Annotated in this window: 29 protein-coding genes, 1 tRNA gene and 3 pseudogenes; 21 read left to right on the top strand and 12 right to left on the bottom strand. The window is 64.9% G+C overall.

Translation table 11 applies throughout. The features are described from left to right. The 4 genes from A5625_RS20510 to A5625_RS20495 all read left to right on the top strand — a co-directional run. Positions 1-445: cell division protein SepF (locus A5625_RS20510; protein WP_066998157.1), on the top strand; the 445-nt coding region annotated here is incomplete at its 5' end. 156 nt (positions 446-601) lie between these two features. Then, complete coding sequence (locus A5625_RS20505; protein WP_066998156.1) at positions 602-892, top strand: YggT family protein; 291 nt, start codon at positions 602-604, stop codon at positions 890-892. A 259-nt stretch (positions 893-1,151) separates the two neighbouring features. After that, on the top strand, positions 1,152-1,952 hold the full coding sequence (locus tag A5625_RS20500) for a DivIVA domain-containing protein (protein ID WP_066998154.1): 801 nt from the start codon (positions 1,152-1,154) through the stop codon (positions 1,950-1,952). Between the two features lie 90 nt (positions 1,953-2,042). Next, positions 2,043-2,378: a phage holin family protein gene (locus A5625_RS20495; RefSeq protein ID WP_066998152.1), complete on the top strand. Its 336-nt coding sequence runs from the start codon at positions 2,043-2,045 to the stop codon at positions 2,376-2,378. 27 nt (positions 2,379-2,405) lie between these two features. Here the strand turns inward: A5625_RS20495 and A5625_RS20490 are convergent. Next, positions 2,406-3,083 (bottom strand): annotated as a pseudogene (locus tag A5625_RS20490) (phosphoribosyltransferase); the annotation flags it as partial. A 109-nt stretch (positions 3,084-3,192) separates the two neighbouring features. Between A5625_RS20490 and A5625_RS20485 the strand changes: the two are divergent. Continuing rightward, the gene (locus tag A5625_RS20485) at positions 3,193-3,399 is read left to right on the top strand and encodes a hypothetical protein (RefSeq protein WP_064877541.1); all 207 of its coding nucleotides are present in this window, start codon (positions 3,193-3,195) and stop codon (positions 3,397-3,399) included. A gap of 86 nt (positions 3,400-3,485) precedes the next feature. Here the strand turns inward: A5625_RS20485 and A5625_RS20480 are convergent. After that, positions 3,486-3,571: transfer RNA gene (locus A5625_RS20480), tRNA-Leu, on the bottom strand. Between the two features lie 112 nt (positions 3,572-3,683). Here A5625_RS20480 and A5625_RS20475 point away from each other — a divergent pair. Together A5625_RS20475 and A5625_RS20470 are read left to right on the top strand one after the other, a co-directional pair. Next, the gene (locus tag A5625_RS20475; protein WP_369830028.1) at positions 3,684-5,057 is read left to right on the top strand and encodes a M20/M25/M40 family metallo-hydrolase; all 1,374 of its coding nucleotides are present in this window, start codon (positions 3,684-3,686) and stop codon (positions 5,055-5,057) included. Between the two features lie 33 nt (positions 5,058-5,090). Next, on the top strand, positions 5,091-5,621 hold the full coding sequence (locus A5625_RS20470) for a YbhB/YbcL family Raf kinase inhibitor-like protein (protein ID WP_066998148.1): 531 nt from the start codon (positions 5,091-5,093) through the stop codon (positions 5,619-5,621). A 13-nt stretch (positions 5,622-5,634) separates the two neighbouring features. Here A5625_RS20470 and A5625_RS20465 read toward each other — a convergent pair whose 3' ends face one another. From A5625_RS20465 to A5625_RS20450, 4 genes are all read right to left on the bottom strand, one after another. Next, positions 5,635-7,176 (bottom strand): adenylate/guanylate cyclase domain-containing protein, encoded by a 1,542-nt coding sequence (locus A5625_RS20465; RefSeq protein ID WP_066998146.1) that lies wholly within the window; start codon positions 7,174-7,176, stop codon positions 5,635-5,637. 143 nt (positions 7,177-7,319) lie between these two features. Continuing rightward, complete coding sequence (locus A5625_RS20460; RefSeq protein WP_066998144.1) at positions 7,320-8,399, bottom strand: quinone-dependent dihydroorotate dehydrogenase; 1,080 nt, start codon at positions 8,397-8,399, stop codon at positions 7,320-7,322. Between the two features lie 32 nt (positions 8,400-8,431). Then, positions 8,432-8,701, bottom strand: a complete 270-nt coding sequence (locus tag A5625_RS20455; RefSeq protein ID WP_066998141.1) for a DUF5703 family protein — start codon at positions 8,699-8,701, stop codon at positions 8,432-8,434. Next, positions 8,698-9,765, bottom strand: a complete 1,068-nt coding sequence (locus A5625_RS20450) for a YncE family protein (protein WP_369830027.1) — start codon at positions 9,763-9,765, stop codon at positions 8,698-8,700. The genes A5625_RS20455 and A5625_RS20450 overlap by 4 nt, the downstream gene beginning before the upstream one ends. A 109-nt stretch (positions 9,766-9,874) precedes the next feature. Here A5625_RS20450 and A5625_RS20445 point away from each other — a divergent pair, with 109 nt between their 5' ends. The 5 genes from A5625_RS20445 (at position 9,875) to A5625_RS20425 (ending at position 13,379) form a co-directional block, all read left to right on the top strand. Then, complete coding sequence (locus tag A5625_RS20445) at positions 9,875-10,177, top strand: hypothetical protein (protein WP_066998135.1); 303 nt, start codon at positions 9,875-9,877, stop codon at positions 10,175-10,177. A gap of 100 nt (positions 10,178-10,277) precedes the next feature. Beyond that, a complete protein-coding gene (locus A5625_RS20440; RefSeq protein WP_066998130.1) occupies positions 10,278-11,039 on the top strand; it encodes a histidine phosphatase family protein in 762 nt (253 codons plus the stop codon). A gap of 62 nt (positions 11,040-11,101) precedes the next feature. After that, positions 11,102-11,689, top strand: a complete 588-nt coding sequence (locus A5625_RS20435) for a DUF3090 domain-containing protein (protein WP_066998171.1) — start codon at positions 11,102-11,104, stop codon at positions 11,687-11,689. Next, a complete protein-coding gene (locus tag A5625_RS20430) occupies positions 11,673-12,488 on the top strand; it encodes an SCO1664 family protein (RefSeq protein ID WP_369830026.1) in 816 nt (271 codons plus the stop codon). Before A5625_RS20435 ends, A5625_RS20430 begins: the two co-directional genes overlap by 17 nt. A 99-nt stretch (positions 12,489-12,587) precedes the next feature. After that, on the top strand, positions 12,588-13,379 hold the full coding sequence (locus tag A5625_RS20425; protein ID WP_066998127.1) for a 3'(2'),5'-bisphosphate nucleotidase CysQ: 792 nt from the start codon (positions 12,588-12,590) through the stop codon (positions 13,377-13,379). 3 nt (positions 13,380-13,382) lie between these two features. Here A5625_RS20425 and A5625_RS29710 read toward each other — a convergent pair whose 3' ends face one another. Together A5625_RS29710 and A5625_RS28565 are read right to left on the bottom strand one after the other, a co-directional pair. Further along, positions 13,383-13,520 carry a hypothetical protein gene (locus A5625_RS29710; RefSeq protein ID WP_197516168.1) on the bottom strand — a complete coding sequence of 46 codons (138 nt, stop codon included), beginning with the start codon at positions 13,518-13,520 and terminating at the stop codon, positions 13,383-13,385. Positions 13,521-13,575: 55 nt separating this feature from the next. Next, positions 13,576-13,938, bottom strand: a pseudogene (locus A5625_RS28565) (aldehyde dehydrogenase family protein); the annotation flags it as partial. Between the two features lie 147 nt (positions 13,939-14,085). On the opposite strand from A5625_RS28565, the gene mshC reads away from it, so the two are divergent. After that, positions 14,086-15,321 (top strand): cysteine--1-D-myo-inosityl 2-amino-2-deoxy-alpha-D-glucopyranoside ligase, encoded by a 1,236-nt coding sequence (mshC, locus tag A5625_RS20415; protein ID WP_066998121.1) that lies wholly within the window; start codon positions 14,086-14,088, stop codon positions 15,319-15,321. A gap of 23 nt (positions 15,322-15,344) precedes the next feature. On the opposite strand, the gene A5625_RS20410 is transcribed toward mshC, so the two are convergent. The 3 genes from A5625_RS20410 to A5625_RS20400 are packed head-to-tail and all read right to left on the bottom strand — an operon-like array spanning position 15,345 to position 17,513. Then, positions 15,345-16,556 (bottom strand): DUF6545 domain-containing protein, encoded by a 1,212-nt coding sequence (locus A5625_RS20410; RefSeq protein WP_066998118.1) that lies wholly within the window; start codon positions 16,554-16,556, stop codon positions 15,345-15,347. After that, positions 16,553-17,065 carry a hypothetical protein gene (locus A5625_RS20405; protein WP_232003768.1) on the bottom strand — a complete coding sequence of 171 codons (513 nt, stop codon included), beginning with the start codon at positions 17,063-17,065 and terminating at the stop codon, positions 16,553-16,555. Before A5625_RS20405 ends, A5625_RS20410 begins: the two co-directional genes overlap by 4 nt. Then, complete coding sequence (locus A5625_RS20400) at positions 17,034-17,513, bottom strand: helix-turn-helix domain-containing protein (RefSeq protein WP_066998113.1); 480 nt, start codon at positions 17,511-17,513, stop codon at positions 17,034-17,036. The genes A5625_RS20405 and A5625_RS20400 overlap by 32 nt, the downstream gene beginning before the upstream one ends. A 1,038-nt stretch (positions 17,514-18,551) precedes the next feature. On the opposite strand from A5625_RS20400, the gene A5625_RS20395 reads away from it, so the two are divergent. The 8 genes and pseudogenes from A5625_RS20395 (at position 18,552) to pabB (ending at position 50,594) form a co-directional block, all read left to right on the top strand. After that, positions 18,552-21,260, top strand: coding sequence for a LuxR family transcriptional regulator (locus A5625_RS20395; RefSeq protein ID WP_156748403.1), 2,709 nt, complete (start codon positions 18,552-18,554; stop codon positions 21,258-21,260). Positions 21,261-21,705: 445 nt separating this feature from the next. Then, on the top strand, positions 21,706-24,327 hold the full coding sequence (locus A5625_RS20390; RefSeq protein ID WP_066998110.1) for a helix-turn-helix transcriptional regulator: 2,622 nt from the start codon (positions 21,706-21,708) through the stop codon (positions 24,325-24,327). A 628-nt stretch (positions 24,328-24,955) separates the two neighbouring features. Next, positions 24,956-25,183 (top strand): MbtH family protein, encoded by a 228-nt coding sequence (locus A5625_RS20385; protein WP_066998163.1) that lies wholly within the window; start codon positions 24,956-24,958, stop codon positions 25,181-25,183. Positions 25,184-25,369: 186 nt separating this feature from the next. After that, positions 25,370-26,191 carry an aspartyl/asparaginyl beta-hydroxylase domain-containing protein gene (locus A5625_RS20380; RefSeq protein WP_082984486.1) on the top strand — a complete coding sequence of 274 codons (822 nt, stop codon included), beginning with the start codon at positions 25,370-25,372 and terminating at the stop codon, positions 26,189-26,191. A 61-nt stretch (positions 26,192-26,252) separates the two neighbouring features. Next, positions 26,253-26,514 (top strand): annotated as a pseudogene (locus A5625_RS30790) (alcohol dehydrogenase); the annotation flags it as partial. 356 nt (positions 26,515-26,870) lie between these two features. Next, on the top strand, positions 26,871-27,098 hold the full coding sequence (locus tag A5625_RS20375) for an MbtH family protein (RefSeq protein ID WP_066998159.1): 228 nt from the start codon (positions 26,871-26,873) through the stop codon (positions 27,096-27,098). Beyond that, positions 27,082-48,012 (top strand): non-ribosomal peptide synthetase, encoded by a 20,931-nt coding sequence (locus A5625_RS20370; protein ID WP_232003767.1) that lies wholly within the window; start codon positions 27,082-27,084, stop codon positions 48,010-48,012. Before A5625_RS20375 ends, A5625_RS20370 begins: the two co-directional genes overlap by 17 nt. Before the next feature lie 38 nt (positions 48,013-48,050). Further along, on the top strand, positions 48,051-50,594 hold the full coding sequence (gene pabB, locus A5625_RS20365) for an aminodeoxychorismate synthase component I (protein ID WP_156748401.1): 2,544 nt from the start codon (positions 48,051-48,053) through the stop codon (positions 50,592-50,594). Here pabB and A5625_RS20360 read toward each other — a convergent pair. Beyond that, positions 50,577-51,455, bottom strand: a complete 879-nt coding sequence (locus A5625_RS20360; RefSeq protein WP_066998107.1) for a prephenate dehydrogenase dimerization domain-containing protein — start codon at positions 51,453-51,455, stop codon at positions 50,577-50,579. The two genes, pabB and A5625_RS20360, sit on opposite strands and share 18 nt — an antisense overlap. Between the last annotated feature and the right edge of the window lie 114 nt (positions 51,456-51,569).

The following is a 51,569-nucleotide window of genomic DNA, read 5'->3' as shown; positions in this document are numbered from 1 at the left end:
CGGCGGCTACGGGGACGAGCCTCGCTATGGTGCCGTCCATCCCCGCGAGTTCGACCGGGCCGAGCGGGGCGGGCCGCGCTTTGGATCGTGGTTGCGCAACTCCACCCGCGGAGCGCTGGCGATGGACCCGCGCCGGATGGCGATGATGTTCGAAGAGGGCCACCCGCTGTCCAAGATCACCACGCTGCGGCCCAAGGATTACAGCGAGGCCCGCACCATCGGCGAGCGATTCCGCGACGGCACCCCCGTCATCATGGACCTGGTGTCGATGGACAACGCCGACGCCAAGCGCCTCGTCGACTTCGCCGCCGGCCTGGCCTTCGCGCTGCGCGGCTCCTTCGACAAAGTCGCCACCAAGGTGTTCCTGCTGTCGCCCGCCGACGTGGACGTATCCCCGGAGGAGCGCCGCCGGATCGCCGAAACCGGCTTCTACGCCTACCAATAGCCGCATCCGCCGTCCCGGTTCGCGGCCGGCGGCTCCGATCCCGGACGGACTCCGCGGCCACGTGCGACAGGCCTGTTACTCGGAGTCGGTACTCTGGCAAGCGCCGCGCTGGTACGCGGCGCTTGGCATCTCATCGGTAAGGTCGGGGCACTTCAGTTGGTGTTGTTCTTTCAGATCCTTGGGTTTGCGCTGTTCGTCTTCTGGCTGCTGCTCATTGCTCGGGTCGTCGTCGAATTCATCCGCTCGTTCAGCCGGGACTGGCATCCCACCGGGATCACCGTGGTGGTGCTCGAGATCATCCTGTCCATCACCGATCCGCCGGTGAAGCTGCTCCGCCGGCTGATCCCGCAACTCACCATCGGGGCGGTCCGCTTCGACCTGTCCATCATGGTGCTGTTGCTCGTCGCGTTCATCGGCATGCAGTTGGCGTTCGGCGCCGCCGCGTAGCCCGGGCGCTGCCCGCGGCGTGACCGATTCCGGCGCGGAGACGGTTCGGCCACGTTTTAGCGTCGGTTTGGTTCGCGCGATTTAAAAATTCTAAGGTTTCGGATTTTATTGGCCTCAATGTTTGAAATTGGCTCTTATTTATTGGGCTAATCAGCAACCGTCGCGCCTGGTGTGACAGGATGGACGGCAGTTGCACTACGGCTACCACTGCGTTCTACACTTTCCAGAACGTTCGACAGGAACTTGAGGGGACGAAACAATGCCGCTTACACCAGCCGACGTCCACAATGTGGCGTTCAGTAAGCCACCGATCGGCAAGCGGGGCTACAACGAAGATGAGGTGGATGCCTTCCTCGATCTGGTGGAAGCCGAGCTGACGCGACTCATCGAAGAGAACAGCGATCTGCGCCAACGGATTGAAGAACTGGACCACGAGTTGGCCTCCGGTGGCGGTTCCGCCACCCCGGCTGCTGCCGCCGCGCCTACCCAGGCGATTCCGGTCGCCGAACCCGAACCCGTCAAGCCGGCACCGGCCGCAGCTCCCGCCGCAGCGGCGGCCACCAACGAGGAACAGGCCATGAAGGCCGCTCGGGTGCTGACGCTGGCGCAGGACACCGCCGACCGCCTGACCACCACGGCCAAGAACGAGTCGGAGAAGATGCTGGCCGACGCCCGCGCCAACGCCGACCAGATTCTCAGCGAGGCCCGCAGCACCGCAGAGACAACCGTCACCGAGGCCCGGCAGCGCGCCGACGCGATGCTCGCGGATGCGCAGACCCGTTCGGAGACCCAGCTGCGTCAGGCCCAGGAGAAGGCCGACGCCCTGCAGGCCGACGCCGAACGCAAGCATTCCGAGATCATGGGCACCATCAACCAGCAGCGCACCGTTCTGGAAGGCCGTCTCGAACAGCTCCGCACCTTCGAGCGCGAATACCGCACCCGACTCAAGACCTACCTGGAGTCTCAGCTGGAGGAACTCGGTCAGCGCGGATCCGCGGCACCGGTGGATTCCAGTGCGGATGCGGCCGGCTTCGACCAGTTCAACCGGGGCAGCAACTAGCCTTTCAGGCGTGCCGGTGACTCGCCGAGCTTCGGGTTGGCACACTAGGTCTTGACACCGCAATCCCGCTCGTCGCTTGGAGGATCACTGATGCTCATCATTGCGCTGGTATTGGCCCTTATCGGGCTCGTCGCGTTGGTGTTCGCGGTCGTGACGAGCAACGAGCTGGTGGCCTGGGTGTGCATCGCCGCCAGCGTGGTGGGTGTGGTGCTGTTGATCCTCGACGCGTTGCGCGAACGGCAGCGGCGCGAGCCCGCGGGCGATGAGGTCCACGACGCCGACGAGGCCCCAGCCGACGAGGGCGAATACGTCGACTATCCCGAGGAAGTCCCCGGTGAGGGCGAACCGGCAGCGACCAAAGAGACCACCCAGACCGAAGAATCCACGGTTCCGGCCGACCGCCGCGGCGACGAGCCCATTAAGTAACCCGCTTCACCAGTCGGTTCGCCGCGCTCAGCCGGTCGGCGTGTTGAGTAGCCGGCGCACCTCGTCGTCACTGATCTGATGGAAGTCGTCGTAGACCTGTCCGACCGCTTCGAAGCCGGGCGGTGTGGTCGCGCACACCACATCGTCGGCCTCCCGCGCCAGCTCGCGGCAGGTCGACTCCGGTCCGACGGGGACAGCAACCACGATTGATTTCGGGCCCGCGGCTCGCACCGCACGCACGGCGGCGAGCATGCTTGCGCCCGTTGCGATCCCGTCGTCAACCAGGATGACGATCTTGTCGCGCAGATCGGCGATCGGGCGACCTTCCCGGTAAGCCTGCTCGCGCCGGAGCAGCTCGACCGTCTCGCTGTCGATCACCTTCCGCACCTGCTCGTCGGTGACGTGCAAGCTGGACACCACATCCTCGTTCATCACCACGCCGCCACCGCTGGCCAATGCGCCCATCGCCAGCTCCGACCAGTGCGGTACGCCGAGCTTGCGAACCAGGAATACGTCCAGCGGGGCTCCCAGGGCCGCGGCGATCTCCCAGGCCACCGGCACGCCGCCGCGGGCCAGCCCGAATACCAGTACGTCGTCGCGGCCGCGATAGGCCGTCAGCTCTTGGGCCAGCGCGCTTCCGGCCTCGCGTCGGTCACGAAAACTGCGCGTCGCCGTTCGCCGGAGAAAGCCGTTCGGTCGGTTCATTTAACGCTCCCGGCTGATGGACTTCTCTCCAGGCTACGTGCGTCAGGCTGAGTGCGGTGGCAAAGTTCCGGTTGGCTGCAGTGTCCGCACGACCGAAAGGATCCGTGAGATGAGACGGCGTTACGGCACCTACACGGCCTATAGCATCGCCTGCGCGATCGTCTGGGCGGTCATTCTGGCGGTGGTTTCCACGACGGGCGACGCCGCCTCCCGGCATACGTTCCTGCTGGTCTGCGGCGGGTGGGCGATCGGGTGGCTGTCGGCGACGATCGCCAGGGGCGTCTACCCGCCACCGAAGCGGCATATCCGGCAATAGATACGGTGTGATTGCGGCTTCGCCGCTCAACACGCTCCATCGGCTCGGAAATGGAGGCAAGCGTCCATTTCGCTCGCTCAGCGGTGTGTCCGAGGGGGGACTTGAACCCCCACGCCCATTAGTAGGGCACTAGCACCTCAAGCTAGCGCGTCTGCCATTCCGCCACTCGGACAAGGCCAAACCAGCATGGGTTGGCAGCTAAGGCTATCGGATCGGCCGCCGCGAACCCAATCCAGCTCCTCGAGAGGGCTCGATGCCGGGCGTCGAGCCGTCCAGCCCCGGCAATGGTAGGAAAGGTGGTTGTGACCATTCAGAGCGGGGCGCCCGAGGTGCCGACCAACCCGAGCGACGACGTGGTCGAGGTTGTCAGCAAGTTGATCCGGTTCGACACCACCAACACCGGTGACCCCGCAACGACGAAGGGCGAGGCCGACTGCGCGCAGTGGGTCGCCGAGCAGCTCGCCGAGGTCGGCTACGCCCCGCACTATGTCGAATCCGGCGCCCCGGGTCGCGGCAACGTGTTCGTCCGCCTGCCGGGGGCCGACAGATCGCGGGGTGCGCTGCTGATCCACGGGCATCTCGATGTGGTGCCGGCCGAGCCGACCGAATGGAGCGTGCACCCGTTCTCCGGGGCGGTCAAAGACGGCTTTGTCTGGGGCCGCGGCGCGATCGATATGAAGGACATGGTCGGCATGATGATCGTGGTGGCCCGCCAGCTGAAGCGGGCCGGCATGGTGCCGCCGCGCGACTTGGTCTTCGCGTTCATCGCCGACGAGGAACACGGCGGCACCTTCGGAGCGCAGTGGCTGGTCGACAATCGCCCCGAGCTGTTCACCGGTGTCACCGAGGCGGTCGGCGAGGTCGGCGGGTTCTCGCTGACGGTGCCGCGCCGTGACGGCGGCGAGCGTCGGCTCTACCTGATCGAGACGGCCGAAAAGGGGCTGTCCTGGATGAGACTCACCGCCCGCGGCCCGGCCGGACACGGGTCGATGGTGCACGACCAGAACGCCGTCACCGCCATCGCCGAGGCCGTGGCCCGCCTGGGCCGTCATCAGTTCCCGCTGGTGTTGACAGACACCGTGGCGCAGTTCCTCGCCGCCGTCAGCGAGGAGACCGGGCTGACCTTCGACACCGAATCGGGGGACCTGCGCGGCGCGATCGAAAAGCTCGGGCCGATGGCCCGGATGCTCAAGGCCGTGCTGCACGACACCGCAAACCCCACCATGCTCAAGGCCGGATACAAGGCCAACGTCGTGCCGGCCTCCGCCGAGGCGGTGGTGGACTGCCGGATCCTGCCGGGTCGCAAGGCGGCGTTCGAGGCCGAGATCGACGAGCTGCTCGGACCCGACGTAACCCGCGAGTGGATCAAGGACTTGTCGTCCTATGAGACCAGCTTCGACGGCGATCTGGTCGACGCGATGAACGAGGCTGTGCTGGCGTTCGATCCGGACGCCCGTACCGTCCCCTACATGCTTTCCGGCGGTACCGACGCAAAGTCCTTCGCGCGCTTAGGTATTCGCTGCTTCGGGTTCAGCCCGCTGCGATTGCCGCCGGATCTGGACTTCACCGCGTTGTTCCATGGTGTCGATGAGCGGGTACCCATCGATGCGCTGCGGTTCGGCACCGACGTGCTGGCCCACTTCCTGACCCACTGCTAATTGACCAACTCACGATCACCCGAGAGGACCGCCATGAGCACTGCTCCTGATCCCTACGCCTCGTTGCCGAAGCTGCCCACCTTCACGTTGACCTCGCAGTCGTTGACCGATGGTCAGCCGCTGGCCAAGCCGCAAGTCAGCGGAATCATGGGTGCCGGCGGTGAGGACGTCAGCCCCCAGCTGAGCTGGTCGGGATTCCCGGACGAGACCCGCAGCTTCGCCGTCACGGTCTATGACCCCGACGCTCCGACGGCCTCCGGGTTCTGGCACTGGGCGGTGGCCAACCTGCCGGCCGACGTCACCGAGCTGCCCGCGGGCGCCGGCGACGGCAGCAACCTTCCCGGAGATGCGCTGACGCTGGTGAACGACGCTGGGCAGCGCCGTTATATCGGCGCCGCGCCGCCGGCGGGCCACGGCCCACATCGTTACTACATCGCCGTGCACGCCGTGGACACCGAAAAGCTGGACCTCCCCGAGGACGCCAGCCCGGCTTTCCTGGGGTTCAACCTTTTTCAGCACGCCATAGCGCGGGCGGTCATCCACGCCACCTACGAACAGAAGTAGGGCTGCGGCCGTTTCAGCGGCGCCCGGTGGCCGGCGCGAGGTGGGCCATCCCGCGCAGTACCCACGGAGCGCGCGTCGCGATCAGCTCCACGGCGCGGTCCGAACGGCGCATCGCGGTCCGACGACTGGGAGTGGGCGTTGAGACCAGTTGCGCCTCAGGCGATCCCGCCCGCGGGCCGTTGCGATCGACCGCCAGCAGTTGCCAACGGCCGGGCACGCCGCGCAGCTCGACGCTGCCACGGTCCTCGAAGCCGGTGCCCGACCCGACGACCAGGTCGCACACGGTGCGGGACACGAGAATGTCGCCCGCCCCTGCGTGCCCGAGGATCCGCGCCGCGATGTGTACCGCGATTCCGCCGATGTCGTTGTCCAGTAGTTCGCATTCGCCGGTGTGGATGCCAATCCGGATCTGGACGCCCAGGATTTCGGCGTCAGCGCGCAACGCCTCGGCGCAGCGGATGGCCTGCGTCGGGCCGTCGAACGTGGTGAGGTGTCCGTCGCCGGTGCTCTTGAGCACCGTGCCGCCGAACCGTTGGGTGAGTTCGGCGGTGATCTCACCGAAGCGGTGCAACACGGCGCGCCACCGCTCATCGCCCGCTGCCGCGGCGTGTTGAGTGGAGGCGACCATGTCGGTGAACAACACGGTGCGCAGAGCGCGATGTGACTGTGCGGGCGCGGCATGGCCGCCGGTGAGGAACTCCTCGATCCCGGTCAGGATCTTGTCCGGGTCGGTCAAGAAGGGTGCATGGTCCACGCCCTCCACCTCGAGATACCGCGCGCCGGGGATGTGGTCGGCGAGGTACCGGCCGAACTGCACCGGAACCGCGGGGTCCTCACGGGCATGGATGACCAACGTCGGCACGGTGATCGTGGGCAGGATCGGGCGCACGTCAGTGAGAAAGGCCGCTTCGAATGACGCCCGTGCCATTCCCGGGCTCGCGGCCATCCGCTCCAACATTGCCAGCTGGCGTATCGACCGGACCGACGGCGCGCTGATGCTGGCTGCCGCACCGCTACCCCACTGGGAGCGCACGGCCCGGCCGCCTTCCAGCCAGCGGGCGAGCTGTTCAACCGACGGCGTGTAGTCCTCACCCAGCTCGGAAACGTAGCGCGCCCGCAGCTCGCCCGGGTCGCGATCCATGTCGTCCCACCCGCACGGGTGAAACGCGTATGTGGCGCAGAGGATCAGCGCCCGCACTCGCTCCGGCCGTGCTGCCGCAAACATCATGGACGCGGGTCCACCGTCGCTCAGACCGGAGATGACGGCCCGTCCAAAGCCGGCGGCGTCCATCACGGCCTCGATCTCGGCCACCCGATCATCCAGCGTCCGAACCTTCGGCACCGGGTCCGAAAGCCCGATCCCGGCCTTGTCGAACACCAGGACGCGACAGAACGTGGCCAGCTGCTCCATGAACGCCTTGAATTGGGGGAGGGTCCAGGCCAGCTCGATATGGCTGACGAACGGCCCCACGACGACGAGCTCGACAGGCCCGTCGCCGAATATCTGATACGCCAGGCTGAGATCGCCACACGCTGCGTATGACGTTTCCGGCACTGGTTGAGCGTACTGCCGATCGCACCACCCGGCGGGCCGCCAGCCGCAGTCCGCCAAATGATCGCCCAGCTAGCTGCGCTGCTCGGTCGACGTCGAGATGATCCGCGGCGTGTCCACCGCGCGGTCATGGGGCACAGCGCAGCTCAATCAGGCAGTCCCGGCGCGTGCGCTGCCGAACCGACGGCATCGCTGAGTGAGGCGAAGCCGCCGTCATGCAGCCGCTGCGCAATGCCGTCGTGAATCTGCTTGGCCCACAAGCCCCCTCCGTAGATGAAGCCGGTATAGCCCTGCAGCAGCGATGCGCCCGCGGTAATCCGCTCCCAGGCGTCGTCCGCGGTTTCGATGCCCCCGACACCGATCAGCACCAGGCGACCGCCGACCCGGCGGTAGAGCCGGCGCAGCACCTCGACCGAACGGCGGGCCACCGGCGGCCCGGAGATGCCACCGGGACCCAGCTCGTCGACCCCTGGCGTCTTCAAGCCCTGCCGCGAAATCGTGGTATTGGTGGCCACGATGCCGGCCAGGCCGAGTTCGATTGCCAGATCGGCGATGTCGTCCACATCGGAATCGGAAAGATCCGGCGCGATCTTCACCAGCACCGGTGTGGACGTCTCGGCGAGCACGGCGGACAGAATGGGCCGCAGCGACTCGACCGCCTGCAGGTCCCGCAGTCCGGGCGTGTTCGGCGAACTGACATTGACCACCAGATATGACGCCAGCGGGCCGACCAGCCGGGCGCTTGCCCGGTAATCGTCGACGGCCTGCTCGGCCGGCGTCGCCTTGGTCTTGCCGATGTTCACCCCGATCGGCACCTCGGGCCGGTGCCGGGCAAGCCGCAACGCCAGCGCGCCCGCACCGAGATTGTTGAAGCCCATCCGGTTCAGCAGGGCTCGGTCGGCCGGCAACCGGAACATTCGGGGAGCCGGATTGCCGGGCTGCGGGCCGGCGGTGACCGTCCCCACCTCTGCATGTCCGAACCCCAGCGCACCCCAGGTGAGCAGGCCCAGGCCGTCCTTGTCGAAGCCGGCCGCCAGTCCGAGTGGCCCGGCAAAGCGCACTCCGAACACCGTGCTGGCCAGTGCCGGATCCGTCGGGGCCAGCCGTCGGTTCAGCAACCGACGCATCCAGGCGACCGCGGTGACAGCGCGCAGGGTGGCGAACACCAGCGTGTGAATCCGCTCCGGCGGGATGACGAAAAACAGTTGTCGCAGTACGCCGTACATCCGGTGTCGGCCCTCGCGTGGCCGGGTGGGCGTCACAGTTCCGGCTGGTCGGGCCGTCGCCCTTCGAAGCCGGCATTGTCCACACGAGTTTTCTTGCGGCGCAACAACACCCGCCTACTGCCGTCGGTATAGAGCCGCACCCTGGTCAACTCCCAGCCGCGGTATTCGGCCTCGATGGACAGTCGGGTGGACGCGCTGACCCGGGTCACGTCGGGGGGCAGGCGCAACGGCGCCCATTCGTATTCGTCGGACATCTCACTGTCCCAGCCCGCGGGCAGTCCGCTCCGCCGCGCCGCCGTCAACGGTGACCCGCAGCGTGCTCGATGACCTGAACTCCCGCACCGGAACCCGACACCACGTAAAGGGTGTCTGACGCTTCGTCGAACGCCAGTGAGTTCGGTTGCTGCACGGTCGGGTAACGCACCTTCTCGACGGGAATGCCGGTGGACAGATCGTAACCAATGACGATATTGGAAACGGTAGCCGAAACCCAGGCTAACGCGCTGGAGCCGGCCAGGCCGTACGGCGCCTGCGGAACGGGGTAGGCCTGACGCAGGATCAGCGGATCCACGCCGTACACCAGTAGTTGGCCCGCGCGGGTGTCGGCGACCAGCACCCGACCCGCCGGGTCGACGGCCATGGTGGTGGCGCCCCGGCCCGCTCGCAGCGCCTGCTGGGCATGACCGTCGGCGCCGATCGTCGTCACCGACGTCTGTCCGCGGTCCAACACCACTGTCGTATTGCCTTGTGTGGCAAGCCAATCGACGCGCGCGAAGATCTTGTTTCGATTGTCGACGGTTGCACTGGTCACGGTGCCCGGTGTCCGGGAGGCCAGCGTGTAGACGGCGCCGTCGGCGCTGCCCAGCACCAGCTTCCCGTCGGCGCGCTGCGCCACCGCGGTGAATTCGGTCTGGGCGGCGTCGGTGACGCCCACCTGCGTCGCGCGACCGGTGGACAGGTCAACCGCGAAGTATCCGCCGCGGGTGGCCAGGTAGACGGTTCCGCGGCCGTCATCGGTCAGCGCACTCGCCGGCCCCGGCAACGCGACGACACGGGGCGTGACCTGCGGGTCACCGAAGATCGTGACACTGGCGGGCGCCGCCGGGTCGACGCCCGGCGTCAGCACCGCCAGTTGGTGGGTGGCGCCGTCAAACACCGCGGCCGCGGCATGACCGGTCATCGGCCGCACCGCCCCGGCCGGCTGCTGCGTCACCGGCGGCGACACGGCGGCGCGCGCCGGTTCGATGGTGGGCGGCGCGGCGTCGAGCGGGTTCGATGAACATCCGGCTGTCGCGGTCAGCAAAGCCGCGAGGCTCCACAAACCGCCGTGAACTGCCAGCTTGTGACGTCGGTGTCGTGACAGCAATTCTTTCCCTTGTGGTGCGGCGGTGGAACACAAATTCTAAGGAACGCCTTCGCGTCCAGTAGGGCCATGCTGCCTGCATCCAGCCCCAGCGGCGAGGTATGGTCGGCTCATGGCCGTCACCGCTGACCGTCATCTGACGCAGAAACAGTTTGCTGTCGAGGACATGTCAACAGGCATTTCCGCGAGCGGATACGGACAAGTCGGTGATGGGCGAAGCTTTTCGTTCCACATCGAGAACCGTTCCCTTGTCGTTGAGGTTTACCGGGCGCGCCTGGCCGGGCCGGTCCCGCAAGCCGAAGAGGTGGTCGCCAGAGCGGTCCGCAGCCTGGTCGACATCGACCTCACCGACGAGCGCAGTCTGAGCGCTGCGGTGCGCGACTCCGTGGCGCACGCGGTGCCGGTTTCGCGTTAGTGGCGATCGCAAGCGCGGCGTAGCCGGGTGCAGCGGGTCGCCACCATCGAATAGTCATCTCCGGTCACGGACCCGCCCAGCGGGTACCGTCGTGGTCGATATGACCGTCATCCTGTTACGGCACGGCCGCTCGACGTCCAACACGGCGGGCGTTCTCGCCGGTCGCTCGGAGGGCGTCGACCTCGATGACAAGGGCCGCGAACAAGCCGCCGACCTGATCGATCGGATCGGTGATCTGCCGATCCGGGCACTGGTCAGTTCGCCGATGCTGCGCTGCCGGCGGACTCTCGAGCCGTTGGCCGACGCGCTGTGCCTCGAGCCGCTCGTCGATGAGCGGCTTGCCGAAGTCGACTACGGGGAATGGACCGGGCGAAAGCTCGGCGAGTTGTTGGGCGAGCCGTTGTGGAAGGTCGTCCAGGCACATCCCAGCGCCGCGGTGTTTCCCGGCGGCGAGGGTCTGGCGCAAGTTCAGGCGCGGGCGGTGGCCGCGGTGCGCGAGCACGACCGCCGGTTGGCCCTTGAAGCCGGGGGCGAGCAGGGCGGCGATGCGCTATGGGTCGCTTGCACTCACGGTGATGTCATCAAAGCGGTTATTGCCGACGCGTACGGCATCCATCTGGACGGGTTCCAGCGCGTCACCGCCGATCCGGCGTCAGTGAGTGTGATCCGTTACACCGAACTGCGCCCGTTTGTGTTGCACGTCAACCACACCGGTGCGCGGCTGGCCGCCGCCCTGCGGGCCGGACCGCCGGCGAAGGAAGAGGCAAAGGCGCAGACGGGTGCCGAGTCCAACGGAGAGCCGCAGGAATCAGCCGCCGCAGTGTCACCCAGCGACGCGGTGGTCGGCGGTTCCACGGATTAATTCGGCGGCTACCTCCATCGGATCGCACGGCGGTGGCAACAGCCGGTATTTTGGAAAGTGCCATGCCTCGCGCAATTCACGTCTTCCGCACACCCGACCGCTTCGTGGCCGGGACAGTCGGTCAGCCCGGAAATCGCACGTTCTACATCCAGGCCGTGCACGACGCCCGAGTGGTGTCGGTGATCTTGGAGAAGCAGCAGGTTGCCGTGCTCGCCGAACGCATCGGGGCGCTGCTGCTCGAGGTGAACCGCAGGTTCGGCACCCCGGTCCCGCCCGAGCCCGCCGAGATCGACGACCTCAACCCGTTGATCACCCCGGTGGATGCCGAGTTCCGGGTCGGAACCATGGGCCTGGGCTGGGATTCGGAGGCCCAGACCGTGGTGGTCGAGTTGCTGGCCGTCACCGATGCCGAGTTCGACGCGTCGGTGGTGCTCGACGACACCGAAGAGGGGCCGGACGCGGTGCGGGTGTTTTTGACGCCGGAGTCGGCGCGACAGTTCGCCACCCGCTCCAATCGCGTCATCTCCGCGGGACGGCCGCCGTGTCCGCTGTGCGACGAACCGCTGGACCCGGAGGGGCATATCTGTGCACGCGCCAACGGTTATCGGCGCAGTGCGCTGCTCGGGCCTGACGATGACCCCGAGGTGTGACGACCGCGAGGTGTTGCGCAACGGCGAGCTGACGGTTATCGGCCGGATCCGCTCAGCCAGCAACGGCACCTTTTTGTGCGAGTCGACGCTCGCCGAGTCCAGCGTGCATTGCGTCTACAAGCCCGTCGCCGGCGAGGCGCCGCTGTGGGATTTCCCGGACGGGACGCTGGCCGGCCGCGAACGAGCCGCGTATCTGGTGTCCGCGCAATTGGGCTGGAACATCGTGCCCTACACGATCATTCGGCACGGGCCGGCGGGCCCGGGCATGCTGCAGCAGTGGGTGCAGCAGCCCGGCGACGCGGTGGACACCGATCCGCCGCCGGGGCCGGATCTGGTCGACCTGTTTCCCGCCGGCACCAAGCAGCCGGGCTATCTGCCGGTGCTGCGCGCCCTCGACTATGCGGGCGACGAGGTGGTGCTGATGCACGCTGACGACATTCGGTTATGGCGGATGGCGGTGTTCGACGTGCTGGTGAACAACGCCGACCGCAAGGGCGGCCATGTGCTGCGCGACCTGGACGGTCACATCTTCGGGGTCGACCACGGCGTGTGCCTGCACGTCGAGAACAAACTGCGCACCGTGCTGTGGGGATGGGCCGGCAAGCCGATCGATGGTCAAACGCTGAAGGCCGTCGCCGGTCTGGCCGACGCGCTCGATGACGAATTCGGCGACGAGCTGGCCGAGCAGATCACCCGCGCCGAGATCGCCGCGCTGCGCAGGCGCGCACACGCACTGCTGGACAACCCGGTCATGCCCGGACCCAACCGGCATCGCCCGATTCCCTGGCCGGCCTTCTAGCGGCGATCGCAAGCGTGTCGGGTGGCTGCCCTCAGTGCGGGTGGCGTGCCGGACCGCCATCGATTTAGGCCGCGGTGCGCCGTCGGCGATACTGAGGCGGTGAGCAACCGCGCGGACGAGCTGGCAGACGATTCTGATGCCGCTTTGGCCGCCGATCTCGCCGCCGACGCGGGGGAGTTGTTGCTGAAAGTGCGCGATGAAGTCGGCTTCGGCCATCCGTGGGCGCTGGGCGACGCGGGCGACAGTCTGGCGAACGCGCTGATCCTGGGGCGGCTGCACGCGGAACGGCCCGGCGATGGGGTGCTCAGCGAAGAGGCGTACGACGACCTGTCCCGGCTCAAGCACGACCGGGTGTGGATCATCGATCCGCTGGACGGCACCCGTGAGTTTTCCACCCCGGGCCGCGACGACTGGGCGGTCCACATCGCGCTATGGCAACGCCCCAGCGACGGCGAGCGCGAAATCACCGATGCGGCGGTGTCGTTGCCGGCCCGCGGGAACATCGTCTACCGCAGCGACACCGTGACCGCCGACGCCGCGCGGGTCGGCGTCACCGAACCCATCCGCATCGCCGTCAGCGCCACCCGTCCACCCGCGGTGCTGCACCGGATGCGCCAGACGCTGCCCATTCAGCCCGTCGCGATCGGGTCTGCCGGCGCGAAGGCGATGGCCATCATCGAGGGGGATGTCGACGCCTACGTCCACGCCGGCGGCCAGTGGGAATGGGATTCGGCGGCCCCGGCCGGGGTGGTGATGGCCGCCGGCATGCACGCATCGCGGCTCGACGGATCACCGATGCGCTACAACCAACTCGACCCGTATCTGCCCGACTTCGTGATGTGTCGCGCCGAACTGGCGCCCATCCTGCTGAGCGCCATCCGCGGCGGGTAGCGCTCAGAGCGGTCGCCGGCCCAATCGACGCCGCCAGTCTTTCGCCGAGAGCACCCGGATCATGTTCTCCATGAGGCTGCCCTTCTTGCGGCTGTAGGGGTACCAGAGCAGTTCCTTTTTCATCGCGACCCGATCGGCCACGATGGACCAGCGTCAGCTTTTTGCCCGCGTTGAAGGCGCTATAGGGGCGCACCGTCTGGTCGGCCAGGAAATCGGCGGCGTTGTCGATCCAGTAGTTGATGATCTGCAGTGCGGCGATCTCCACACCGGTGTCGCCCCAGGACTTGCCGGTTTCGAGTTGCAACGGTGTCAACAGCTCGTCGCGGTGATCCAGCATCCAGTCCCGCCACTTGCCCAGCCACCGCGACCGGCCGCCGACACCCATTTGCTGCCACAGCCGTTGGGCCTTCCGCAACCGGGCGGCGACCGCCTCGACTTCGGCGGCGGCCGAGATGGGGACGGCGCCGACAACCTGTGCTGTCGCCGGGCATCTGACCACGACTTCTTGCTGCTTGGCCGGGCCCGCGGTGTCTGCTCGGTCGGTTGTACCGGTCGACATCGCAACCACCTCGCTCGTCGACGTTGCGCGACTTTGCTCAATACCGGACTTAGCAAATCACGAATCGCGCCGTGACGATATAGCGTCCGCTGGGGCAAGGCGCGGGTGAGTCAGCCGCGCCTCAGAGCCGCGCCTAGAGTCGACTCCATGCAGTCGTGGTCTTCCCCACCAGTTCCCGTGCTGTCGGGACGCGGCCCAGAGCTTCGGCTGTATGACACGTCGGACCGGCAGGTGCGTCCCGTGGCGGCCGGACCGACCGCCACGATGTATGTCTGCGGCATCACCCCCTACGACGCGACCCACCTGGGCCACGCGGCAACCTATCTGGCGTTCGATCTGATCTACCGGCAGTGGCTGGACCTCGGCCACGAAGTCCACTACGTGCAGAACATCACCGACGTGGACGACCCGCTGTTGGAGCGTGCCGAACGCGACGGCATCGACTGGCGCGACTTGGCCGAGCGTGAAGTGTCGCTGTACCGCGAAGACATGGCGGCGCTGCGCATCCTGGCTCCCCGCGAGTACGTCGGCGTGACCGAGGCGATCGCCGAGGTCGTCGAACTCGTCGAGAAGATGCTCGCCTCCGGCGCGGCCTACGTCGTCGACGGCGAATACCCGGACGTCTACTACCGCGCCGACGCCACGCCGCAGTTCGGCTACGAGTCCGGCTATGACCGTGACACGATGCTGCGGCTGTTCGCCGAGCGCGGCGGCGACCCGCAGCGGCCCGGAAAGACCGACGAGCTCGACGCCCTGCTATGGCGGGCCGCACGGCCCGGGGAGCCCAGTTGGCCGTCGCCGTTCGGCTCTGGCCGGCCGGGCTGGCACGTCGAGTGCGCGGCGATCGCGCTCAGCCGCATCGGCAGCGGCTTGGACATTCAGGGCGGGGGCAGCGACCTGATCTTCCCCCACCACGAATTCACCGCCGCGCACGCCGAATGTGTGCGCGGCGAGCGAAGATTCGCGCGGCACTATGTGCACGCCGGGATGATCGGCTGGGACGGGCACAAGATGTCCAAGAGCCGCGGCAACCTGGTGCTGGTGTCACAGTTGCGCGCCCGGGGCGTCGAATCGGCGGCCATCCGGCTGGGGCTGCTGGCCGGGCATTACCGCGCGGATCGGCATTGGACCGAGCAGCTGCTCGACGAGTCCATCGCCCGGCTGCACCGCTGGCGTCGTGCGACCGCGCTGCCGGCCGGTCCGGACGCCGCCGACGTGATCGCTCGGCTGCGCCAATACTTGGCCGACGACCTCAATACTCCGAAAGCGCTTGCTGCCCTTGATGGTTGGACTACCGACGCGCTGGAATACGGTGGCCATGACGCCGAGGCGCCCAAACTGGTGGCAACCGCGATCGATGCTCTACTGGGAGTGGCCCTGTAATCGCCGCGGCGAGCCGTTCCCGGTCAGGCCGGCAGGCTGGTTCCGATGTGGGGTTCGTCCGGGGCGGCCGGTCCGGCGGCTGCCACAGCGGGCGTCCACCATTTCGCCAGTGCCAACAGGTCGGCGGCTTCCTCGTAGAGGCTTGTTGATCGGGAGTCCACCACTAGGGCCTTATCGGGTGTCTGTGGTGTGTGCCCGGCGATCTTGGCTCTGGCGGCATGTGCCAGCTGGAAGGCGTGCGTCGCCGAGCTCTGTTCGTGGGCCGGCACGGAGTTCACCCGCAGGAAGTGAGCCAGCTCGTGCGGGGCGGTGCCACCGACATAGTGGCGCAGCTGCAATATCGCGTCGCGGATTTCGATGACGGTCTGATGCAGCTGCAGGGTGGTCTTTTGGAATCGGTAGCGGCCGTGGTCGACATGGAAACTGCTTTCCGGGACCACGGCTGTCATGCCCAACCGCAGTGGCTGCAGACTCTTCCAGGTGCGGCTGACGCGGTCCAGCCCGAGGTAGGAATGCAGCCTGACGGCGAGCGGAACGGCGCCGAACAGATAGAGGACCACCGCCATCCACAAGAACTCCGATCCGTGCACCCGTAGCCGGAACTGCACGGTATGGGTCCAGCCGAGCTGGTCGGTCACCGCCAAAACCAGTGCCTCCAGGCAGGCCGCTGCGACCACGACCACAGAGAGGACCCCGGCAGCGGCGAGCAGTAGTTCGCGCTTGTCGGTGGCTTTCCTCAGCTCGGAGCCGAACATCCACATCATCCGCGCCAGCATGATGACCAAGGTCGTCAGGTAGAAGCTCAACGCCAAGACCGCGTCCCAGCCGCCGGACACCTCGAGCGGCTGCCCGGCGTCGCGAGCACGGGTGCCCGCGGCCAGGAATGCCACGCACAAGGCGACGGCGAGCACGCGGTAATAGCGGTGACTGCGGCGCGTTTCCTCCGGCGAGATCCGGTTCCACAGCATGGTGAATCCGATTAGTTCGCCGCACGCCAAAATCATTGCCGCGCAAGATAATTGCTGGGCCGTCGTAACAGTCATCAGCGAGCTTCCGGACAGCACCGCTTCCACTCGGCGCTCACGCAACAGCTGCGCCAGCAGCAGCCATGCCATCACATTGTTGAAGTAGGTCTGGTAGAGGTTGGCCCTGCACCACCGGAATCGCGCCGCGAGCAGGATCGCCATGACCGCGATCACGGGCCAGGCGATGAAACCCGGGACCGTCGAGGTCACTGGCGGCGGAAGAAGGCGCTACGCATCATGGAGCGACGCTCGGCGGCTTCGGCGGCCGCGATCATCAGCAGGGAAGCGAACATCTCGGCATCGCGCTCCTGATCACTCGCGTAGTCACTGCGTCCCAAGACAGCGCGCACCACGTCGGGATCGATATCCGGCAGGGCCTGGCGGGAGACCTTGCGTTCCTGCTCCTCATCGAAGCTGTGGCCGCCGATTTGGCCATGGCCCAGCAGGATATGCCCGATCTCGTGACCGACGATCTGGTCGATGTGGTAGTCGGTGGTCCCGATCTCGTGCAGGATCAAGTCTTCGTCATCGCAGGCCAGCCACACTCCGCACGGGCTATCCGCCAATGCCGCGGTGTCTGTCGGGATCAGCCTGATCGGCCGGCGGCGCATGTGGCCCAAGTTCTCCACGAAAACATTGCGGTCCCACGGCACCGGGATCGGCAGCGTGCGCGTCAGCGCGAGTATGTCAGCGTTCGAGACCGCCATCGGCTTCGTCATCTCTTCGAGGGGATACCGGGGGTAACCGTTCAAGTTCGCGGAGGTGATCGACGATTGCCGCCAGGCTGTTGAGGGCCTGCGGAGTCAGGCCGGACGCACGCGCGGCCAGATCACGCACACCGCTGTCACGCAGTGCGTGCAGAAGATTCAGTTGCGCATCGAGGGCCGGATCGGTGGCGCGATCGACCAGATAGGAGGGCGGCACCCCGAAAAAATCGGCGATCGCCCTCAGATGCGCGACCGTGGGGTTGGTTTTGATCCCGCTTCTGAGCTGCCAGAGGTAAGCCGGGCTGATCGGAACGCCGGTTTTGCTGGTGATGGCCGCCGCAGCCGCCGCGTTGGACAGCGCAGGCGTGCCTGCCTTCCGCATGAGCTCGAAAAGTTTGTTGAGGCGGAATGCCAGCTCGCCACGATCCGGTTCTTCGGCCCGTACGCCATCGGCTTCCAATGCACTCTCGTTTCATGCGGACGCTACCCGTATGTACTCATGTTACAGGACCGCTATTCGCGTTTTAACTGATGCCGGCTGGAATTCACGGACTGTATCTACGCTAAAACCCTGCGAAACGATACCTTTAGACCGGATATCCGACACTTAACTGAACATATTGTCTTTTGCAAGCACGCCTACTGGTTAACGCTTCCGGCTGAAACGAATGGCGTACAGACGAGCTGGTGACGGGTCAGCGTGACGGCTGTGCTCGACGCTCTGCCTCCACGACCGCGGCACATCGGCGAGCAACGCAGTGCAAACACGACTGCGCCCGGCCCGCGCTCGCGCAGTGGATGCTTGCCCATGAATGGTTTGCCGGCTACGCCCGCATACTTATTTAATTGCTGAGCCGAGGCTTAATAAGTTTGGCCAAGACGGCATAAGACTTAAGCATTCGGAAGCTCAAATTCATATTTATCATCGGTTTTACCGTAACGTGAAAAAATGTAATGAATTCACCCAGAAACGCAATTGAAAGATTTGTCTTCGGCAACGGCGGATCTTGTGGATAGCGTTGACTAGGTTGCCTAACCACAGCTCAGGGCCACCCGGGACGCCCCTGCCGGCGCGCTCGTTGGGCCTCGCCACGCAGGACTTGATCGTTTGCTGAGCAAAATTTCGGCGACTTGACTGGAGATTCTATGAAACAGCTGTACAGCTATTGCAGTAATTGACACGTGTGTCGAAACTGGGCCGATCCACTAACGTTTGCTGCCGCCTGAAGGTAGGGGTATATTTTCGATAAATACCGGTCTGCAGAAGGAGAGAGATCCGGTGGATACGACGAGCGGGCCAGCGCGGCAGTTAGTGGGCAGGCTGCCGCGCCGACCGCAAAGTCGCTACCGCAGTGTGCCGCCAGGATTCGGTGCGGCCGCAATCGCTCGGGCCCGTCGTCGGCCCATCCACAATCTCGGACGCAACCCACGCGGTACGTGCCTGGCCCTGGCAAACGCCACGGCACGGATGCGTCCTCTCTAAAGCTAGGGATGTCAGGTGTCGGGGGAAGTCGGTTCGGCGTGGCCCGTCGTCGGGCGTGAGGAAGAGTTGCGGCAGTCGCTGGCGGCGCTCGGCAACGGTGAGTTTCACGGCGTGGCGTTGGTTGGTGACAGTGGGGTGGGCAAGTCGACGCTGGCCCGCCTACTGGCCAAGACGGTTGAGTCCGCGGGGCGAACGGTGCGATTCGCGTTGGGCACTCGAACCGGTGGCGCGGTGCCGCTCGGTGCGTTTTCCCGGGCGGTGAGTCTTGGGGTGGCGCACGAACCGGCGGTGATGCTCGCCGCGGCGCATGACACCCTCGGCCGAGACAAAAATCTGGTGGTGGTGGTCGACGACGCGCAGCTACTCGATCCGTTGTCGGCCACTCTGGTCAATCAGCTTGCGGCGAGCCGCAGTGCGCGGTTGATCGTGACGATCCGCTCGGGTGAGCCGGTGCTGGATGCGGTGACAGCGTTGTTGAAAGAGCGGCTGCTGTTGACGATTCACGTCGATCCCTTCACTCGGAATCAGACCGAGTTACTGGCGGGCGCCGTGCTCGGTGGCCCGGTGGACTCTGGACTGGTTGATGAGCTATTCGAGCGTAGCGCGGGAAATCCCTTGCTACTGCGTGGTTTTCTGGCCGCGGGCCGGGTCAATGGGGCTTTGATCCACACGAAGGACGGCTGGTACCTTCGGGGCCCGCTGCGTGCCGACCGCGAACTCTACGATGTGCTGGAGTTTCAGCTGCGCTCCCTTACCCCCGCGGAGCTGGAGGTCGTGGAGGTGTTGGCCACCAGTGAGTTGCTGGGATGGGAAATCCTGCGTGACATCTGCGATGCCGACGCGGTAGCGAACCTGGAGCGCCGTGGTGTGATCCAGTTGGTCGCCGACGGATCCCACACCCTGGCGCAGTTGAATCACCCGATGCTCGGCGAAGCAGCGACGCGGCGCGCCGGCATGGTGCGCTCCCGGCAACTCAACGGCAAATTGGCGCGGGCTCTCCAGAAACACGAGCGGGCAGGCGGGCTGGTCCTGAGGTTGTCCGACCCGCAGCGCCGAATCCGGTTGGCCCAGTTCATGATGCGTAGCGACCTGGAGCCCGACCTCGATGCGGTTATCCAGGCGGCGGTGGACGCATTGGCCATGTCGAATGTGGGACTGGGCGAAGAGCTGGCGAGGTTCGCGGTCGATCGTGGCGCCGGTCTGCGGGCCGCAATGGTGCTTGCCGAGGCGGTGAGTTGGCAGGGCCGCAGCGACGAGGCCGAGGCTATCCTTCTCGACGCCGAACCCGGTGGCGACGACGAGTCCATGATCGCGCGGTGGGGCTGTCTGCGCGCTGCCAACTTGTACTGGGGCTGCGGGGACGTTGAAGCTGCCGTCGAGGTACTCGACGACGTGAAAAAGCGTGTCGCGTCGGAGTCGGGTCTCCGTCTGATCAATGCGCTCGAGGTGTCCATCGGGTACTTCCGTGGCGACATTGAGACGACGATTGAACTCGGGCCGGCCTTGTGTGAGTCCGACGTACCGACAGCGACCGTGTGGGCGGTTTTCCCGACATGTGGTGCGTTGGCCGCGGCCGGGCGGTATTCGGACGTTCGCCGCATAGCCGACGTCGGGGTGCGTGCGGCTGAGCTGTGCGGATTGGGACCGCATCGATTCAACATCGGCCTTACCGAGATCATGGCCGCAACGGCCGCCGGCGATTTTGCAGCGGCCGAACGGATCTACAAGCGTTATGCCGCAATGGCTGCGGGCCTGCTTACCGCGGAGGCCATGGTGGACGCGATGCTCGGGTTCGTGCAGATCGCCCGCGGCGAGCTGCCGTCAGCGTGTGCTGTGTTCACCAACGCAGTCGCGGTATTCGCCCAGGGTTTTCCGTCGCCGTGGTTGCTGGTGGTGGCCGCCCTGCATGCCCAGGCCGAGGGGGCGCGTGGGGACAGTACGGCGGCCGGTGCGGCGTTGCGGCGGGCCGAGAAAGCGTATGGACCGCACGTTGCGGTGTTCTTGCCGGAACTCGAGCTCGCCCGGGCCTGGGAGCGGGCAGCCGCCGGTGACTCCACGGCCGCTCAGGCGCACGCGATCCAAGCCGCAAAGATCGCCCAGGCAGCCGGGATGCATGCCGTGGAGATGCGGGCGCGCCATGCGGCCGTCCGCTTCGGCGACCGTTCCCAGGTCGCGCGGCTGGAGAAACTCGCTGATACCCTCAACACCGCGTTGGCCGAGGCGGTTGCCGATCATGCCCGCGGTCTGGCGCAACACGACGGCGCTCTGCTCGATGCTGCGGCACGTCAGTTCGCTGATTTGGGCGCGTCGGCTTTCGCCGCCGACGCATGGGCTCAGGCGGCCAGCGAACATAGCCGCCGGGGCGACCGTGGTGACAAGTTCGAGTCGTCCACCCGGGCACACGCTTTGGCCAGCCAGTGCGAGTTGCGGACGCCGGCGGTCGAGGCCGCGGCGCGCCCGCTTCCGTTCAGCGGCCGAGAACGCCAGATCGTGATGCTGGTGGCGGCCGGCTTGTCCAACCGCGAGATCGCCGACCGGTTGGTCCTGTCGGTGCGGACGGTGGAAGGACACCTCTATCGTCTCTTCAGCAAGCTCGGTATTAACAATCGTGACCAACTCATCCACCTGACAAGCCGAGAACCGTTCGTACGAAGCGAGTTGTTGGCCCGCCGCGCCAGCGGGGCGTTCGATTATGGGAGCGATGATCACCCCCGAACGGGGTGAATTTTGGGGCCAATGCGCCCTGTTTCATAGGCCGCTACTCTATCTGCGCGCACTCACTACTCGACTTGAATGCTTTCGGACGATGCCCGCTTCTGGGGGGCCATACGCTCCGCACATGATAGGCAGTCAGAAGCGCACGGGCGAGGTCATCGATCACGATGTCGACCCATCCGGGCACGCAGAAGCGGTCTCGCCGTTGAGCTTTCTGATATCCGAGGACCGACTTCGGGGTCGGGATTCCTCGGACGGCACCTCAGTATCGGTCGACCCTTTCAAGCTTTATTTAGCCGCGGCGAGCTCAGGGCTCTAGTAGCAGATGGCGATGGCACTGGCTGGCGGCAAACAGCAATCGGATCAGAGCAGGCGGGTCACCGTTGCGGGCAGCCTCAATGGAAGTGGAGAGGTGCGTCAGCCGATGCAGCGCGTAAATGGACCGACGTGGCCCATGGTGGCGCGCGACGAAGAGTTCCGGCGTGCGGCGGCCGCGGTCACCAATGGGGAGTTCCAAGGCGTGGCGTTGGTCGGCGACAGTGGGGTGGGCAAATCGACGCTGGCGCGCAGTCTGGCAAAGACGGCGGAGTCGATGGGCCGCACGGTGCGATTCGCATTCGGTACTCAGACCGGTTGCGCTGTGCCGTTGGGTGCGTTCTCACGCGTGGTGAGCCTTGGGGTAGGGCATGAACCGGCGATCATGCTGGCCGCTGCGCATAACACCTTGGGCCAAGACAAGAACCTGGTGGTGGTGGTCGACGACGCGCAGTTGCTCGATCCGTTGTCGGCCACTTTGGTCAATCAACTTGCGGCCGGCGGCAGTGCGCGATTGATCGTCACAATCCGGTCGGGCGAGCCGGTGCTGGATGCGGTGACCGCGTTGTTGAAAGAGCGTCTGTTGCTGACCGTGCGAGTCGATCCGTTCACCCGCGACCAGACCGCGCTACTGGCTGAAGCCGTTCTCGGCGGTCCGGTCGTGCCCGGGTTGGTTGACGAGTTGTTCGAACGAAGTGCGGGAAATGTGTTGTTACTGCGCGGCTTTCTGACCGCGGGACGCGACAGCGATGCCTTTGTCAACACGGAGGCGGGTTGGGAACTCAGGGGTCCGCTTCGTGCGGATCGCGAACTTCACGATGTGCTGGAGTTTCGGTTGCGCTCGCTTACCCCGGCAGAGTTGGAGGTCGTGGAGGTCTTGGCCACCGGCGAGCTGGTGGAGTGGGAGGTTCTACGTGAAATCTGCGATGCCGATGCTGTGGCGAACCTGGAGCGCCGCAGTCTGATCCAGTTGGTTGCTGATGGATCCCATACCCTGGCGCAGTTGAATCACCCCATGCTCGGTGAAGCGGCGATCCGGAACGCCGGGGTCATACGTTCCCGGCAGCTCAACGGAAAAATGGCGCGAGCTCTGCAAAAGCATGGGCGGGCAGCGGGCCGGCGTTCGCAATTGTCCGACCTGCGGGGGCGGATTCGGTTGGCGCAGTTCATGATGCGCAGCGATTTGGAGCCCGAGCTCGATGTAATCATCGAAGCGGCGGCCAGTGCGTTGGCGATGTCGAATGTGGTGCTGGGCGAAGAGATGGCGAGGTTTGCGGTCGATCGTGGTGGCGGTCTGTCGGCCGCCTTGGTGCTTGCCGAGGCGGTGAGTTGGCAGGGCCGTGGCGAGGAGGCCGATTTCATCCTTCTTGATGCCGACGTCGAGGATGCCGACGAGTGGCAGCTCGCGCGGTGGGGCTGTATGCGGGCTGCCAACTTGGTATGGGGGTGCGGTGAAACCGAAACCGCAAAAGAGGTATTAGCCGACCTGAAAACCCGTGTCGCGTCGGAGGGAAGCCTCCATCTGATCAATGCGTTTGAGATATTGATCGGATTCTTCAGTGGCGACATTGAGACCGCCCTCGAAGTGGGGCCGGGCTTGTGCGGGGCCGATGTAGTACCCCTGGCGACGGCGTGGGCGGCTATCGCGACATGCGGTGCCTTGATGGCAGCCGGGCGGTTTTCCGAAGTTCGCCGAATAGCCGATGCCGGGTTACGCGCGGCCGCGGCCTGCAAAGCGGGGTCACAGCGGTTCGCGATCGGGATGGCCGAGGTGATGGCTGCGACGGCGACTGGGGACTACGCGGCGGCCGAGCGGATTTACAAGCGGTACGGCGCGATCGCTACCGGTCTTCCGGCAGCGGAGGCCATGGTGGACGCGATGGTCGGGCTCGTGCAGGTCGCCCGCGGTGAGCTGCCGTCGGCATGCGAGACCCTCGCCCGTTCGATTTCGGAACTGTCCCGCGGCTTCCCGACCCCCTGGTTGCTGGTAGTGGCCGCCCTGCATGCCCAGGCCGAGGGGGCGCGAGGCGACCATGCGGCGGCCGCGGCGGCGTTGCGGCGGGCCGAGAAAGCTTATGCGCCACAGGTTGCGGTGTTTTTGCCGGAACTCGAACTGGCCCGGGCCTGGGAGCGGGCCGCCGCCGGTGACACGGCCGCCGCCCAGACGCATGCGATGCAAGCGGCGCAAGTCGCGCGAACAGCCGGGATGTACGTGGCGGAGATCCGGGCACGCCATGCAGCTATTCGCTTCGGCGATCGTTCACAGGCCGCTCGGCTGGAAGAGCTCCTGGCAACGTTGAACACTCCATCGGCACAGGCGGTCGCCGAGCACGCCCGCGGTCTGGCGCAACATAACGGCGATCTGCTCGATGCCGCGGCACATCGGTTCGCCGATCTTGGCGCAACGGCTTTCGCCGCCGACGCGTCGGCTCAGGCGGCCAGTGAACATGCCCGCCGGGGCGACCGCCGCAAAGAGGTCGAGTCGTCGACTTGGGCGCACGCGTTGGCGGGCCAAAGCGGTTCTCGCACACCGGCACTCGAGGCCGCAGCGCGCCCGCTTCCATTCAGTGGCCGTGAGCGCCAGGTTGTGATGCTGGTGGCGGCCGGCTTGTCCAACCGCGAGATCGCCGACCGGTTGGTCATCTCGGTGCGCACGGTGGAAGGACACCTCTATCGTCTTTTCACCAAACTCGGCGTCAACCACCGCGACCAGCTCGTCCAGCTTTTGAACCTGGATTCGTCCAGGACGCAAGACGACTGATGACGGAACTTCCGCAACGGTCGATCGAACAGACCGCGGTAACTGGCGCAGGCCAGTCTGTGCTGGCCGGGTGTGGCTGGCCCTGGTGGTGGTCGCACTATGTGGCGGGTGGCGCTGCTGATCAACGGCACCGCTGCGCAAGTTGCCCACGCCCAGGAGTCAAGGAAGCCCCGGCGCGGGAGAGAGGTAGCTCGTAGTCGGCCACGTCTGCTGATCGCCGACCGGATTCTCGTCTCGGTCCCGAGGGTGTGGGGCCGAATCTTCGCTGGAGCTCACAATCACAAACCTATGGCCGTCTCGCGACGCCGCATCTCTGGGTAACCTGCGACGCAGAGGTTTCGACGAAAAATGCTGTTGCAAAGTGTAATCCGCGCTAGGGCATCGATTGGCGGTTAAGTGTTTCCCTGTCGCTGCCGGGAGTCACCACTCTGTTTGCTGGCGCCGCCTACTCTATGTGCGGGTGCTGACTACGCTACCGGCTTGATAAGCCGGACAACAGGATTGAAACCCACCAGGCTCTGGATCATGCAATCGGTCGGAACGGTTGCAGGGCAGAAGCCGTACGGCCCTGGCCAGAAACAACTAGTGCACTGAACTGTTCGGCTCATGCGAGGCTTTGGAGGACTTGGTGAGTGTCAATCCGTTCGACGATGACAATGGCAGCTTTTTCGTTTTGATCAACGACGAAGAGCAGCACAGCCTGTGGCCGGCGTTCGCCGATATTCCATCGGGCTGGAAGACGGTGTACGGCGAAGCGGATCGCGCTGCGTGCCTGGAGTACATCGAACAGAACTGGGCCGACATCCGGCCGAAGAGTTTGCGCGACAGGCTAGCAGGCCGTGGCCTTGATCTGTGAATCATTCGGGCAGTCAACGGATCGCAGTGACCAGGCGCATCCGCGGCCGCGCGGACAGCTGGATCCTGAATCGCTCATCCAGGATGGCCAACAACTCAAAGTTCTATGGGGAACTGAAGGTGCGCGTATAGACATGTTGTCCTGATTCAGAAGGCATCTGAACCACTCAGAAAGGGGCCAGGCTCGATGCAAAAAATCGAGAGAGATTTGTTCGGTAACGTTGTGGTGGGCGAGACGCCGCCGCAGGGATTCGCTATTCGAGCGCGCATTTGGCTCATCCAATTCCTACAGAATCTGTTCTTCAAGTTTGAAGACTTCATTGGTCGGGCCTCGACGTACGGCAACCGAGAGTTTTTCGATACCAAGGACTTTCCCTGGGTCGCCGACATCGAGGCTGATTGGCGCAAGGTTCGTGCCGAGCTTGATGCGCTGCTACCCTACGCGGCGAACATACCGAGCTTCCAGGAACTCCAGCCGGCCCAGAAGGCACTCACCCAAGATGACGGCTGGAAAACGTTCTTCTTCTACGCCTACGGTCTGAAGGCCCGGGGGAATTGCCGCCGCTGTCCGGAAACAACCAAGCTCCTCAAGCAGATGCCGGGCATGAAGACCGCGTTCTTCTCCATCCTCGCGCCCGGCAAGCACCTGCCGCCACATCGTGGTCCCTGGAAGGGCGTGCTCCGCCTCCATCTCGGGCTGCTCATTCCCGAGCCGGCCGAGATGTGTGCGATCCGAGTCGGGTCCCAGACCCGTCATTGGGAAGAGGGCAAGGTGATGATCTTCGATGACACCTTCGAGCACGAGGCTTGGAACCGGACGGACGGGGTGCGGGTTATCCTTTTCGTCGACATCATGCGGCCAATGCGCTTCCCGGCGAATTTGCTGAACGAGCTCTTCACCTCGGTGATCGCGATGCCCTTCGTGCCTCTCACCGGCCTCGCCGGTAACTATCTTCGGTGGGAGAAGCGTTTCGAGGCCCTCGTCAATCAGGGTGCCGCTGCGAAGTAGCGGTTGAAGCCGGGCCTTCTGTGCCCGGCGGGCGATCGGTTGGGACGATCGAGGCCATCGCCGTAGCGGTGAGTACCGGCGCTGCCTCGCCGATATGTACGGCTTCATTCCGGTCGACCGGGAGCCCCGACTGTCGGCAGGGCGGATGATGTTACGCCGTGCCCGACGGTCTCGATGCGGCGGTGGCGACGTTATTCAACCCAGTTGGTGCTGGAATGCGTTGCGGAGTAACCATTTCGTAAGAGAGCCAGCGACGTCGCGGCCGTGGCCGGTCCGGAAATCCGGGCGTGTGTGCGGCCGCGCTGGCACATGAGGCTGATGCTTATGCCCCGTTTCGGTCTGATTGCGGGTAGGTAGGTCGAAGTCAGCAGTGAGTGGCAGCAGCGGTCGTCGAAAAGCACTGTTGCAGAGTGTGATCCGAGCTAGCACCACTATCCGCGGAGTATTTCCCTGTTGTTGCCGGAGCCACCACTCTGTTTGCTGGTGCCGAACACTCTATGTGCGGGTGCTGACTACGCTACCGGCTTGATAAGCCGGACAACAGGATTGAAACCCAGCACGCTCTGGATCATGCAATCGGTCGGGGACGGTTGCAGGGCAAAAGCCCTACGGCCCTGGCCAGAAATAGCTAGTGCACTGAACTGTTCGCTCATGCCAGAACGAGGCTTTGGAGGACCTGGTGAGTGTCAATCCGTTCGACGACGACAACGGCAGCTTTTTCGTTTTGATCAACGACGAAGAGCAGCACAGCCTGTGGCCGGCGTTCGCCGATGTTCCATCGGGCTGGAAGACGGTGTACGGCGAAGCGGATCGCGCTGCGTGCCTGGAGTACATCGAACAGAACTGGGCCGACATCCGGCCGAAGAGTTTGCGCGAGAGGGTGGCAAGCCGTGGTTTTGATCTGTGAATCATTCGGGCAGCCAACAGATCCTAGCGACCAGGCGCATCCGCTGACGCGCGGGCAGCTGGATATTTGGCTTGCGCAGGAAACCGGTCAGCTTGGTACGGAGTGGCAGCTTGGTCTATTCGTCAAAATCGAGGGCGCAGTAGATCGTGACGCCCTTAGGTGGGCGATCCGCCAGGCGGTGCACGAGACCGAACCGGGCAGGGCCGCCATCTTCGCGGCGGATGGCCACGTTTTCCAACGGGCGATCGACTACCCGGATATCGAGCTGGCGTTCTATGACCTGAGTGGCTCAGACCATGCCGTGCAGGAAGCCCATGAACTGGCGTCGTCAATTCAACGCACGCCACTTCCGTTCACTGGCCCGCTGTTCAAATTCGCATTATTCCGGACGCGGCCCGACCAATATTACTGGTTCGTATGCTGCCACCACATAATCGTCGACGGAACCGGCATCGCGCTGGTAGGGCGTCGGATTGCAAATATCTACACGGCCATTGTTTCTGGCACTCCCATCCCTCCCGCGTTTTTCGGTTCATTGCAGGACTTGGTGAGCAGCGAGTCAGAGTACGAAGCGTCCACCGATTATCTAGAAGATCGGGCCTACTGGAGCGAGAACCTTCCACGGAAAAACGAAGCGGATTATCGGTTACCCCAAGCCGCGGACGAGCAGGATTCGCATTGGCCGTCTGCGCCGGTTCAACTGGACCCAGCCGTCGTCGGCCGAATCAAAGAGTTATCCAAGCGGTTAGGCGTCCGTCGATCATCGGTCCTCACCGCGGCCTGCGCGCTGTTGGTAGGTGGGTTCGACGCTGACGGTTCGGAGGTGGTATTCAACTTCCCGGTCAGCAGGCGAGTGCATCCAGCGTCAAAGCTGCTTCCCGGGATGGTTGCCGGGGTAGTGCCGCTGGTCTTGACGGCGTCCCCGGAATCGTTGGTGGCCGATTTCTGCAAACATGTCGACACGCGAGTACGAGAAGCGCTGAGACATCAGCGATTTCCGGTGCACCTGCTTGAAGGTGAGGGTGACGTTCGCGGCCTCAGGCGGCCGGCAAATCGGGTAGTTCTTAATTTCGTGCCGGCGAGACTGACCCTGAATCTCGGCGGTATTCCGGCAACAGCGACCTACACCACTTTTGGCCCGATAGGTCATTTTGGGCTGTTGTTCTATGGAGTCGGCGATGAGCAGCTTTTCAGCACAGCGGGCGCCGGACAGCCGTTTGCGGATTTTGAGGTCTCGGATTTAGCAGGACGTTTGCAGCGGATATTGATGGCGATGATTGCCGATCCGGAGCGGCGGCTGTCGTCGGTGGATGTGCTGGATGTCGGTGAGCATGCTCGGCTGGAGGGGTGGGGTAATCGGGCGGCGTTGACCCAGCCCGCACCCACGCCCGTCTCGGTTCCGGTGGTATTTGCCGAGCAGGTGGCCCGCGCCCCTCAGGAGGTGGCGATCAGCTTCGAGAGCGGTGCCCTGACGTATCGGGAACTCGAGGAGGCCGCGAACCGGGTGGCCCACCTGCTGACCGACCGGGGAGTGGAGCCGGGGCAGTGTGTGGCGTTGCTATTGGAGCGCTCGGCCCAGGCCGTCGTGGCGATGCTGGCGGTGCTGAAGAGCGGGGCGGCTTACCTGGCGATCGACCCGGCGCTGCCGCCGGCCCGAATCGAGTTCATGCTCACGGATGCCGCCCCGACCGCTGTTATCACCACCGCCGACCTACGCCCGCGGCTGGACGGGTGCGATCTGGCGGTCATCGATATCAACGACCCCGCCGTGGACACCCAGCCCAGCACCGCATTACCGGCGCCAGCCCCTGACGACATCGCTTACTTCATTTACACGTCGGGGACTACCGGCGTGCCCAAGGGGGTGGCGGTCACCCACCACAACTTGACCCATTTGGCGGACTCGCAGCCCTCAGACCTGCCGCCGGCGCAGGTGTGGACGCAATGCCACTCCTATGCCTTTGACTTTTCGGTTTGGGAGATCTGGGCTGCACTGCTCGGAGGTGGCCGGCTGGTGGTCGTACCCGACGAGGTGGTCGGCTCGCCGGTTGATTTCCACGCCTTGCTGGTCAGCGAACAGGTCAATGTGCTCACCCAGACTCCGTCTGCGGTGACCGCACTGCGCCCGCAGGGGCTGGAGTCGGTGGCGTTGCTACTCGGCGGTGAGGCCTGCCCGACAGAGGTGGTGGATGTGTGGGCGCCCGGGCGGGTGGTGATCAACGCCTATGGCCCCACCGAGGCCACGGTGTATGCGTCGATGAGCGCGCCGCTGTCGGTCGGGGCCGGTGTGGTGCCGATCGGTGCGCCGGTATCGACCGCGGCGCTGTTCGTCCTCGACGAGTGGTTACGTCCGGTGCCGGCCGGTGTGGTCGGTGAGTTGTATGTCGTGGGTCGCGGCGTGGCCGTCGGGTATGTGGGCCGGGCTTCGCTGACCGGGTCGCGGTTTGTGGCCTGCCCATTTGCCAGCTCGGGACAGCGGATGTATCGCACCGGAGATCTGGTGAGTTGGGGTGCTGATGGGCAGCTGCGGTATCTGGGGCGTTCCGATGAGCAGGTCAAGATCCGTGGCTACCGCATCGAACTAGGTGAAGTCCGCGCGGCACTGGCCGGGCTGGATGGGGTGGAGCAGGCGGTGGTGATGGCCCGCGAGGACCGCCCTGGCGATAAGCGGCTGGTGGGTTATGTCACCGGGACCGCCGATCCGGCCGAGCTGCGCACCCAACTGGCCGAGCGGTTGCCGGAGTATATGGTGCCCGCCGCGGTGGTGGGGTTGGAAACGTTGCCGTTGACGGTCAGCGGCAAACTCGACGCCCGTGCCCTACCGGCACCCGAATACACCGTCACTGCTTACCGCGCCCCGGAAACGCCCGCCGAAGAGATCCTAGCCGGCATCTACTCCCACATCCTGGGGCTCGAACGCGTCGGTGTCGACGACTCGTTCTTCGACCTGGGCGGGGATTCACTGTCAGCGATGCGCTTGATCGCCGCGATCAACGCGAGTCTGGACGCCGGTCTTGCGGTGCGCGATGTTTTCGAGGCGCCCACGGTGGCCCAGTTGGCTCCTCGTATCGGGAAGGGCGGCGGCCTGGAGCCGTTGGTGGCCGTCGAGCGGCCCGCGGTGGTGCCGTTGTCGTTTGCCCAGTACCGGTTGTGGTTCATCGATCAATTGCAAGGCCCCTCACCGGTCTACAACATGGCGGCGGCCCTGCGGCTGGGCGGGCGGCTGGATACCGACGTCTTGGGTGCGGCGCTAGCCGACGTGGTGGCCCGCCATGAAAGCCTGCGCACCCTGTTTACGGCGCCCGAGGGCATACCCCAGCAGGTGGTGATCCCGGTGGCGCAGGCCGACCTCGGCTGGGACGTCGTCGATGCCACCGGCTGGCCGGAAAGCCGGCTAGCGGAGGCCTTGGACACCGCGGCTCGTCACCCGTTTGACTTGGCGACCGAAATCCCGCTGCGGGCAACGCTTTTCCACGTCAGCGAGGACGAACATGTGCTCGTGGCCGTGGTGCACCACATCGCTGCCGACGGCTTGTCGGTCACCCCGCTGGTGGCTGATCTGGGGGTGGCCTATGCCAGCCGGTGTGCGGGGCAAGCCCCGGGATGGGCGCCGTTGCCGGTGCAATATGTCGATTACACGCTGTGGCAGCGCGCGCTGCTGGGCGATCTCGATGACAGCGGCAGCCGCATCGGCGCGCAGTTGGCGTATTGGGAACAAGAGCTGGCCGGGCTGCCCGAGCGGTTGGTGCTGCCCACCGACCGGCCCTACCCGCTGGTTGCCGATTACCGCGGCGCCAGCGTGACGGTGGACTGGCCGGGCGAACTGCAGCAGCAAATTCGTCGGGTGGCCCGTGAGCACAATGCGACCAGCTTCATGGTGCTGCAGGCCGCCCTGGCGGTGCTGCTGTCCAAGCTCAGCGCCAATTCCGATGTGGCGGTGGGCTTCCCGATCGCTGGGCGCGGTGATCCTGCGCTCGATCAGCTGGTGGGCTTCTTCGTCAACACCTTGGTGTTGCGGGTCGATGTGGCCGGCGATCCCAGTGTCGCCGAGTTGCTGGCCCAGGTGCGAGGGCGCAGCCTGGCCGCCTACGAGCATCAAGATGTGCCCTTCGAGGTGCTGGTGGAGCGGCTCAACCCGACCCGCTCGCTGAATCATCATCCGCTGGTCCAGGTGATGCTGGCCTGGCAGAACTTCGCGGGGGACCCGGCGACCGGGCTGGCGCTGGGCGATCTGCAAGTCAGCCCCGTACCGATAGACACCCGTACCGCCCGCGTGGACCTGACGTTCTCGTTAGCCGAACGCTGGAGCGAGGCCGGTGAGCCCGCCGGGATCGGTGGGACGGTGGAGTTCCGCACCGACGTGTTCGACCCCGAAAGCATCGAAACGCTGATCGACCGGTTGCGGCGGGTGTTGGCGGCCATGACCGTCGATCCCACGGCGCGGTTGTCGTCGCTGGACCTGCTCGATGCTGATGAGCACGCCCGCCTAGATCGGTGGGGCAACCGGGCGGCGTTGACCCGACCTGCCCCCACACCGGCGTCGATTCCGGCGGTGTTCGCCGCCCAAGTCGCGCGCGCGTTCGAAGCGCCGGCGGTGAGCTTCGACGGCCACTCGATGACCTACCGGGAGCTCGACGAGGCGTCGAACCGGTTGGCGCGCCTGCTGACCGGCGTTGGCGCCGGCCCGGGTGAGCGTGTGGCGCTGCTGTTGCCGCGGTCGGCCGACGCAGTCGTGGCGATGTTGGCGGTGCTCAAAACCGGGGCGGCCTACCTGCCGATCGACCCGGCTGTGCCGGCGGCCCGGATCGAGTTCATGGTTGCCGATGCGGCACCGATCGTCGCCATCACCACCACCGGGCTGGCCGACCGGTTCGACGGGTGTGGCCTGCGAATCATCGATGTCGACGACCCGCGCATCCAGACGTATCCGTGCACGGGCTTGCCGGCGCCGGCCGCCGAGGAGATCGCCTACCTGATCTACACCTCGGGCACGACCGGTGTTCCCAAGGGGGTAGCCATCCCCCACCGGAACGTCACCCGGCTGCTGAGGGCACTGGACGCCGACCTGGAATTTTTGCCGGGGCAGGCATGGTCGCAGTGCCATTCGTTGGCCTTTGACTTTTCGGTGTGGGAGATCTTCGGTGCGCTGCTGCACGGCGGGCGGCTGGTGGTGGTGCCCGACGAGGTGGTCCGCTCGCCGGAAGACTTCCACGCCTTGCTGGTTGCCGAACACGTCAGCGTATTGAGTCAGACCCCATCGGCTTTTTATGCGCTGCAAACCGTCGACACGCGAGCACCTGGGTCCGAGGGTCAGCTCAAGCTGCAGACGGTGGTGTTCGGCGGCGAGGCGCTAGAACCCCAGCGTCTGGCGACCTGGTTGGACAAGTACCCGCGGTTACCGCGGCTGATCAATATGTATGGCATCACCGAGACGACAGTGCATGCCTCATTCCGCGAGATCAGCGTCGCCGACGTCGGCCGCAGCGTCAGCCCCGTCGGGGTGCCGTTGGTCCACCTTGGCTTTTTTGTGCTGGATGGGTTGCTGCGTCCGGTACCGGCCGGGGTCGTCGGTGAGTTGTATGTGGCCGGCGGGGGGCTGGCGTACGGATATGTGGGCCGGACGGGGTTGACGGCGTCGCGGTTTGTGGCCTGCCCGTTCGCGGCGTCGGGACAACGGATGTATCGCACCGGAGATCTGGTGTGTTGGAGTGCCGATGGGCAGCTGGATTATCTGGGCCGTGCTGATGAGCAGGTCAAGATCCGCGGCTATCGCATCGAGCTCGGCGAAATCCGCGCGGCGCTAGCGGCAGTGGATGGGGTGGAGCACGCGGTGGTGGTCGCCCGTGAGGACCGCCCCGGTGACAAACGGCTGGTGGGTTATGTGACTGGAGCCGCTGACCCGTCCGATGTTCGGGCCCGGTTGGGTCAGCGGCTCCCCTCCTACATGGTGCCGGCGGCGGTGGTGGTGATCGACGCGCTGCCGTTGACGGTCAACGGCAAACTGGACACCCGGGCCTTGCCGGCGCCCGACTACCAGGATGTGGATCAGTACCGCGCCCCGGCCAGTCCCACAGAGGAGATCCTGGCCGGCATCTACGCCCAGGTCCTCGGCCTCGATCAGGTCGGAGTCGACGACTCGTTCTTCGACTTGGGTGGAGATTCGTTATCGGCGATGCGGGTCATCGCTGCGGTCAACAGCGCGCTGGATGCTCACCTTGCGGTGCGCACGTTGTTCGAGGCACCCACGGTTGCCCAGTTGGCACCCCGTATCGGCGAGGGGGGCGGTCGTAAGCCATTGGTGGCCGGTGAGCGGCCGGCGGTAGCGCCGTTGTCGTTTGCCCAACAGCGGTTGTGGTTCCTCGATCGGTTCGAGGGGGGCGTGGCGACCTACAACATTCCGACCGCGTTTCGGATCAGCGGCGTGCTGGACGTCGACGCGCTGGGGGCGGCTATCGATGATGTGATCGCCCGTCACGAGTCGCTGCGCACCGTCTTTCCCGACGTCGATGGTGTGCCGTTGCAACAGGTGTTGCCGGCCGAGCCGGGGATGTGGCGACGTGGCGGCGCGGCGGTGGTGTCGTTGTCCGAGCAGGATGTGGTCGCCGAGTTGGTGGCGCTGGCGGGATATCGGTTTGATTTGGCCGCCGAGATCCCGATTCGTGCGCAGATCTATGCGGTGGGCCCCGAGCAGCATGTGGTGGGAATTGTGGTGCACCACATCGCTTTTGACGGTTGGTCAATGGCTCCCATGGCGAGGGACATCGGTGAGGCGTATCGGGCGCGCCGGCACGGCCGGGCTCCGGAGTGGGCGCCGTTACCGGTGCAGTATGCCGATTACACGCTGTGGCAACAGGATTGGTTGGGCGTGGAGTCCGATCCGGACAGTGTGATCGCCGGACAGCTGGCATATTGGCGACAACAGTTGGCCGACCTGCCCGAGGTGGTGTCGTTGCCGGCGGATCGGGCGCGCCCGGCGGTGCCCAGTTATCGCGGTGATGAGGTAGAGCTGCGCATCGACGCGCAGACCTGGGCGGGGGTCAAGGCGCTCGCGGCGGCGCACAACGCGACGGTCTCGATGGTGTTGCAGGCGGCCATGGCGGTGGTGTTGCACCGGGTGGGAGCCGGCGAGGACGTGGTGATGGGTGCGCCAATCGCCGGGCGGATGGATGCGGCGCTGAATGAGCTGGTCGGGTTCTTCGTCAACACCTGGGTGTTACGGGTGGACGTCAACTCCGCGCAGCGGTTCAGCGAGGTGCTCGAGCAGGTGCGCCAGCAGGCGCTGGATGCCTACAGCAACCAAGATGTGCCGTTCGAATTGCTGGTCGAGCAGCTCAACCCGGTGCGTTCCGCGGCGCACCATCCGTTGTTCCAGGTGCTCTTGGTCTTCCAGAACAATGTGCGCCCCGACATGGCGCTGGAGGACGTCAGCGTTGAGCAGTTGGCGGTCTTTACCCGCACGGCCAAGTTCGACTTGGACATCGAGCTGAGCGAGGTGCCCGGCGACGATGCGGCGGCGCCGATGGCCGCCGGACTGGTCATGTATGCCACGGATTTGTTTGACCGGTCGACCATCGAGCGGTTGGTCGGCTGGTTTGGCCGGGTGATCGAGGCGGTGATCGCCGATGCCTCGGTGATGGTCAGTGAGGTTTCGCTGCTGGATCGCGGCGAACGAGATCTGGTGCTGTCGGAGTGGTCGGGTGCCGGGGTGAGCGCGCCGGTGGGGCTGGCGCCGGAACTGTTAGCGGCGGCAGTGGCCGCCGACCCGGACGCCGTGGCCGTCGTCGACGGTGCACGGGAGCTGTCCTATGGCGAGCTCGATGCGTGGTCGACGCGGTTGGCGCGGGTGCTGATCGAGGCCGGCGTGGGTCCCGAGCGCGCGGTGGGCGTCGCGATGGGCCGGTGCGCGGAATTGGTCGTGGCCTGGTGGGCGGTGGTCAAGGCCGGTGGGGTGTATGTGCCGGTGGATCCGACCCATCCGGTCGAGCGCATCGCCGCGGTGCTCGACGCGGTGGGCGCCGTGTGTGTGTTGACGTGCAGCGCCGACACGGTGGCCGGAGTGCACCCGGTGCTGCGCATCGATGATCTGGATGTGTCCGAACGTTGCGCGGATCCGATTACCGACGCCGACCGGCTGGCGCCGTTGGCGGTGGATAACGGCGCGTATGTGATCTTCACGTCGGGGTCGACCGGTGTGCCCAAGGGGGTGACGGTCAGCCACGCCGGCCTGCTGGGTTGGGCTGCGGCGCAAGGCGAGATGTTCGGGTTGGGCGCGGATGCGCGGGTGTTGATGGTGGCCGCGCCGACCTTTGATGCCTCGGTCGGTGAGTTCTTGTGGGCCGTCGAGTCCGGGGCGGCGTTGGTGGTTGCCCCGGCGGGGGTGTACGCCGGGGATGCGTTGACGGCGTTGCTGCAGGACCAGCGGGTCAGTGCGGCGATTTTGACTCCGACGGTGCTCTCGTCGCTGGATCGGGCCCGGCTGGATGGGCTGGACACGGTGATCGCTGTGGGGGAGGCCTGCCTCGACGAGGTGGTGGCGGCCTGGGCGCCGGGTCGGCGGATGTACAACGGCTACGGCCCCAGCGAGACCACCATCTGGGTTACCTGCGCGCAGCTGTTCGCGGGTCAGCCGGTGCGCATCGGTGCCCCGTTGGCCGGGGTGTGCGCGCTGGTGCTCGATGCGCAGCTGAACCCGGCTCCGGCTGGCGTGGTAGGCGAGTTGTATCTGGCCGGGCCTGCGGTGGCGCACGGCTATGTGGGCAGGCCCGGGTTGACCGCGGAACGGTTCGTGGCGAATCCTTTTGCGGCCCTTTCGGGGCCAGCCGGGACGCGGATGTATCGCAGCGGGGATCTGGTCCGCTGGACGGCTGAGGGCACCCTGGACTACTTAGGTCGTGCCGATACTCAGATCAAACTGCGCGGCCAGCGCATCGAGTTGGGCGAGATCGAAAACACCCTGCTGGCCTGCCCGCAGGTCACCCAGGCCGCGGCCAGCGTGCACCAGAGCGACACCGGTCCGCATTTGATCGGCTACGTCACGTTGGGGCAGACCAGTACCGCCGATGACGACGCCGAAATCGTCGAAGAGTGGCAACAGCTGTACGACGACCTGTACGACGCCGAGGTCGAGACGCCCGGCTTCGGGATGGACTTCCGCGGCTGGAACAGCAGCTACACCGACGAGCCGATACCGCTCGAAGACATGGTGGAGTGGCGCTCGGCCACGGTGAAACGGATCAACGCCCTGCAGCCGCAACGCGTTTTGGAGATCGGCGTGGGTTCGGGGTTGCTGTTGTCGCAGATCGCCCCGGACTGTGTCGAGTATTGGGGCACAGACTTTTCCGCGCCGACGATTCAGACGCTGCAGGCAGCGGTGGCTGAGCAGTCGTGGGGTGACCGGGTGCAGCTGCGGGTGCAGTCGGCGGACGTGGCCGACGGGTTGCCGGAGGGCCACTTCGATGTGGTGGTGCTCAACTCGGTGGTCCAGTACTTCCCGAGTGCGGGGTACCTGCGCGACGTGATGGACGTGGCGATGCGGTTGCTGGCACCGGGCGGGGCAGTGTTTATCGGCGACGTGCGCAACCACAGCCTGCAGGGCGCGTTTCAAACCGGGGTGGCCGTGGCCCGCACCGAAGCCGCCGACGCTGCCGAGATTCGTCAAAGAGTTCAGCGCGCTGTGCTCGGCGAGCCCGAATTGCTGCTGGCCCCTGAGTTTTTCACCACCTGGGCTACCGAAAATGTGTCGGCGGCCGGGCTGGATATCGAGGTCAAGCCCGGGATGGCCGATAACGAGCTGAACCGGTATCGCTACGACCTCGTCATCTATAAATCCCCTGCACCGGTGCGCTCAATGGCCGGCGCGGACAGCTGGGCGTGGCCCCGGTGCGCGGGCCTGGACGGGCTGCAAACCCGGTTGATGTCTGAGCGTCCGGGCGCCGTTCGTGTCACTGGCGTTCCCCGCGCCGGAGTGTTCAGCGACGTCGACATCGAACGCAGCCTGGCCGCCGGGCTGCCGTTAGCCGACGCTTTAGCCCACGCCGACGGCGCCGATGCTGTTGTCCCCGAACAATTGCACCGCCTTGGTGAGACCGCCGGATATCACGTCGCGGTTACCTGGGGCGCTCAACCGGGCACGGTGGATGCGGTGTTCATCGCTGCAGCTGACGCTGAGCAGACCTCGGCGCTGACCGATCTGTATCTGCCACCTGGCGGGCCCCACCGAGTCACCAGCTACGCCAATGACCCGCAGACCAATACCAAAATCGGTGCGATTCGTCAGCAACTGAGTACGTGGTTGCCCGAATACATGGTGCCGACGCACATTGTGGTGCTCGACGAGTTTCCGATGACGTCCTCGGGCAAGATCGACCGAAAGGCCTTGCCGGCGCCCGTGTATCAAGGTGCGGATCGTTACCGTGCCCCGAGTAACCCCACTGAGGAGATCTTGGCCAGCATCTACGCCCAGGTGCTGGGGCTGGACCGGGTCGGTGTCGACGACTCGTTCTTCGATTTGGGTGGGGATTCGTTGTCGGCGATGCGTTTGATCGCCGCGATCAACACCGGTCTGGACGCCGATATTACGGTGCGCGCGGTGTTCGAGGCGCCCACGGTTGCCCAGTTGGCGCCGCGAATCGGTAAGGGCGGCGGCCTGGAGCCGCTGGTCCCGGTGGAGCGGCCGGCGGTGATTCCGTTGTCGTTCGCGCAGGGCCGGATGTGGTTTACCGACCAATTGCATGGGCCTTCACCGGTTTACAACGTGGTGGTGCCGTTGCGGCTGAACGGGCGCCTTGATGTCGAGGCACTGGGTGCGGCGCTGGCCGATGTGGTGGGCCGCCATGAGAGCCTGCGCACCCTGTTCCCTGCGATCGATGGCGTGCCCCACCAGGTGGTGGTGAGCGCCGAGGAAGCCGACTTCGGTTGGCAGGTCGTCGATGCCACCGGGTGGCCGGAGGACCGGCTTGGTGAAGCCGTCGTCGCCGCGCTGCGTCACGCGTTTGATTTGGCCACCGAGATCCCGTTGCGGGCAAGGCTTTTCCGCGTCGCCGACGACGAACACATGCTGGCGATCGTGCTGCATGAAATCGCCGCCGACGGTTGGTCGACGATGCGGCTGCTGCATGACCTAGGCATGGCTTATGCCAGCCGGTGCGCCGGGCGGGCTCCCGACTGGGCGCCATTGCCGGTGCAGTATGTCGATTACACCCTGTGGCAGCGTGCCCAATTCGGTGATTTCGATGACCGTGACAGCCGCATCGCCGCACAGCTCGCTGAGTGGGAGCAGGCGCTGGCCGGAATGCCCGAGCGGCTGCAGCTGCCCACCGATCGGCCCTATCCACTGGTGGCTGATCAGCGCGGCGCCCGGGTGAACGTGGAGTGGCCGGTCCAACTGCAGCAGCAGGTTGCCCGGGTGTGCCGCGAGCACAACGCGACCGGTTTCATGGTGATGCAGGCCGCCCTGGCGGTGCTGTTGTCCAAGCTCAGCGCCAGTTCCGATGTGGCGGTAGGGTTTGCGATCGCCGGGCGGCGCGATCCCGCACTCGATGAACTGATCGGGTTCTTCGTCAACACCTTGGTGCTGCGCGTCGATCTGACCGGTGATCCCACCGTGGCCGACCTGCTGGCCCAGGTACGACGGCGCAGCCTGGCCGCCTACGAGCACCAAGACGTGCCCTTCGAGATGCTGGTGGAGCGGCTCAACCCCACCCGGTCGCTGGCCCATCACCCGCTGGTGCAGGTGATGTTGGGCTGGAACAACTTCCCCGGGCAGGTTGAGGTCCCCGAAGAGGGCTTGAGCCTGGGCGATCTTCAGGTCTCGCCGCTGGCCGCGGACACTCAGACCGCCAAGATGGATCTGGTCTTCTTCCTCAAAGAACGCTGGACCGAGGCCGGTGCACCCGCCGGGATTTACGGGCAGGTGGAATTCCGCACCGACGTGTTCGACGAGGACAGCATCCAGACGTTGATCGCGCGGTTGCAGCGGGTGTTGACGGCGATGACCGCCGACCCCACCCGGCGCTTGTCGTCGGTGGATCTGCTAGATGCCGGTGAGCACGCTCGGCTGGAAGAGCTTGGTAATAAAGCGGTTTTGACCGCGCCGGCTAGCGCGCCGGTGTCGATTCCCGAGCTGTTCACTGCCCACGTGACGCGCACCCCGGACGCCGTGGCGCTGGTGTGCGAGGACCTGGCGGTGACCTACCGCGCGCTGGATGAAACCTCGAATCGGTTGGCGCATTGCCTCGCGGCTGCCGGTGCGGGTCCGGGACAAACTGTGGCACTGCTATTTTCACGGTCGGCCGAGGCCGTCGCGGCGATCCTGGCCGTGCTCAAGACCGGAGCCTCCTACCTGCCGATCGACCCCTCGTCGCCGGATACCCGGATCGAGTTCATGCTCGGCGATGCCAAGCCGGTCGTCGGCGTCACCACCGCCGATCTGGCTGAGCGGTTAGAACGCCATGGCGTGACGGTTATCGACGTCAACGATCGATGCATCGACGACCAGCCCAGCACGAGTTTGCCGGCGCCGGCCGCGGACGATGTCGCGTACCTGATCTACACCTCGGGCACCACGGGGGTGCCCAAGGGCGTGGCGATCACCCATCGCAATGTGACCCAGCTGTTGGGGTCGTTGGATGCCGGTTTGCCGCGCGCTGGGGTGTGGGCGCTGTGTCACTCATTGGCGTTCGACGTGTCGGTTTGGGAGATCTTCGGGGCGTTGTTGCGCGGTGGGCGCGTGGTGGTGGTGTCGGAGTCGGTGACCGGTTCACCGCAAGAGCTCCACGAAGTGTTGGTCGCTGAACAGGTCAGCGTGTTGACGCAGACCCCGTCGGCGGTGGCGGCGCTGCCGGTTGAGGGGCTGGAGTCGGCGGCGTTGGCGGTGGTCGGTGAGGCGTGTTCGGCCGAGGTGGTGGATCGGTGGGCGCCGGGGCGGGTGATGGTAAACGCCTATGGCCCGACCGAGACGACGATGTGTGTGGCGATCAGCGCGCCGCTGACGGCGGGCTCGGGTGTGCCGCCGATCGGATCGCCGGTGGGCGAGGCGGCGTTTTTTGTGCTCGACGAGTGGTTGCGGCCGGTGCCGGCCGGGGTCGTCGGCGAGTTGTATGTGGCCGGTGCCGGACTGGCCTATGGGTATCTGCGCCGAACGGGATTGACCGGAACTCGGTTTGTGGCCTGCCCGTTCGGAGCGCCGGGACAGCGCATGTATCACACCGGGGACCTGGTGTGTTGGGGTGCCGATGGGCAGCTGCGCTATCTGGGCCGTGCTGATGAGCAGGTCAAGATTCGCGGATATCGCATCGAGCTCGGTGAGGTGCGCACGGCCCTGGCCGGCTGCGACGGGGTTGAGCAGGCGGTGGTGATCGCCCGCGAGGACCGCCCTGGCGACAAACGTCTGGTGGGTTATGTCACCGGCACCGCCGACCCGGCCCAGCTGCGCATTCAGCTCGCCGAGCGGCTGCCGGAGTTCATGGTGCCGGCCGCGGTGGTGTCGTTGGAAACGATGCCGTTGACGGTCAACGGCAAACTCGATACCCGCGCTCTACCGGCACCCGAATATCAGAATGCCGGTTCTCGCGCAGCGGCGAGCCCGGTCGAAGAGATCCTGGCCGGCATGTTCGCCGAGGTGCTGGGGATCGAGCAGGTCGGTGTCGATGACTCGTTCTTCGATTTGGGCGGGGACTCGTTGTTGGCGATGCGTTTGATCGCGGCGATCGAGACCGGTCTGGATGCAGATCTGTCGGTGCGCACCGTGTTCGAGGCGCCTACGGTGGCCCAGTTGGCGCTGCGCGTCGGTGGGAGTGGCAGCCGCCGTGAGCCGTTGGTGGCCGTGGAGCGGCCCGAGGTGGTGCCGTTGTCGTTTGCCCAGCAGCGGTTGTGGTTTATCGACCAATTGTTGGGGCCGTCACCGATTTACAACATGGCGGCCGCGTTGCGGCTGAGTGGACGGCTAGATGCCGAGGCGTTGGGGGCCGCACTCGCCGATGTGGTGACCCGCCAGGAAAGCTTGCGCACCCTGTTCCCATCGGTTGAGGGGATACCCCAACAGGTGGTGGTGCCGGCCGAGCGGGCTGATTTCGGGTGGCAGGTGGTCGATGCCACCGGCTGGTCGGAAAGCCGGCTAGTAGAGGTCATCGACCCCGCGGTGCGTCACGCGTTTGATTTGGCCACCGAGATCCCATTGCGGGCAACGCTTTTCCGCGTCGCCGAGGACGAGCATGTGCTGGTGGCGGTGCTGCACCACATCGCTGCCGACGGCTTGTCGATGGCTGCCCTGGTAGCCGATCTGGGAGTGGCCTATGCCAGCCGACGCGCGGGGCACGCCCCGGACTGGGCGCCCTTACTGGTGCAGTATGCCGATTACACGCTGTGGCAGCGCGCGCAGCTCGGTGACGTGGCCGACAGCGACAGCCCGATCGCCGGGCAGCTGGCGTACTGGGAGCAGGCCCTAGCCGGGCTGCCCGAGCGGCTGCAGCTTCCTACCGATCGGCCCTATCCGCCGGTGGCTGATTACCGCGGGGCCAGTGTGATGGTGGACTGGCCGGTCGAGTTGCAGCAGCAGGTTGCGCGAGTGGCCCGTGAGCACAACACCACCAGCTTCATGGTGATCCAGGCCGCTCTGGCGGTGTTGTTGGCGAAGATCAGTGCCAGCTCCGATGTGGCGGTGGGCTTCGCAATCGCCGGGCGCGATGATCCCGCACTCGATGGACTGGTCGGATTCTTCGTCAACACCCTGGTGCTGCGGGTGGAGGTAGCCGGCGATCCCAGCTTCACCGAATTGCTGGCTCAGGTGCGTGCGCGCAGCTTGGCCGCCTACGAGCACCAGGATGTGCCCTTCGAGGTGCTGGTGGAGCGGCTCAACCCCACCCGAAGCCTCGCCCATCACCCGTTGATTCAGGTGGTGGTGGCCTGGCAGAACTTCGCTACGGACGACAACGCCGCCGGGTTGGCCTTAGGTGATCTTGAGATCACCCCGCTGTCGGCAGACACCCAGGTTGCGCGCATGGACCTGACAATCTCCTTGGGCGAACGCTGGAACGCCGCCGGTGAACCCGCTGGGATCGGCGGGTCAGTGGAGTTCCGCACCGACGTATTCGACACCGCCACCATCGAGGCGCTGATCGAGCGGTTGCAGCGGGTGCTGGATGCGGTCACCACCGACCCCACCCGGGCGTTCTCGTCGGTGGATGTGCTGGATGCCGGTGAGCACGCTCGGCTGGAAGAGCTTGGTAATAGAGCGGTTTTGACCGCGCCGGCCAGCGCGCCGGTGTCGATTCCCGCGCTGTTCGCCGCCCAGGTCACCCGCGCCCCCGACGCGGTGGCGATCAGTTGTGGTGGTCGTTTGGTGACGTATCGGGAACTTGATGAGGCGTCGAATCGGTTGGCGCATCTGTTAGCTTGCCGCGGTGCCCGCCCGGGACAGACTGTGGCGCTGCTGTTTTCCCGGTGTGCCGAGGCGATCGTGTCGATGTTGGCGGTGCTCAAGTCTGGGGCGGCGTATCTGCCGATCGATCCCGCGCATCCGGCGAGCCGGATCGGCTTCGTGCTCGCTGATGCCGCGCCGATCGCCGCGATCACCACCGGCGAACTGGCCGCGCGGCTCGACGGCCAGGACGTGGCCGTCATCGATGTCGATGACCCCCGCATCGACAGTTACCCGGCCACCGACGTGGCGGTACCGGCCCCCGAGGACATTGCCTATCTGATCTACACCTCGGGCACTACCGGGGTGCCCAAGGGTGTGGCCATCACCCACCGCAACGTCACCGAACTGCTGACGTCGCTTGACTCGGGGTTGGCCGCACCCGGGCAGGTGTGGTCGCAGTGGCACTCCTATAGCTTCGACATCTCGGGCTGGGAGATCTATGGCGCCCTGCTGCACGGTGGGCAGTTGGTAGTGGTGCCCGAGTCGGTGGCGGCCTCACCAGAAGACTTGCACGACTTACTGATTCGCGAGCAGGTCAGCGTCTTGTGCCAAACCCCCTCGGCGGCGGGGACGTTGTCACCGCAGGGGTTGGAATCGCTGACCCTGCTGGTCGGGGGTGAGGCCTGCCCGGCCGAGCTGGTCCAGCGCTGGGCACCCGGGCGGGTGATGATCAATGAGTACGGCCCGACCGAGACCACCATGTGGGTGGCCCTGAGCGCGCCACTCACAGCGGGATCTGAGGTGGTGGCGATCGGCGCGCCGGTGCCGAACGCGGCGTTCTTCGTGCTCGACCAGTGGCTGCAAGCGGTGCCGGTCGGGGTGGTCGGGGAGTTGTATGTGGCCGGGAGCCAGGTCGGGGTCGGCTACGTGGGCCGCGCGGGATTGACCGGGACCCGGTTTGTGGCCTGCCCCTTCGCCGAATTCGGTCAGCGCATGTATCGCACCGGGGACCTGGTGAAATGGGGCCCCGATGGGCAGCTGCACTACCTGGGCCGCGCCGATGAACAGGTCAAGGTCCGCGGCTATCGCATCGAACTCGGCGAAATCCGCACAGCCCTGGCCGGGCTGGACGGGGTCGAGCAGGCGGCCGTCATCGCTCGCGAGGACCGCCCTGGCGACAAACGCCTGATCGGCTATGTCACCGGCACCGCCGAGGCCACCGAACTGCGCACCCAACTGGCCGAGCGACTGCCGGCCTACATGGTGCCGGCCGCGATCGTGATGATCGACAAACTGCCGCTCACAGTCAACGGCAAACTCGACACCCGCGCCCTACCGGCACCCGAATACGCCGAGGGCGATGGCTACCGAGCCCCGAGTACTCCCACCGAGGAGATCCTGGCCGCCATCTACGCCCAGGTACTCGGCCTCGACCGGGTCGGCGTCGACGACTCCTTCTTCGAGCTAGGGGGAGACTCGCTCTCTGCGATGCGGGTCATCGCAGGGGTCAACAGCGCCCTGAATACGCACCTTGCGGTGCGCACCTTGTTCGATGCGCCCACGGTGGCCAGGCTGGCACCGCGTATCGGAGAAGACGGCGATGGGCATGAGCCGTTGGTGGCGGTCGAGCGGCCGGCGGTGGTGCCGTTGTCGTTTGCCCAGCAGCGCTTGTGGTTCCTGGATCAGTTCCAAGGGCCCTCGCCGGTGTACAACATACCGGCGGCACTGCGACTGAGTGGACGCCTGGATGCCGAGGCGTTAGGGGCGGCGTTGGCCGATGTGGTGGCCCGCCAGGAAAGCCTGCGGACTCTGTTCGCGGCGCCTGAGGGCATACCCCAGCAGGTGGTTATCCCCGCTGAGGGTGCCGATTTCGGGTGGGAGGTCGTCGACGCCACCGGTTGGCCGGAAAGCCGGCTGGGTGAGGCCATCGGCGCCGTGGCGCGTCACCTTTTCGATTTGGCAACCGAGATTCCTTTGCGCGCAACACTTTTCCGCGTCGCCGAGGACGAGCACGTGCTGGTGGCCGTGGTGCACCATATCGCCGCCGACGGCTGGTCGATCACCCGGCTGGTGGGTGACCTGGGGGTGGCCTATGCCAGCCGGTGTGCGGGGCAGGCCCCCGGCTGGGCGCCATTGACGGTGCAGTACGCGGATTACACGCTGTGGCAGCGCGCGCACCTGGGTGATCTGGCCGATGCCGACAGTCGTATCGCCGGGCAGCTGACCTTCTGGGACCAGGAGCTGGCCGGGATGCCCGAGCGCCTGGCGTTGCCCACCGACCGGCCGTATCCGCCGGTGGCCGACTACCGCGGCGCCAGTGTGGCCGTGGAGTGGCCGGCGGAGCTGCAGCAGCAGGTTGCGCGGGTGGCCCGCGAGCACAACACCACCACCTTCATGGTGATCCAGGCCGCCCTGGCGGTGCTGCTTTCCAAGCTCAGCGCCAGTTCCGATGTGGCGGTAGGCTTCCCGATCGCCGGGCGCCCTGACCCTGTGCTGGATGAAGTGGTGGGGGTCTTCGTCAACACCCTGGTGTTGCGGGTGGAGATGGCCGGCGATCCCACGGTTGCTGAGCTGCTCGCTCAGGTGCGGGCCCGCAGCCTGGCCGCCCTCGAGCACCAGGATGTGCCCTTCGAGATGCTGGTGGAGCGGCTCAACCCAGCCCGCAGCCTGGCCCATCAGCCGCTGGTGCAGGTGGCGTTGGCCTGGCAGAACTTCGCGCGCGACGACTATAACGCCGCCGGGTTGGCCCTGGCTGATCTGCAGATCACGCCGCTGTCAGCGGACACCCAGACCGCCCGCATGGACCTGACATTTTCGTTGGGCGAACGCTGGAGTGCCGCCGGCGAGCCGGCCGGGATCGGCGGCGCGGTGGAGTTCCGTACCGATGTGTTCGACGCGGCCAGCATCGAGGCGCTGATCGCGCGGTTGCATCGGGTGTTGATGGCGGTCACCACCGATCCCACCCGGCGGATCTCGTCGGTGGATCTGCTGGATCCCGGTGAGCATGCCCGCCTCGATGAGATCAGTAACCGAGCGGTGTTTACCACGCCGGCCAGCGCGCCGGTGTCGATTCCCGCGCTGTTCGCAGCGCAGTTCGCCCACGTCCCACAGGCGGTGGCGATCAGCAGCCACGGTCGCGCGATGACCTACCGAGAACTCGATGAGGCCTCGAATCGGTTGGCGCATCTGCTGGCCGACCAGGGGGTGGGCCCGGGACAGTGTGTGGCGCTGCTGTTCAACCGTTCCGCCGAGGCGATCGTGGCGATGTTAGCGGTGCTCAAGACCGCGGCCGCTTATCTGCCGATCGACCCGGTCGTGCCGGCGGCGCGGATCGGGTTCATGCTCGCTGATGCCGCGCCGATGGTCGCGATCACCACGACCGGGCTAGCCGACCGACTCGACGGGCATGACCTGCAGGTCATCGATATCGAAGACCCCCGGATTGACGCCTATCCGTCCACGGGTTTGCCGGCCCCGGCCCCCGCCCCCGATGACATCGCCTACCTGATCTACACGTCCGGGACGACTGGCACGCCCAAAGGCGTCGCCATCACCCACTACAACGTGACCCAACTGATCGAGTCAGGATATGCCGGCCTGCCGCGCGCAGGGGTCTGGCCGTTGTGTCATTCGTTGGCCTTCGATGTGTCGGCGTGGGAGGTCTGGGCTGCGCTGCTGGATGGCGGCCGGCTGGTAGTGGTGCCCGAGTCGGTAGCGGTTTCCCCGGAGGATTTCCACGCTTTGCTGGTTCGCGAACAGGTCAACGTGATGACCCAGACCCCGTCGGCATTGGCGCTGTTGTCGGCTGAGGGCTTGGAGTCGATGTCCTTGCAGGTGGCTGGCGAGGCGTGCCCGGCCGACGTGGTGAATCGGTGGGCAGCCGGGCGGGTGATGATCAACGGTTATGGGCCGACCGAGACGACGATGGGTGTGGCGAGTAGCACGCCCCTGACACCTGGGTTGGACGTGGTGCCGATCGGGACGCCGGTGCAAGGGGCGGCATTGTTCGTGCTCGATCAATGGCTGCGACCAGTACCGGCTGGGGTGGTCGGTGAGTTGTATGTGGCTGGCCGCGGTGTGGGCGTCGGCTATGTGCGCCGGGCGGGGTTGACCGCGTCGCGGTTCGTGGCCTGCCCCTTCGCCGGCACGGGAGCGCCAGGAACACGCATGTATCGCACTGGGGACCTGATGTATTGGGGCGCTGACGGGCAGCTGCAGTATGTGGGGCGCGCCGATGAGCAGGTCAAGATCCGCGGCTATCGCATCGAACTCGGTGAAATCCAGGCCGCGCTGGCCGGTTTTGATGGGGTCGAGCAGGCCGCGGTGATCGCGCGTGAGGACCGCGCCGGCGACAAGCGCCTAGTGGGCTATTTCACGGGCACAGCAGACCCGGCAACGACGCGCGCGAAGCTTGCCGAGCGGCTGCCGGCCTATATGGTCCCGGCGGCGGTGGTGGTGTTGGACGCGCTGCCACTCACCTCCAACGGAAAACTGGACACCCGGGCTCTGCCGGCGCCCGAATACACCGATGCCGATCGGTACCGCCCCCCGAGTACGCCCGCTGAGGAGATCCTGGTTGGCATCTACGCCCAGGTACTGGGTGTCGAGCGGGTCGGGGTCGACGATTCGTTCTTCGACTTGGGTGGGGATTCGCTATCGGCGATGCGGGTGATCGCCGCGATCAACACCAGCCTGGACGCGAACCTTCCGGTACGCACGTTATTCCAGGCGCCGTCCGTTAGAAGCTTGAGCCAGCAGTTGGGCCAAGATGCCGGCGAGATGGAAGTAGTCCCCGTTGAGTTCCTCAAGGAGGGAACCGGTGTTCCGCTGTTCTGCGTTCATCCCGCGGGTGGGGTGAGTTGGCCGTATCAGGTCCTTGGTAATTACCTGGGCTGCCCGATCATCGGCATTCAACAAACCGCGGCAAATGGCGAGGCTGAACCCGCGTCAATCCGCGATATGGCGAAGAACTATGCCGATCGGATTCAAGGGGTTGATCCTACCGGGCCCTACAACCTTCTCGGCTGGTCTTTCGGCGGTGCCGTTGCCCATGAAATTGCCATCGAGCTTCAGCGACGCGGATACGAAGTCGCGCGCCTCGTTCTCCTCGACTCTCAGCCCCGCATGGACAGCAGCGTCACTGCGCCGAACATCGGCGAGGCGGACGTGCTGGGAGACGTCCTTCGGATCTGTCGTATAGATATTCCAGAACAGGATGAGCCGCTTTCGTATGAGCAGGTAGAAGAACTACTTCGCAACCAAGGAATGGTCGAATTTTCTCAATACAAACAGCTTGTGGATTGGGGTGTTCAAAACCTCAACAGTAACGTGGCGTTATATCAAGCCCATGAACCCGCTGTCTTCGATGGGGATATAACCATATTTACTGCTGTACGGGATGAGTGCGATCGCACTTCACCTCTTCTGCAACGTTGGCGACCTTATGTTACTGGCGACATCGCCGTCTACCCGATCGACTGTGGACATCAGGAAATGATGAGTATCGAAGCGCTCATCCAGTATGGCCAACAACTCAAGGTTTTGCTGGAAGCTTAAGGGGGCGTTGTGGTGAAAAAATCGAGGGCATTGATTAGGTGGGTAAAGCCATGAAAATCCTTATTATCGACAACTATGACTCGTTCACCTTCAACCTGTTTCAACAGATCGCACTGGTGAACGGACAGGAGCCAACAGTCGTCGAAAACGATAAGATAACAGTCGACCAGATCAGGGCGCTCGGCCCCGACGCCATTGTGCTATCGCCCGGGCCCGGCAATCCGCAGCGGGCCGAGGATTTCGGAGTATGCGCCCAGATCATCCAGGAACTCGACGTGCCAACCTTGGGGGTCTGTCTCGGTTATCAGGGAATAGCGCATTACAGTGGCGGGACCGTTATACATGCACCCGAGCCGCGGCACGGCCGGTCAAGCAACATACGGCATAACGAATCCGCTTTGTTCAGGGGTATCCCACAAAACTTTTCGGTAATCCGTTACCACTCCCTCGCCGTAGATATCGCCTTACCCGATCACCTTGAACCACTTGCCTGGAGTGCGGATGGGGTGCTCATGGCTCTCCGGCATTTACACCGCCCCCTGTGGGGCATTCAGTTCCATCCGGAGTCGATCTGCACTCAGCATGGCGAGCAGCTGATTCGGAACTTTCTCGATCTTGCGGTGGCCTTCCATGCCTCCGAGGGGCGGCAAGTCTGCTACACACCGGCCCAGGTCGGGAAGCAAACCCCGGAAGATCCCGATCAACACCGGAAGCTTCCGGACAATGAAAACTATAGAGTGTGCTATCGGAAACTGAATTACTTTTTCGATCCAGAAACAGCATTCATGCATTTTTATGCCGATAAGGATTACGCATTCTGGTTGGGCAGTGATCTGGTCGAAAAATCCCTGTCGCGGTTCATTTTCATGGGCGCCGCAGATGGTCCTTGTTCGCAAGTCATCCGATACACGGTCAAGGACCGCTCTCTCGTGGTTGACACCGGCGGTAAGACGACGATTACGAACGAATCCATATTTGACTATCTCAACAAATCGCTCAAGGAATACGGCCAGGCGAGCAAAGAGTTGCCCTTTGATTTCAATTGTGGTTTCGCCGGGTACTTCGGCTATGAGTTGAAGGCCGACACGGGAGGGCGGCTGGTACACGAATCCGCGCTGCCGGACGCCATGTTCATTTTCTGTGATCGCCTGATGGCTTTCGACCAGATCGAAGGAACAACCTATTTGGTGGCTTTCGTGCCAGAGTCGGAAACCCAGGCGGCCGAAGACTGGTTTGACCGCGTAGCCGCAGAATTGCGGGTCCTGCCGGCTCCTACCGACAAGATTTACACTGCTCGCGACAAGCTGAAGTTGAAGCTTACTCGCCCCTATGAAACCTACATCGCAGACATCAAGCAGTGCTTGGACGAGATTACGGAAGGTGAGAGCTATGAGATCTGTCTGACCAATCAGCTACACACCGATCCTATCGACCAGCCGCTGAATCTGTACCGCATTCTGCGCCGCGCCAATCCGGCGCCTTATGCTTCGTACCTCCACTTCGGCGATTTCTCGGTTCTCAGCTCCTCGCCAGAGCAATTCCTGCGCGTGGACCGCAACGGCTGGGTGAGCACCAAGCCGATCAAGGGCACAGCCGCACGGCATCCGGACAAACGACTTGATGAAAAGGCACGGAATGCGCTCGGCAAGAATGAGAAAGACAGCTCAGAGAACCTGATGATCGTAGATCTGTTGCGCAACGATCTGGGTCGGGTGTGCCAGGTCGGCACGGTTCACGTCCCCAAACTGATGGCTGTCGAATCCTACGAAACGGTACATCAATTGGTCAGCACGGTTCGTGGCTTGTTGAAGGAAGAAAACACGGCAGTTGACTGTGTTCGTGCTGCCTTTCCGGGCGGCTCGATGACCGGCGCACCAAAAATCCGCACGCTGGAGATTATCGACCGCTTGGAGTCGGAAGCGAGGGGTGTCTATTCCGGATCTATCGGTTTTATTGGTTTGGGCGGAGGAGCGGATCTGAATATCGTCATTCGCACCGCGGTCTGCACGCCAGAGACCACATCCATTGGCATTGGCGGCGCTATCGTCGCTCTGTCTGATGCGGAAGAGGAATTCGAGGAGATTGTGCTCAAGGGCAGAGCCCTCATCAATGCGATCGTGTACGAGGAATTTGGCGAGTTCGGTCACTCTCACTTCGAGATCGCCGGGATACCCTCAGAATTACTAGAATCTCTGCCGCCACTACCCGCTAAGTTGGCAGAGTATACCAACGGAGAGCTTGATCAAATTGCCGCAGGAGCGAAACTGCTCGAGAACTGGGAGTCGTACATGTCTGATATCGGGCTCTACCGCCAACAGATCGATGCCTTGGATGAAGAAATCATCAGGGCACTCGGGAAACGGTTTGAGGTTGTGCGAAACGTCGGCAAATTCAAGGCCAACACAGGCTTATCCGTGATGCAGCCGGACCGTATTGAACAGATAATGAGCCGCTGCACCGTACTGGGTAATCAGTACGGAGTGCATCCTGAATTCCTGCACGAAATGTACGACCTGATCATCAGGCAAAGCTGTGACCTGGAAGAAGAATCACCTAGCACGGACTTAAACTTGGCGGAATAGCTTCTCCGTCAGCGCATTCAGAGCGGGCAAGATCGGTGTAACAGCGGTTTTACCTGAGCTCAGGATACGGTGAAATGCGTGACGGTCCCGGTTTTGGCTGATTGACTCTATGGTCTGCAGCGCCTGAATAAGGGCCATACGCGCTTCCGATGCGTAGGGGTTATCAGCCTGGATTTCCCAGTAAACGTCGGGATCTTTGTTAAGGATCCGCGCGTACAGCGTCATCAAGAGTCGATGCGGAGGTGACGCGATGGGCCATGCCTTCTCCGCGTCGTAACCCAGCCGCGACAAACAACCCCCGAAAGCGATGGCAACCGCATGCGTTAGCGCCTGCGTAACTGCGGTCTGCCGGTCGTGGGTGACAACATCCATGCTCGTGACACTCGCCCCCCAGTCTCGCAGGTAGCCGCAGAACTCATCACTCTTATCTCCGCCGGTTATGGGCACCGCGGCAACGTTTTGCTCACTGAACCCAATATCAGGGGCAAACATCGGATTGATGCTCAGATGCTGGAGATCTTTGCGCCTGCCCGCGATGATGCTCGCGACAGGTGTCTTTATCGACAGTGTGTCCACAAACAAGCTGCCCGGCGCAGCGATATCGGCCAGGAAACCGAGGCCGCCAACTAGCACACTCTCAGGAACACAAAACAGCAACAGGTCGCAGGTGCTGGCGAGGTTCTTCAACTCTTCCGAAGGTTTACCGAGGTCGCATGAAACGTATTGGTGGCAGTGCACACCGTCGCCCGCTTTCTCGGCCAAGTCTGCACCGGCAATAAAGAGGCCCCTGCCAGCCAGCAAATCCGCAAACAACGCACCGAAGCCGCCGTTTATACCGAGAATCAAAATACGTGAAATCATAAAGCCGCAGTCCTGTTAAAGGGTTGACTGGAAAGGGCGGCGGCTCACTGGCCGCGATCGTGCTGCGAGGTTGTATCGAACCACACGAAGGCTACCCGAAAACCTGGCGTTGAT

Origin of the sequence: Mycobacterium sp. 1465703.0, from assembly GCF_001672975.1 — a bacterium.
Taxonomy (GTDB): Bacteria; Actinomycetota; Actinomycetes; order Mycobacteriales; family Mycobacteriaceae; genus Mycobacterium.
Note: the sequence above shows the minus strand (reverse complement) of the source record. Positions and strands in the feature narration are given on the sequence as shown.

What these genes read in the sequence shown, in the direction of transcription:
- A5625_RS20500 (WP_066998154.1), top strand. Translation starts at nt 1,152, where the DNA reads ATGCCGCTTACACCAGCCGACGTCCACAATGTGGCGTTCAGTAAGCCA.
- A5625_RS20495 (WP_066998152.1), top strand. Translation starts at nt 2,043, where the DNA reads ATGCTCATCATTGCGCTGGTATTGGCCCTTATCGGGCTCGTCGCGTTG.
- A5625_RS20485 (WP_064877541.1), top strand. Translation starts at nt 3,193, where the DNA reads ATGAGACGGCGTTACGGCACCTACACGGCCTATAGCATCGCCTGCGCG.
- A5625_RS20475 (WP_369830028.1), top strand. Translation starts at nt 3,684, where the DNA reads ATGGTAGGAAAGGTGGTTGTGACCATTCAGAGCGGGGCGCCCGAGGTG.
- A5625_RS20470 (WP_066998148.1), top strand. Translation starts at nt 5,091, where the DNA reads ATGAGCACTGCTCCTGATCCCTACGCCTCGTTGCCGAAGCTGCCCACC.
- A5625_RS20460 (WP_066998144.1), bottom strand. Translation starts at nt 8,399, where the DNA reads ATGTACGGCGTACTGCGACAACTGTTTTTCGTCATCCCGCCGGAGCGG.
- A5625_RS20445 (WP_066998135.1), top strand. Translation starts at nt 9,875, where the DNA reads ATGGCCGTCACCGCTGACCGTCATCTGACGCAGAAACAGTTTGCTGTC.
- A5625_RS20440 (WP_066998130.1), top strand. Translation starts at nt 10,278, where the DNA reads ATGACCGTCATCCTGTTACGGCACGGCCGCTCGACGTCCAACACGGCG.
- A5625_RS20435 (WP_066998171.1), top strand. Translation starts at nt 11,102, where the DNA reads ATGCCTCGCGCAATTCACGTCTTCCGCACACCCGACCGCTTCGTGGCC.
- A5625_RS20430 (WP_369830026.1), top strand. Translation starts at nt 11,673, where the DNA reads ATGACCCCGAGGTGTGACGACCGCGAGGTGTTGCGCAACGGCGAGCTG.
- mshC (WP_066998121.1), top strand. Translation starts at nt 14,086, where the DNA reads ATGCAGTCGTGGTCTTCCCCACCAGTTCCCGTGCTGTCGGGACGCGGC.
- A5625_RS20405 (WP_232003768.1), bottom strand. Translation starts at nt 17,065, where the DNA reads ATGACGAAGCCGATGGCGGTCTCGAACGCTGACATACTCGCGCTGACG.
- A5625_RS20390 (WP_066998110.1), top strand. Translation starts at nt 21,706, where the DNA reads ATGGTGGCGCGCGACGAAGAGTTCCGGCGTGCGGCGGCCGCGGTCACC.
- A5625_RS20380 (WP_082984486.1), top strand. Translation starts at nt 25,370, where the DNA reads ATGCAAAAAATCGAGAGAGATTTGTTCGGTAACGTTGTGGTGGGCGAG.
- A5625_RS20360 (WP_066998107.1), bottom strand. Translation starts at nt 51,455, where the DNA reads ATGATTTCACGTATTTTGATTCTCGGTATAAACGGCGGCTTCGGTGCG.